The 53,838-nt window shown below is 46.9% G+C and carries 70 protein-coding genes, 1 tRNA gene and 1 other annotated feature (1 of these 72 cut by a window edge); of the genes, 10 read left to right on the top strand and 61 right to left on the bottom strand.

Going from position 1 to position 53,838, the window contains the following annotated elements:
• The 12 genes from ACW9JV_RS05870 to ACW9JV_RS05815 all read right to left on the bottom strand — a co-directional run.
• Positions 1-428: the 5' portion of a hypothetical protein gene (locus ACW9JV_RS05870; protein WP_457332290.1), read on the bottom strand. 295 nt of this gene lie to the left of the window's left edge; 428 of the gene's 723 nt are visible here — the first part of the coding sequence; the start codon lies at positions 426-428; its stop codon lies off the left edge, out of view.
• 75 nt (positions 429-503) lie between these two features.
• Positions 504-704: a hypothetical protein gene (locus ACW9JV_RS05865; protein ID WP_457332288.1), complete on the bottom strand. Its 201-nt coding sequence runs from the start codon at positions 702-704 to the stop codon at positions 504-506.
• Between the two features lie 165 nt (positions 705-869).
• Positions 870-1,331 carry a helix-turn-helix transcriptional regulator gene (locus ACW9JV_RS05860; protein WP_457332286.1) on the bottom strand — a complete coding sequence of 154 codons (462 nt, stop codon included), beginning with the start codon at positions 1,329-1,331 and terminating at the stop codon, positions 870-872.
• Entirely contained in the window at positions 1,324-1,452 is a 129-nt protein-coding gene (locus ACW9JV_RS05855; RefSeq protein ID WP_457332284.1) for a hypothetical protein, read from the bottom strand. Before ACW9JV_RS05855 ends, ACW9JV_RS05860 begins: the two co-directional genes overlap by 8 nt.
• A 92-nt stretch (positions 1,453-1,544) precedes the next feature.
• Entirely contained in the window at positions 1,545-2,078 is a 534-nt protein-coding gene (locus ACW9JV_RS05850) for an ATP-binding protein (protein ID WP_457332282.1), read from the bottom strand.
• Between the two features lie 38 nt (positions 2,079-2,116).
• Positions 2,117-2,512 (bottom strand): ASCH domain-containing protein, encoded by a 396-nt coding sequence (locus tag ACW9JV_RS05845; RefSeq protein ID WP_457332280.1) that lies wholly within the window; start codon positions 2,510-2,512, stop codon positions 2,117-2,119.
• Positions 2,490-3,548: an N-acetyltransferase gene (locus tag ACW9JV_RS05840; RefSeq protein WP_457332278.1), complete on the bottom strand. Its 1,059-nt coding sequence runs from the start codon at positions 3,546-3,548 to the stop codon at positions 2,490-2,492. Before ACW9JV_RS05840 ends, ACW9JV_RS05845 begins: the two co-directional genes overlap by 23 nt.
• A 273-nt stretch (positions 3,549-3,821) precedes the next feature.
• The gene (locus ACW9JV_RS05835; protein WP_457332276.1) at positions 3,822-4,025 is read right to left on the bottom strand and encodes an XtrA/YqaO family protein; all 204 of its coding nucleotides are present in this window, start codon (positions 4,023-4,025) and stop codon (positions 3,822-3,824) included.
• Between the two features lie 66 nt (positions 4,026-4,091).
• Positions 4,092-4,619 (bottom strand): Holliday junction resolvase RecU, encoded by a 528-nt coding sequence (locus ACW9JV_RS05830; protein ID WP_457332273.1) that lies wholly within the window; start codon positions 4,617-4,619, stop codon positions 4,092-4,094.
• Between the two features lie 41 nt (positions 4,620-4,660).
• Positions 4,661-5,431, bottom strand: coding sequence for a DNA-methyltransferase (locus ACW9JV_RS05825; RefSeq protein ID WP_457332271.1), 771 nt, complete (start codon positions 5,429-5,431; stop codon positions 4,661-4,663).
• Positions 5,432-5,538: 107 nt separating this feature from the next.
• Positions 5,539-5,811 (bottom strand): hypothetical protein, encoded by a 273-nt coding sequence (locus ACW9JV_RS05820; protein ID WP_457332269.1) that lies wholly within the window; start codon positions 5,809-5,811, stop codon positions 5,539-5,541.
• 43 nt (positions 5,812-5,854) lie between these two features.
• Positions 5,855-6,091: a hypothetical protein gene (locus tag ACW9JV_RS05815; RefSeq protein ID WP_457332267.1), complete on the bottom strand. Its 237-nt coding sequence runs from the start codon at positions 6,089-6,091 to the stop codon at positions 5,855-5,857.
• 103 nt (positions 6,092-6,194) lie between these two features.
• Here ACW9JV_RS05815 and ACW9JV_RS05810 point away from each other — a divergent pair, with 103 nt between their 5' ends.
• Complete coding sequence (locus ACW9JV_RS05810; RefSeq protein ID WP_457332265.1) at positions 6,195-6,557, top strand: hypothetical protein; 363 nt, start codon at positions 6,195-6,197, stop codon at positions 6,555-6,557.
• Positions 6,558-6,591: 34 nt separating this feature from the next.
• On the opposite strand, the gene ACW9JV_RS05805 is transcribed toward ACW9JV_RS05810, so the two are convergent.
• The 16 genes from ACW9JV_RS05805 to ACW9JV_RS05730 all read right to left on the bottom strand — a co-directional run bounded on the left by ACW9JV_RS05805 (position 6,592) and on the right by ACW9JV_RS05730 (position 15,190).
• A complete protein-coding gene (locus ACW9JV_RS05805) occupies positions 6,592-7,392 on the bottom strand; it encodes a DNA adenine methylase (RefSeq protein WP_457332263.1) in 801 nt (266 codons plus the stop codon).
• Positions 7,389-7,811 (bottom strand): YopX family protein, encoded by a 423-nt coding sequence (locus ACW9JV_RS05800; RefSeq protein WP_457332260.1) that lies wholly within the window; start codon positions 7,809-7,811, stop codon positions 7,389-7,391. The genes ACW9JV_RS05805 and ACW9JV_RS05800 overlap by 4 nt, the downstream gene beginning before the upstream one ends.
• The gene (gene fbpA, locus ACW9JV_RS05795) at positions 7,798-7,956 is read right to left on the bottom strand and encodes a Fur-regulated basic protein FbpA (RefSeq protein ID WP_457332258.1); all 159 of its coding nucleotides are present in this window, start codon (positions 7,954-7,956) and stop codon (positions 7,798-7,800) included. The genes ACW9JV_RS05800 and fbpA overlap by 14 nt, the downstream gene beginning before the upstream one ends.
• On the bottom strand, positions 7,928-8,089 hold the full coding sequence (locus ACW9JV_RS05790; protein ID WP_457332256.1) for a hypothetical protein: 162 nt from the start codon (positions 8,087-8,089) through the stop codon (positions 7,928-7,930). Before ACW9JV_RS05790 ends, fbpA begins: the two co-directional genes overlap by 29 nt.
• Entirely contained in the window at positions 8,086-8,886 is an 801-nt protein-coding gene (locus ACW9JV_RS05785; RefSeq protein WP_457334599.1) for an ATP-binding protein, read from the bottom strand. The genes ACW9JV_RS05790 and ACW9JV_RS05785 overlap by 4 nt, the downstream gene beginning before the upstream one ends.
• The gene (locus ACW9JV_RS05780) at positions 8,795-9,676 is read right to left on the bottom strand and encodes a hypothetical protein (protein ID WP_457332254.1); all 882 of its coding nucleotides are present in this window, start codon (positions 9,674-9,676) and stop codon (positions 8,795-8,797) included. Before ACW9JV_RS05780 ends, ACW9JV_RS05785 begins: the two co-directional genes overlap by 92 nt.
• Positions 9,677-9,687: 11 nt before the next feature.
• Entirely contained in the window at positions 9,688-9,915 is a 228-nt protein-coding gene (locus ACW9JV_RS05775; protein WP_457332252.1) for a hypothetical protein, read from the bottom strand.
• Between the two features lie 168 nt (positions 9,916-10,083).
• A complete protein-coding gene (locus ACW9JV_RS05770; protein ID WP_457332250.1) occupies positions 10,084-10,938 on the bottom strand; it encodes a recombinase RecT in 855 nt (284 codons plus the stop codon).
• An 11-nt stretch (positions 10,939-10,949) separates the two neighbouring features.
• Complete coding sequence (locus ACW9JV_RS05765) at positions 10,950-11,891, bottom strand: YqaJ viral recombinase family nuclease (protein ID WP_457332248.1); 942 nt, start codon at positions 11,889-11,891, stop codon at positions 10,950-10,952.
• Positions 11,891-12,124, bottom strand: coding sequence for a hypothetical protein (locus ACW9JV_RS05760; RefSeq protein ID WP_457332246.1), 234 nt, complete (start codon positions 12,122-12,124; stop codon positions 11,891-11,893). Before ACW9JV_RS05760 ends, ACW9JV_RS05765 begins: the two co-directional genes overlap by 1 nt.
• A gap of 75 nt (positions 12,125-12,199) precedes the next feature.
• Complete coding sequence (locus tag ACW9JV_RS05755) at positions 12,200-12,370, bottom strand: hypothetical protein (protein WP_457332244.1); 171 nt, start codon at positions 12,368-12,370, stop codon at positions 12,200-12,202.
• Between the two features lie 467 nt (positions 12,371-12,837).
• Positions 12,838-13,188, bottom strand: coding sequence for a hypothetical protein (locus ACW9JV_RS05750; RefSeq protein ID WP_457332242.1), 351 nt, complete (start codon positions 13,186-13,188; stop codon positions 12,838-12,840).
• Positions 13,189-13,213: 25 nt separating this feature from the next.
• Positions 13,214-13,858 carry a hypothetical protein gene (locus ACW9JV_RS05745; protein WP_457332240.1) on the bottom strand — a complete coding sequence of 215 codons (645 nt, stop codon included), beginning with the start codon at positions 13,856-13,858 and terminating at the stop codon, positions 13,214-13,216.
• Positions 13,859-13,905: 47 nt separating this feature from the next.
• Positions 13,906-14,091: a helix-turn-helix domain-containing protein gene (locus ACW9JV_RS05740; protein WP_457334597.1), complete on the bottom strand. Its 186-nt coding sequence runs from the start codon at positions 14,089-14,091 to the stop codon at positions 13,906-13,908.
• 12 nt (positions 14,092-14,103) lie between these two features.
• A complete protein-coding gene (locus ACW9JV_RS05735) occupies positions 14,104-14,919 on the bottom strand; it encodes a phage antirepressor KilAC domain-containing protein (protein ID WP_457332238.1) in 816 nt (271 codons plus the stop codon).
• Between the two features lie 13 nt (positions 14,920-14,932).
• A complete protein-coding gene (locus ACW9JV_RS05730) occupies positions 14,933-15,190 on the bottom strand; it encodes a helix-turn-helix transcriptional regulator (RefSeq protein ID WP_457332236.1) in 258 nt (85 codons plus the stop codon).
• A gap of 132 nt (positions 15,191-15,322) precedes the next feature.
• Between ACW9JV_RS05730 and ACW9JV_RS05725 the strand changes: the two genes are divergently transcribed.
• Together ACW9JV_RS05725 and ACW9JV_RS05720 are read left to right on the top strand one after the other, a co-directional pair.
• On the top strand, positions 15,323-15,772 hold the full coding sequence (locus tag ACW9JV_RS05725) for a helix-turn-helix domain-containing protein (protein ID WP_457332234.1): 450 nt from the start codon (positions 15,323-15,325) through the stop codon (positions 15,770-15,772).
• A 22-nt stretch (positions 15,773-15,794) separates the two neighbouring features.
• Positions 15,795-16,670: a hypothetical protein gene (locus ACW9JV_RS05720; RefSeq protein WP_457332232.1), complete on the top strand. Its 876-nt coding sequence runs from the start codon at positions 15,795-15,797 to the stop codon at positions 16,668-16,670.
• Here ACW9JV_RS05720 and ACW9JV_RS05715 read toward each other — a convergent pair.
• Entirely contained in the window at positions 16,667-16,864 is a 198-nt protein-coding gene (locus ACW9JV_RS05715; RefSeq protein ID WP_457332230.1) for a hypothetical protein, read from the bottom strand. The two genes, ACW9JV_RS05720 and ACW9JV_RS05715, sit on opposite strands and share 4 nt — an antisense overlap.
• A gap of 104 nt (positions 16,865-16,968) precedes the next feature.
• Here ACW9JV_RS05715 and ACW9JV_RS05710 point away from each other — a divergent pair, with 104 nt between their 5' ends.
• The 3 genes from ACW9JV_RS05710 to ACW9JV_RS05700 are packed head-to-tail and all read left to right on the top strand — an operon-like array spanning position 16,969 to position 19,196.
• Positions 16,969-17,586, top strand: a complete 618-nt coding sequence (locus ACW9JV_RS05710) for an ImmA/IrrE family metallo-endopeptidase (protein ID WP_457332228.1) — start codon at positions 16,969-16,971, stop codon at positions 17,584-17,586.
• The gene (locus ACW9JV_RS05705) at positions 17,561-17,968 is read left to right on the top strand and encodes a hypothetical protein (RefSeq protein ID WP_457332226.1); all 408 of its coding nucleotides are present in this window, start codon (positions 17,561-17,563) and stop codon (positions 17,966-17,968) included. Before ACW9JV_RS05710 ends, ACW9JV_RS05705 begins: the two co-directional genes overlap by 26 nt.
• Positions 17,969-18,020: 52 nt before the next feature.
• Positions 18,021-19,196 (top strand): tyrosine-type recombinase/integrase, encoded by a 1,176-nt coding sequence (locus ACW9JV_RS05700; RefSeq protein ID WP_457332224.1) that lies wholly within the window; start codon positions 18,021-18,023, stop codon positions 19,194-19,196.
• A 115-nt stretch (positions 19,197-19,311) separates the two neighbouring features.
• Here ACW9JV_RS05700 and ACW9JV_RS05695 read toward each other — a convergent pair.
• The 13 genes from ACW9JV_RS05695 to ACW9JV_RS05635 all read right to left on the bottom strand — a co-directional run bounded on the left by ACW9JV_RS05695 (position 19,312) and on the right by ACW9JV_RS05635 (position 31,555).
• Positions 19,312-19,388 (bottom strand) — tRNA-Arg (locus tag ACW9JV_RS05695).
• Between the two features lie 156 nt (positions 19,389-19,544).
• Complete coding sequence (locus ACW9JV_RS05690) at positions 19,545-20,063, bottom strand: metallophosphoesterase family protein (protein ID WP_457332222.1); 519 nt, start codon at positions 20,061-20,063, stop codon at positions 19,545-19,547.
• 5 nt (positions 20,064-20,068) lie between these two features.
• On the bottom strand, positions 20,069-20,671 hold the full coding sequence (locus ACW9JV_RS05685) for an XTP/dITP diphosphatase (RefSeq protein ID WP_457332220.1): 603 nt from the start codon (positions 20,669-20,671) through the stop codon (positions 20,069-20,071).
• Complete coding sequence (rph, locus tag ACW9JV_RS05680; RefSeq protein WP_457332218.1) at positions 20,672-21,439, bottom strand: ribonuclease PH; 768 nt, start codon at positions 21,437-21,439, stop codon at positions 20,672-20,674.
• Between the two features lie 71 nt (positions 21,440-21,510).
• Positions 21,511-22,605, bottom strand: a complete 1,095-nt coding sequence (locus ACW9JV_RS05675) for a GerMN domain-containing protein (RefSeq protein WP_457332216.1) — start codon at positions 22,603-22,605, stop codon at positions 21,511-21,513.
• A gap of 124 nt (positions 22,606-22,729) precedes the next feature.
• A complete protein-coding gene (racE, locus tag ACW9JV_RS05670; protein ID WP_457332214.1) occupies positions 22,730-23,542 on the bottom strand; it encodes a glutamate racemase in 813 nt (270 codons plus the stop codon).
• A gap of 286 nt (positions 23,543-23,828) precedes the next feature.
• A complete protein-coding gene (gene ptsP, locus ACW9JV_RS05665; RefSeq protein WP_457332212.1) occupies positions 23,829-25,553 on the bottom strand; it encodes a phosphoenolpyruvate--protein phosphotransferase in 1,725 nt (574 codons plus the stop codon).
• Positions 25,553-25,816 carry a phosphocarrier protein HPr gene (locus ACW9JV_RS05660; RefSeq protein WP_457332210.1) on the bottom strand — a complete coding sequence of 88 codons (264 nt, stop codon included), beginning with the start codon at positions 25,814-25,816 and terminating at the stop codon, positions 25,553-25,555. Before ACW9JV_RS05660 ends, ptsP begins: the two co-directional genes overlap by 1 nt.
• A gap of 445 nt (positions 25,817-26,261) precedes the next feature.
• A complete protein-coding gene (locus ACW9JV_RS05655) occupies positions 26,262-26,477 on the bottom strand; it encodes a helix-turn-helix domain-containing protein (protein WP_457334595.1) in 216 nt (71 codons plus the stop codon).
• 188 nt (positions 26,478-26,665) lie between these two features.
• A complete protein-coding gene (sdhB, locus tag ACW9JV_RS05650) occupies positions 26,666-27,427 on the bottom strand; it encodes a succinate dehydrogenase iron-sulfur subunit (RefSeq protein ID WP_457332208.1) in 762 nt (253 codons plus the stop codon).
• Positions 27,424-29,205, bottom strand: coding sequence for a succinate dehydrogenase flavoprotein subunit (gene sdhA / locus ACW9JV_RS05645; protein WP_457332205.1), 1,782 nt, complete (start codon positions 29,203-29,205; stop codon positions 27,424-27,426). Before sdhA ends, sdhB begins: the two co-directional genes overlap by 4 nt.
• A 15-nt stretch (positions 29,206-29,220) precedes the next feature.
• Positions 29,221-29,850 carry a succinate dehydrogenase cytochrome b558 subunit gene (locus ACW9JV_RS05640; protein ID WP_457332203.1) on the bottom strand — a complete coding sequence of 210 codons (630 nt, stop codon included), beginning with the start codon at positions 29,848-29,850 and terminating at the stop codon, positions 29,221-29,223.
• A gap of 352 nt (positions 29,851-30,202) precedes the next feature.
• Positions 30,203-31,555, bottom strand: a complete 1,353-nt coding sequence (locus ACW9JV_RS05635) for a TrkH family potassium uptake protein (RefSeq protein WP_457332202.1) — start codon at positions 31,553-31,555, stop codon at positions 30,203-30,205.
• Between the two features lie 110 nt (positions 31,556-31,665).
• Here ACW9JV_RS05635 and ACW9JV_RS05630 point away from each other — a divergent pair, with 110 nt between their 5' ends.
• Positions 31,666-32,031 (top strand): DUF2507 domain-containing protein, encoded by a 366-nt coding sequence (locus tag ACW9JV_RS05630; RefSeq protein ID WP_457334593.1) that lies wholly within the window; start codon positions 31,666-31,668, stop codon positions 32,029-32,031.
• A gap of 365 nt (positions 32,032-32,396) precedes the next feature.
• Here ACW9JV_RS05630 and ACW9JV_RS05625 read toward each other — a convergent pair whose 3' ends face one another.
• Both ACW9JV_RS05625 and ACW9JV_RS05620 read right to left on the bottom strand, forming a co-directional pair.
• Entirely contained in the window at positions 32,397-32,618 is a 222-nt protein-coding gene (locus tag ACW9JV_RS05625; protein ID WP_457332200.1) for a hypothetical protein, read from the bottom strand.
• A 118-nt stretch (positions 32,619-32,736) separates the two neighbouring features.
• On the bottom strand, positions 32,737-35,247 hold the full coding sequence (locus ACW9JV_RS05620) for a DUF2339 domain-containing protein (protein WP_457332198.1): 2,511 nt from the start codon (positions 35,245-35,247) through the stop codon (positions 32,737-32,739).
• A 154-nt stretch (positions 35,248-35,401) separates the two neighbouring features.
• On the opposite strand from ACW9JV_RS05620, the gene ACW9JV_RS05615 reads away from it, so the two are divergent.
• Positions 35,402-35,680 carry a hypothetical protein gene (locus tag ACW9JV_RS05615; protein ID WP_457332196.1) on the top strand — a complete coding sequence of 93 codons (279 nt, stop codon included), beginning with the start codon at positions 35,402-35,404 and terminating at the stop codon, positions 35,678-35,680.
• Positions 35,681-35,690: 10 nt separating this feature from the next.
• On the opposite strand, the gene ACW9JV_RS05610 is transcribed toward ACW9JV_RS05615, so the two are convergent.
• The 13 genes from ACW9JV_RS05610 to ACW9JV_RS05550 all read right to left on the bottom strand — a co-directional run bounded on the left by ACW9JV_RS05610 (position 35,691) and on the right by ACW9JV_RS05550 (position 50,648).
• The gene (locus ACW9JV_RS05610; protein WP_457332195.1) at positions 35,691-36,962 is read right to left on the bottom strand and encodes a hypothetical protein; all 1,272 of its coding nucleotides are present in this window, start codon (positions 36,960-36,962) and stop codon (positions 35,691-35,693) included.
• Between the two features lie 116 nt (positions 36,963-37,078).
• On the bottom strand, positions 37,079-37,426 hold the full coding sequence (locus ACW9JV_RS05605; RefSeq protein WP_457332193.1) for a helix-turn-helix domain-containing protein: 348 nt from the start codon (positions 37,424-37,426) through the stop codon (positions 37,079-37,081).
• Positions 37,427-37,453: 27 nt separating this feature from the next.
• The gene (gene uvrC / locus ACW9JV_RS05600; protein ID WP_457332191.1) at positions 37,454-39,229 is read right to left on the bottom strand and encodes an excinuclease ABC subunit UvrC; all 1,776 of its coding nucleotides are present in this window, start codon (positions 39,227-39,229) and stop codon (positions 37,454-37,456) included.
• A 5-nt stretch (positions 39,230-39,234) separates the two neighbouring features.
• Positions 39,235-39,594 carry a DUF488 domain-containing protein gene (locus ACW9JV_RS05595; RefSeq protein ID WP_457332189.1) on the bottom strand — a complete coding sequence of 120 codons (360 nt, stop codon included), beginning with the start codon at positions 39,592-39,594 and terminating at the stop codon, positions 39,235-39,237.
• Between the two features lie 60 nt (positions 39,595-39,654).
• Positions 39,655-39,972 (bottom strand): thioredoxin, encoded by a 318-nt coding sequence (trxA, locus tag ACW9JV_RS05590; RefSeq protein WP_457332187.1) that lies wholly within the window; start codon positions 39,970-39,972, stop codon positions 39,655-39,657.
• Positions 39,973-40,217: 245 nt separating this feature from the next.
• Positions 40,218-40,628 (bottom strand): DUF350 domain-containing protein, encoded by a 411-nt coding sequence (locus tag ACW9JV_RS05585; RefSeq protein WP_457332185.1) that lies wholly within the window; start codon positions 40,626-40,628, stop codon positions 40,218-40,220.
• A 33-nt stretch (positions 40,629-40,661) separates the two neighbouring features.
• Positions 40,662-43,019 (bottom strand): endonuclease MutS2, encoded by a 2,358-nt coding sequence (locus tag ACW9JV_RS05580; protein WP_457332183.1) that lies wholly within the window; start codon positions 43,017-43,019, stop codon positions 40,662-40,664.
• Between the two features lie 41 nt (positions 43,020-43,060).
• Complete coding sequence (gene polX, locus ACW9JV_RS05575) at positions 43,061-44,788, bottom strand: DNA polymerase/3'-5' exonuclease PolX (protein ID WP_457332181.1); 1,728 nt, start codon at positions 44,786-44,788, stop codon at positions 43,061-43,063.
• A 64-nt stretch (positions 44,789-44,852) separates the two neighbouring features.
• Complete coding sequence (locus tag ACW9JV_RS05570; RefSeq protein WP_457332179.1) at positions 44,853-45,395, bottom strand: CvpA family protein; 543 nt, start codon at positions 45,393-45,395, stop codon at positions 44,853-44,855.
• Positions 45,396-45,398: 3 nt separating this feature from the next.
• On the bottom strand, positions 45,399-45,701 hold the full coding sequence (gene zapA, locus ACW9JV_RS05565; protein ID WP_457334591.1) for a cell division protein ZapA: 303 nt from the start codon (positions 45,699-45,701) through the stop codon (positions 45,399-45,401).
• A 347-nt stretch (positions 45,702-46,048) separates the two neighbouring features.
• Entirely contained in the window at positions 46,049-48,472 is a 2,424-nt protein-coding gene (gene pheT, locus ACW9JV_RS05560) for a phenylalanine--tRNA ligase subunit beta (RefSeq protein WP_457332177.1), read from the bottom strand.
• 13 nt (positions 48,473-48,485) lie between these two features.
• A complete protein-coding gene (gene pheS, locus ACW9JV_RS05555; RefSeq protein ID WP_457332175.1) occupies positions 48,486-49,520 on the bottom strand; it encodes a phenylalanine--tRNA ligase subunit alpha in 1,035 nt (344 codons plus the stop codon).
• Positions 49,521-49,563: 43 nt separating this feature from the next.
• Positions 49,564-49,806, bottom strand: a binding site (T-box leader).
• A 71-nt stretch (positions 49,807-49,877) separates the two neighbouring features.
• Complete coding sequence (locus tag ACW9JV_RS05550) at positions 49,878-50,648, bottom strand: TrmH family RNA methyltransferase (protein ID WP_457332173.1); 771 nt, start codon at positions 50,646-50,648, stop codon at positions 49,878-49,880.
• 96 nt (positions 50,649-50,744) lie between these two features.
• On the opposite strand from ACW9JV_RS05550, the gene sspI reads away from it, so the two are divergent.
• Positions 50,745-50,951 (top strand): small acid-soluble spore protein SspI, encoded by a 207-nt coding sequence (sspI, locus tag ACW9JV_RS05545; RefSeq protein ID WP_457332171.1) that lies wholly within the window; start codon positions 50,745-50,747, stop codon positions 50,949-50,951.
• A 40-nt stretch (positions 50,952-50,991) separates the two neighbouring features.
• Here sspI and ACW9JV_RS05540 read toward each other — a convergent pair whose 3' ends face one another.
• Together ACW9JV_RS05540 and ACW9JV_RS05535 are read right to left on the bottom strand one after the other, a co-directional pair.
• Positions 50,992-52,053 (bottom strand): M42 family metallopeptidase, encoded by a 1,062-nt coding sequence (locus ACW9JV_RS05540; RefSeq protein ID WP_457334589.1) that lies wholly within the window; start codon positions 52,051-52,053, stop codon positions 50,992-50,994.
• A gap of 99 nt (positions 52,054-52,152) precedes the next feature.
• Entirely contained in the window at positions 52,153-52,629 is a 477-nt protein-coding gene (locus tag ACW9JV_RS05535; protein ID WP_457332169.1) for a dUTP diphosphatase, read from the bottom strand.
• Between the two features lie 128 nt (positions 52,630-52,757).
• On the opposite strand from ACW9JV_RS05535, the gene ACW9JV_RS05530 reads away from it, so the two are divergent.
• Complete coding sequence (locus tag ACW9JV_RS05530) at positions 52,758-53,150, top strand: sigma-w pathway protein ysdB (RefSeq protein WP_457332167.1); 393 nt, start codon at positions 52,758-52,760, stop codon at positions 53,148-53,150.
• On the opposite strand, the gene ACW9JV_RS05525 is transcribed toward ACW9JV_RS05530, so the two are convergent.
• Complete coding sequence (locus tag ACW9JV_RS05525; protein ID WP_457332165.1) at positions 53,125-53,388, bottom strand: DUF1294 domain-containing protein; 264 nt, start codon at positions 53,386-53,388, stop codon at positions 53,125-53,127. The two genes, ACW9JV_RS05530 and ACW9JV_RS05525, sit on opposite strands and share 26 nt — an antisense overlap.
• Positions 53,389-53,442: 54 nt before the next feature.
• Positions 53,443-53,799 (bottom strand): 50S ribosomal protein L20, encoded by a 357-nt coding sequence (gene rplT, locus ACW9JV_RS05520; protein WP_457332163.1) that lies wholly within the window; start codon positions 53,797-53,799, stop codon positions 53,443-53,445.
• Positions 53,800-53,838 lie beyond the last annotated feature (39 nt).

Here is a 53,838-nt window from a genome sequence, read left to right as displayed (position 1 = left end):
TTATATTGGGCACTTTGATCATCTTCATAATTAATCTTGCTTATTAATTCTTTAATATGCTGTATCTGCTCATTATTTTGCTCAACATTTTGTAATCTAACCTCCTCTATAGCTTCAAGCATCTCTTCCCTCAGCTCATTTACGTCATTTAATTGTTCACTAGCAACTTTCATAGTTTCTTCAAGTTTGTCAGCAGTTTCTTTAATTTCAGCGATATTTTTTCGTTGGCCCGCAACGTCCACTAACGTCATAACAATTGCCACTACAGCTAAAACTATCGATGCTGCAGTTGCTGCATTATTTAAGCCCGCACTAGTATTTTCATCATGCCACACTGAAATAGTCAAAATTGCAATAGTTGTTATTGCAAATAGAATACTAAGATAAATTAAATGTACTCTACTTACCAATTTACTTTTTTCACTCAAATTAATCTCCTCCTTCTGACAATTTCTGAGCAGAAAGGAGGGAATCCTCCATCATTCGTGCGACAATATTCGACATTATGTGAATAACTGAAACCAGTAATAGGCTGCAACTAATGCTGCTATCGAACTTATACTCCTAGTAATGCCATATGGAACTTTGCAGGCTCTCAAAAGAAGAGCAACAATAATGCCGGTTAAAAACATTGTTAATAATAACGCGCCTGACTTCCAAGCCATCTCATCGATAACAGATGTATCTACTCCTGATAAGTCCAAAATTACCAGCACCTCCTGCCAATTATTTCGACAGAAGACATTATTTTATTTATCAACAAAAAGACACCTGCAGAGCAGATGCCTTGAAGCACGCAAGGGCGTGAGTATTCGATTTTTCGTTCTGCGGTCATGGGGATCTATGTCCACCCCGTCCTGCCTCCCAGTCTAGCACGGGGATGTAACTTCCGCGAAATCTGTTTCTTCTGGAACATTTGGAACATCTGGAACATCGCCCGTGATTTTGTCGACAATAGACTCTCGAATACGGTTCACATGAGAGTGAGACAATCCCATGTGCTTACCAATCCACCTCAAAGATTTTCCCTCGAGTAACCAATGCAGCACCTCAACTTCCCGGTCGTCCGTGATCAAGTGAATGCGATCCTGTATGAGCTTGACCTTCTTTTCGTACTGAGCGACCTTATTCCAGCGCTTTTCGCGTCTAGCTGTCTCTTTAGCCACCGGATCACTCTGACCGCCGCCTTGTGCTTTTGGCATAACGGATTCAATTCCGTATTGGGCTGTGAGCTTCTCTCCGGCGTCCTCCATCGAATCGCGGAGCAGTTTAATACTGTTCATCATCCAGTGGTAATCTTTCAACAGCGCTTCGATTTGTCGCTTATTCATGGAATCGCCCCTTTTGCTTAATCGCTCCACCATTGCCGTGTCCGTACGTCGGTCTATTCACACCCATCAGTTCCTTCAGGTCTTTATTAGTAAGCTTCTCTTTCGGCTTTTTCTTGGTCATGCAGCATCCTCCAATCTAATAAAAAAGAGGACGCCAAGATTCACGGCCGTAACCGTAAATCAAAGCGTCCTCCAGTGGACTGGTAGAACATATTAACCATTATTTAAAACATCATTTAAGAAGCATTCAATTTCATTTTCATTTTCTGACTTAGATAAATCCCATTTTTTATAAGGTATATTTAATATCCTGGCAATTTGTTTAGAGTAATTTTCCTCGCAAACTTGAAAGTCTTCCAGTAAACTTGTTTCGTAAAGTATATGATCCCTATGATATAAATTATCTCTAATAGTATCTACCTTATTTGTTATAACAATTATGCAATGGGGAGATAACTCAACAAAGGTTTTTTGAGGTATTTCAGAAATATTATTTTTGCTATCTAATAAGCTAAAATGTCCATCTAATAAAAATTGAGTGTCATTTAGGAGAAGATCATCTAAGGCAGAAAGTAGCATTGTTTGGTTTCTTTCAGCATCACTAATCTTTTTATCTATCCATAATTGTTCTTTAGAATTTCTTGAGATAAGTTCACTTGCAGAATAATGAGGTAAATTAAATTTTGCCGATAACCTCTTACAAACAAAACTTTTTCCGACACCGTGAATCCCACCTACGAAAATCATTCATATCCCCTACTTTCATGAAATAGGCATCGAGAGATTTATGTCAATAATTGGGAGCTGGGATGTACATAGCTAAAGGACTGAGGCGCATGAAAATTATCTATCTTCTCAAATGGGGACAACGGTTGATCATATTTGATTACTTTTTTTATTTTAATGGCATAGCCCTTTTCTTTATTATGAAAATATTTTTTAAAGAAATCATAAGTAATTCCAGAAAAAAGTTTTGTCTGTTCCCAAAGACTCTCGATGTCTTCAATAAGTATTTTTTCAATCAGAAGTTCTCCTACAATTTTCCCTTCTGGCTTAGTACTATAAACAATTATAGTGTCTACGTCCTGATTTTTAAAAATGTTTCTTCTGTACTCATACTGTTTATCACCGTTAAAAATTTTCTCTACGTACTCTGGTCTAATTGATAACAAAACTTTCATGTATACCACCTAATTCAGTAATTTTATTCATCTGACTATCGGTTAATTTTATCAATGTCCATCGATCTTTTCTATTTAGACCACATTGATCAGCTAAATCTCTTCTAATTAATTTTCTTTCCATGGCTAAGTTATATGTCATTTTTAATACTGCAACATTATTATTAAACCTTTTTCTTAATTCAGTTTCAGAAAATACACTATACTTCTTGCAGTAGTCTAAATATTCCTCTAAATTATTAAAATCTCTTTTAGTTTTAACCTCCTCTAAGACACATACTGATGTAGCTACAGCTCTATATTCTGCTGGGCTTACTCCGTCTCCTGTTCTATAAATTACAATTACACTTTTGGGGGTTAAAAATTTTGCATGAGGGGCATTGGAGATATAAACTTTATGGATACTATTTGTATGAGAGACATTCTGAATTAGGTCAAAACTTTCATTCGTTAAAATAGAATCTGGAAATAGTTCAGTGTGGTATTCCGGATTAATGGATAGTAAAAAACACTCATTATCTCTTATATTGACTAACGGATAATCTTGTAAAGGTTCTTCTGTGATAACCTCCATGTTTTTAAACATAACTTCTTCAGGCTGTTCAGTTTTTCCATTAGGATAATTTAATGCAACTTTATAGAAGCCATATTTATAAAGCAGATTAATTAACTCAGTATGTTTTGCAAAAATTGTTACATATAATTCCTTTATATCCTTCACAACAGCATAATCAAGAGCTTTTTTTACAAATCGCTCTCCTAGTCTTGTTCCATGAGGATTAATTTTTAATGTACCAATTTTAATTCTCTTCTTTCGTGGCTGAGGCGGTTCAATATGTGTTAATTCTTCGTCTTCAATTTTGAGATATAAAAAAGCTTGAATACCTTCCTCGTTTTCATAATAATAAGCTTTTTCATCACCCTTTCTCCTGAACCATTCTTCAAAACCGTTGTAGTCAGCTTTTAATGAGTCAAAAAAAGGATCTTCTAAATTAATGTTTTTAAAATACTCGTGTTTAAGAAATGTTTCTTGCATTAAGATGTACCCCCTTTTTATGTACTAGATTTAACTTCTACATAAAGAGAAGAACTCCTTCTCCAACATAATACAATTTTTGATAAATTTAGATAAATAACACTAATATTCTTCTTTTTAGAGGGGATTTTGAACTCGGCAGGTTTATATATAAGCCTACCTCTATTCAACCATGCTTATATCATTCCTCTTACTCCCTGGGAATTAAATAATAATCAAATAACTTATTTAAAGTGGCTTCAATACCTTGTTCTTGAAACACCTTCAAGTCGTCTAAAACTCTTCCCCCTCATCATACTTCACCCTCTTAACCTTGCCCTGGTGCATCACAATCTTCGCTTCTCCGTGATCCGGAAGCTCTGTCAGCTTTGCTTTCCCATTACAAACAACAATGGCAAAAGAGGAATTTTGTTCCATTATATCAATATCCAGTTCCCCAGTGCTAGGATTTATGTCGATTTCTTGCATTCTTTTCATAGTAGCCCCTCCCTGATATACTAGTTGTAGTGGTGAGCTGCTCCGAGAGGGGCGGCTTTTTTATCGTTAACTCGTTACTTTTTCAGCATGCTTGTCTACCACAGCGAGATAATCCAACGGAACTCCTCTGCCCTGTCTCACTAAATCGGCGTAGATTTGAAAGTCATCGATAGGAATCGATTTACGCCCTCCCTGCGCCGCATTTTTCGCCGCCAGTGTAATAAGTGATGGTGGCGTGAAGAATACCTCCCGAGTATCCCGAAACTCAACGAGAAGGAACACAGTGGCTCCATGTTGCTCTGCATTTTTCAAGTGCTGGATCTGGTGATCGTGGATGTTCTTGAGATCGAACCGCTTTCCGGATATGCTCTTTGCTTCAAATTCGATTGCTTTCCCATTATAGACGCCTGAGAAGTCCACCGAGCTTTTCGCTTCCCACACAGCTTTTTGAATATTGGTGCCACTCGACTTCAGCACCTTGACCGGGGTCGGGCGCTTGGAGATCAGCGCGAGCCCCTTGTTCTTGTATTGCAGATTCGAAGTATTAACTAAATGCTCAAAGGCCATCCCTCTATTAGCTTGAGTGTGCTTCATTCTGTCCCTCCTCAACCTTTGCTGATAGATTCACTGTCCATTCATTCGGTAATACTCACCTCGGTCATACCTAATTGCTGTCTGTTGTCATTGATCCGTTTAAGTCCCTGGTGACAAAACTCATTGTCGAGCTCAAAACCAATCCAATTCCTCCTTGTGTTATCCGCAGCAACCGCTGTCGTAAATGCTCCCATGCAATTATCCAGCACTGTATCACCTCTATTGGTGTAAGTCTTAATCAGGTATTCAAAGAGCAGTAAAGGTTTCTGAGTGGGATGAAAGGTGTTCTTATCTCTCGGGAAGTCCACGATGGACTTCGGATAGTTGGTATGCGTCGTCGTGTGATCTTTCATTAAACTTTGATCACCCTCTTTAAAAATGCCACCTGTGCTTTTCCTCTTCTTTCTTTTAACCTTTACCAACGGCAGCAAGCCCTGCGGGTGATATGTCGGCAGCTTTTTGTAAAAAACACAGATGTTCTCGTGATTCTTCAGCGGCATTCGTTTGGCGTTCTGGAACCCTGTAGTATGCTTCCCTTTCTTCCATATCCACTCATACCGAAACCAGCTCAGGTTACTTGCGACCAATTTAGAAGTGAATGGCTGGCTTGCCGTGAGAACAATGGCTCCGCGATCTTTAATGACGCGTTTATATTGCTCCCATAATTGTTCGAACGGGATAATTTCATCCCACTTACAATGTGTCGTTCCGTAAGGGAGATCGCATAAGATCATGTCTACGGAGCTTTCCGGTATTTGCCTCATCCCCTCAATGCATTCCATGTTGTAAATCGTGTTTGGTTGTATTGCCATTTCTTTTCTCCCTTCCGCATGATAGAATTAAATCCGAAAGGGAACGCTTGTTCCTTTATTGTATTGAGACCCTCTTATCAGGGTCTCTTTTAGTTGGTAAACGTTACTTACAGCAGCGATCCGTCAATCAACAGCACGCTATCTTCGCCGTCTCTCAATTCATCGAGCACTTCTCGGAGTGGAGGAAGTTCCCTGTCCTCACCTGTCGCTCTGCTGAATTTAGCGACAGCGTAATCTGTCGGCACTTCCTGTATTTCCTCGCACAAAGGCTCGTTCTCGGAATCATCCGCCACCTGCTCGATATATTTCATAATCGCCTGACTTTCGTTTTCGGCTTTCAACAAGGCATAATACGGTTGGCTGATTTCAAAGTATTTCATTGTTCATTCCTCCTATTTGATAATCATCAAGACCCCGCGATAATCAAAAATTTGCCTTACCATCCCCTCTGTCAAAGATGGTGTCTACAAATTGCGTCAGCTCTTTCTCGCGTTTTCGTCCAATCCACGCACTTTCGGTGTGCATGTCGCAGCTATCCCCTTCATAGACATCAGCCTCTTGAATCAAACAGAAGGAGAACACGCCCGCATGAAGGCTGAAATGATAGCATGTTCTACATATTTTCGTTTCTTCACCGGCTGGATTGAAATTGTGCGCCATGCCTATTCCTCCTTTCTCGTAATCGTCAATATACGAAATATCTAAAAAATGTTATACTATCCCAAAATTTTACTTTGAACGTTCGAAAAGGGGGCTCTAACTTATGGTTAAACATTCCCTACTTCTCTTATTTATCCCCCTCTTAATTGGATGCGCGTCTGATAAGGATCAGGTGATTGATGATTTGAGACCTGAAAAAGAGGGGAAATACTCATTCGCCATTTTCGCTGACGAGAATGCAACAAAAACTGAGTATTATGATAAAGTGACTGATGTTGTTGTTTCTTTGGGCGACTCTGTCAGTAGTCATAGTGTTTTTATCAAAAACGAAGAGGACGCCGATGAATATAAATATGACGATGTATTCAATATTAAAAAGTATCCTGTTTTCATAGTGTTTGACAGTAATGGGATTGTCCTAAAAACCTATAACACAAATGAGCTGGAACAATTCTTCTCGGACTAAGAATTGTTCCTTCGCATAATCTGTCCTACGAACATCAACATAATCTCAATCCGTATATATGATCCGCTGCCACCGAGTTAATCCAGAGCGTTTCTGTCCTTGTCGCCCCGGCTTCCGCAGCCGTGACCATCCTTTCTTTCTTCCAGTCACCCAAAATATCCTGATAAAGATCGTGTTCGTATCCCGACAACAGAACTGGTCCCGGATGGTCTATTAAACGGTTCAACATCGATTCGTGATCCGCTTCTGTCATTTCATGCTTGTAATGCCGCTTGGAACGAGTGTCGAGCACATAGGGCGGATCCGCATATATCAAAACTTCCGGTCGCTGATATCGTTCCAGTATCTGTTCGGCCGGCTGATTTTCGATCTGCACCCTCCGCAGCCGCTCAGCAACGTGATGGATCCGGACAGGTAGCTTTCTGAAATCGGCGGTCGGTTTCGGTCCATTCGAACTGATCAAGCTGCGCCACCCTGTTCTGTCGCTTGTCTTTGCGCCTATCGCCTGCCAGCAACGTGTGAGAAAACGTCTGGCCCGTTCCAAGTCTGATCCTTGAGAGTAATAAGATTCGTAATACTCGGCCCTTGCGTATGGCGTATATTCGATTTGGAAAGCCAGTTCTTCCGGCTGTGCTCGGATCATTCGGAAGAGGTTAATGACTTCCCCGTCGATATCGTTAATCGTCTCGACTTTGGTTTTCGGCTTACTGAAAAACACTGCGCCAGACCCGAAGTACGGTTCCAGGTACGTTGAATGCTCCGGCATATTTTCGATGATCCATTCAGCAAGTCGCCATTTGGAACCGGGGTAGTGTAGCACTCTCATGTCATTCATGATTTCACTTCCAATAGCTCCGGGTTTTCGTGGATGTTACCTAGCAACTTCAATGCATCGTCTTGCATGTGCACCCAATACAGCTCAAAAGGCCCGTCCGAACCATAAAATTCGCTTTCTACGCTTTTCCACAGCTGGAACATGCCGCCTGCAAATGTCACAACACCTTGGTACTGTGTATCGTTATCTTCAATGTCGAATACAGTGAAATAGATTATATCGCCCTCGTAAATTTCGTTATCATCTTCATCATCAATACCGGTGTATTGATCCCTTGATAGCATTTCATAATCTGCTAAAAATGCCGGTGACAATGATGTAAGAGTCGCTTGTTCTATCTGGTTAAGATAATAGTGTTTAACCTCAATATTGCCGGAATCTATATGCTGTACGATGTATCGAAACTTAGGCTCTAGCATGCTCCACCTCCATTAGTTCCGGAAGTCGCACTCTCTCCCGTTCCAGTTCGCTCACTGTCAGCTCACTTAGCAGCCGTCCGTCCAGCGCTAGAAAATAGCCTTGTTGCTCCAATTCCTTAATTAGCACCTGCCGCCGTAGCTCCATACTCCTCATCCTCCATTTCTTTCAGCTTCCGCTCGTTCTCCTCAAATATCAGCATCAGCTGCGCCTTCCGTTTCTCCCACAATTCCGCCGGCATCTTTCTGCCGCGTATATAGATCGCTGATTCTATTGTCATGTCATGTCCTCCAGTCTGTGATTCAGCTGAAACTTATCTCCTTGGATCAATACCAGATATTGCTTGCACATTTCGTATATTCGGGTTGCCAGCGCCTCGTCTATTTGAACCATCTGGTCGATTGGCAGCTCTGAAGAGATCATGATCGGCTTGTGGTTTAAGTACCGATGGTTGATGACAGCGTACGTTTGCTCTATCTGCCAATCCGTAGCCCTCGGCACTCCCTTCGCCGCCGGTTTGAATAAATCGTCAATGAACAGCACATCCGCGTTTTTCATGCGCTCCTGCTTCTCTTCCAGCTTGTCGAAGTCGTCCTTTAAGTCATTGAACCCCTCGACGTAAGGAAAATACTGTACTCCGACATGCTTTTTGTGCATGAGATTGTTTGCAATAGCCGTCAGCAGATGTGTTTTACCTGTTCCTGGCTGTCCTAGCAGAGCGATGCTGTTCTGTCTCTCAACTCGAATGGTCTCGAAACTCTGAAAATAGTTATAGGCGCAGTCATAGGTTCCTTGTATCAAGTTTGGCTTCCCGTCCGTGCGGAAGTTCTTGAAACCGAGCTTGCGAAACTCGTCTGTGATTTCACTGGACCGCATCAGCTTCTGTGCCCGGCGCCATTCGATGCAGCTGCAACGTACCCAGACTTCATAGCCATCACGAACCTCAAGATAACCGGTGTTGTCCTTGCATTTAGGGCAGTCATAGTCATGCTCGTTTTCCTGGCTTGATCCATCCGACTTGGCCGCCTGTGATGGATCGCTCTTGGCTTGCTCCGCCCGTTCTTTGAGCTTGTCCATAACCTCCTGAATGCTGGTTTGGGCTTGTTCCATTGGACGCTGCCTCCTTTCGCTGCTTGTCGGTGTAGTGGTTATTCAGAATGATCTTCTTGCAGTAGCCGAGAGAGGTTATCTCGTCCCCGCTGTACTTGGGCTTGAAATTTTCAAAGGCCTGTTTGATTCCGGAGATGGCTTCAGTGGTAGAAACCCCCGCCTCTAAGATGGCACTGGCATGGTCATAATCGGAGGCCCTGGGAGGCAAGCCCGGCTTCCCGCGATATGCCATGAATGCATCTGTGATTTGATCCAGCTGATCCTGGAATACTTGCTCTTGCGTGCGCTCGTTTCCAACAACGATGTTGTATTGTCCCTGTTGTTTCTCTGTATTGTCTTTATTAGAGTGGTCATTTTCGGCACCCTGCGTGCCATTTTCGGCACTCTCTGTTTCATTTCCGGCACCCGTGCCATTATTGGCACTCTTAGAGTGATCATTTTTGGCACCCCATTTTTTGGACTTGTTTACTGTCACGATATGTCCGTATGGAGTCCGTTTTAGATGAATGTAATTCTCTTCTTCCAACCGTTCAAAATTGCGTTTTACTGTTGATTTGCCTACCCCTAAATCATTGGCTACGTCGCTGTATGATACGGGGGAGCCACCAAGAACGGTGCCCGACTTTTGCCCTTCTTGTTCCATTTCGTTGGTGACTCGATCAATACACCATAAGAACTCCCATAACGCTGCACCTATCTTTTTCTTATGGTGTGGAGTGAGTAAGCCGGAGTAGACTCTGAAATAGGTGTCGGACACCGTCTCACCCCCTAATTCGTTTTATAAATAACCATGACGGGCATATTAATTAACCGTGTCCAAAGCTCACCGTTAACGTAGATCTGAAACTCATGTTCAATACCATCGGGCCACTCATCTGTTTTATCCCTTATTTCAGTAATGAACTTTCCACTATCGGACCCTTCTACTTCCTGACCTATCTCCCAATATTCACCGTCCATATGGCGAGCAGATTCAATCCGTTTGATCTCAACCATGTTTATCGCTCCTCTCACAAATCGCTGTCATGCCCTCGATTTTGATTAGTTCCATTCCTGAATAACTCTTTTTCAAATAACTGGTGACGTATTTTCGAAAGAGCCGGCCCCTGTCTGCAGCACCCTTTGTCATCAAGATATAGCAGACAGGGATCGGTATTCTGTGTGTCATTGCACGTCAGCATCTTCAAATGGAAATTCATTTTGAGTAGGTGCGGAATCTTCTGGTGGCTGCTCTGATTTGCCGGCAGGGTCTTCCTCAACTTCTGACACTTCAGCGTCTACATAATCGATATCAGAGCCTACTTCTTTACGCTCAGACGGATCCTTATTCTCTTCAGAGTAAGCTGTCTGTAACTCGATGGAGAGAATGCCCCACTTCGAAAGTAAGTTCCGCAGCACCGTCTTCTTAGCCATAGCATCCCAGTCATTCTTCCAGCCGAAGTCTGACTTGCTGAACTTTTTCTTGTGCGCTTCAATCTCAGATTTGGACCAGTACACGGTCTTGCGGAATCCGTTGATTAATTCAAAGTAGCCGGCATATCCGATGACCTTATCCGATTCCTTCGCTTCAAAATCAATTTCAATTTCTTCTGTAAGGCGGTCCCACTTCTTTAATTCACCTTCATAAATCTCCACGACATTGATATTTTTGTACTGGCCGGACCGCAGCGCTAACTGAATCAGGCCGCGATAACCGATTTGAGGCGTTGCCTTATTACCGTAGGGGACAATGTACATATAACCGAGGTTTTTATCGACCGGTAAGTCCAGCGTAGCTGCAACCATGGCTGAGCTGATCACACTCATTGGTTCGCACTTTTGCAGCATTTTCTCTTCGTTGTAGAGGTTCACAATGCTGGTGATAAACTGGCTGGACCTTTTCCCAAGATTCTCTTCAAACCGACGCTTAATAGTTGGTGTTTCGAGCAAACCCTTCAACGTTGTACCTTGCGTGTTTGACGGCGCCTGACCGTTCTGTTTATTGGAAAGGTTGTTTTTCAAAGATTGGTTGGTTGCCATGCCATCGCCTCCTATAAAGCTTTGTAGGTGAATTTTCTGTATTGAGATTTATACGTGTAAGCATCTGCGAGTGCCGGTTTTTCTCGTTTCAATTTTGCTGTGTCCACCTTATTGGCAGTGATGTTCTTCCATGACACTTCATAACCGTTCACATAGCCCAGCTCCGCGTCTTGCATCTGCCATTTAATGTTGTTTTTGATTTCTTTCTCCTCGTTCTCCAGCATTTTTATATCTGCTTTAATTTGATCGAGTCTCTGAAGCGCTTCTTTTTCGTGAACGCCAAGGTTGGTCACTTTCTCTTTTTCTTGTTGTGGGAAGCGTTCGTTCAGGTATTGCTCGGCAGCGCTGGAACCATCTAAGGCTGGCGGTACATTTGCCATCACATGGTTCTCCCAGAAGTTTTTCTCCTGTTGGATAATCATGTTGATCAGCTCTTCATCCCGCTCAATCTCTTTCCAAACAAACTTTTGGCCACCGATTAAAACAGCTATATAAGCTTTGGATTTGCCTGTCACAGCGAGATAATGTTGTACCTGGACGAGGTACGCATCCGGGATTTGGTCTTCTTCCCAATCCTTAGCGAGAAATTGGTTTGCTGTTTTGCATTCGAGAATGGCGTCTTCCCTGACAATCACGCGATCGACGTTTGCCAACATGAAAGGATAGTCAGGGTGCTGCATCATTGCGTTTTTCCGTCTCACTCTTTTGCCGGTTCTCATTTGGAATTCTTCGGCTACCAAGTCTTCCAATCGGTTTCCGAAATATGCCGCTTCGCTCGGATCCTCTTCATCCGGAACATGTTCTTCTGTTTTTTCGTTCCAGACCTCAAATGGGGACTTATATTTATTAACTCCGAGAACCGCGGAAGCATCGCTCCCGCCAATTCCCTTCTTTCGCCACTTCAGCCAATCGGCTTTATTCATATCTTTCGTTTGGGTGACAACAACGCTCATCAATCTTCCTCCAATCCTTCTATTTGCTCCTTCATCTCGTCATAGTCATCTTCATCCACAATGACTTTCTCCGTTGATACTTGAATCTCGACGTACTCTTTTCCAAGGCTGCCATCTTCAACAACGTATATTTCATCTTCTTCCATTTCTTCTTCTTTAGATTGCGCTAATACACTGAGGTCGGCATCCATTTCACAATCCAAAAGCTCGATAATCAGTTCTTGAACGGTCATCAAACCATTCCTTTCCTTGTGTTTTTAGTTTGGTTCGCCTACAATAGAGTTAAATTCGTTTTCTTATTGTGCCGATCAGACCGCCATCTGGTCGGCTTTTCTATGCGCTCGGTAGATGGAAAGCACTTTCGCTTCCGTCATATCCAGTCGAGTCGCTACCTGCAGCGCCCCTTCTTCCCCTAGCGCATCCAAGTGATTCACGATATAAAATGTATAGCGTTCAGGTACTCCGTTGGATTGTTCCATATCACTCACCCTACTTTCATAGCATGCTGCCGAATGTAATCGGCCAAGCACTCCACGTCGTCATGCAATAGCACGTCCTGTTCAAACTCCAATGCTCCCTCATAGTCCACAATGGCGCGGCCGCAGCCCTCACATTCACCGATTACCTTCGGTTCGTCTTGGTCCAGATATTGGCTCGGTAGAACCATCGGGTTCTCAACACTGATAGATGGCACGTTAATTCCTCCCTAATAAATGGTTGCCGCAGATTTTGCAGAACTCTGCACTCTCTGGATGATCGGTATTACCGCATCTGTCGCAATTCATAATTTATCCTCCTTTCAGGTGCCGGCGCACCGCCGGACCCACAGCCACCCTCGGGCAGAGGATAAAGTGGAAGCTATGAGCCCGGCGGCAAGCCAGCCGCAAACCCGGCTTGCCTTGCTTATCAACCTTTGGTAAACTTGAATCAGTAGAAGATCCCTATCTTAAGCGTGTGCTGTTCCCGCAGCCGCGCTATTTCTTTGTATCCAGAAAGCCTGCTGAAACTTCGTTTTCTTGGCTTCCATCGAATGTGCCAATTCGTACAGTGCTAATCCCCTATGAGCGCTTTTCATCGCCATGTGAAGCTTCCCGCGTTTTTTCAGTGCCCGGATAACAATCTCCATTTCAAAGCCATCCATTTCAGCGTAAATTCCGTTTTCTTTTACGTTATCCAAGGCAATTTCCACTTGCTCTTGATCGGCTCCCTGCAGCTTGTCCGAGTAAATTTCGACGGCCAGCACTACCTCGGTCATTTGTTTTTCACTTGCATTCAAAAGTGGCTGTGATTTATTCATTCTTTTTCCTCCATTCTTTAAATTTTTATTTAAGTCCGCCAAGTTGAGCCAGTCTCTCTTGATCCGTTCGCTCTCTTCTTAGCTCTTCAAAAGCGCCAATCGAGTGCATCAGAATATTATTTGCGATTCCTCCATTAATCCATGTTGCTTCAACGTATTGCTGGTTCATCCCCCATTCATTGTTCATGGCAGTTAACAGGCAGTCTGCTGCATGTCTGACATCCCGAATCTGTTTAGCTGTTGCCTGCACCTGCTGCTGTTCTCTATCTTCGAAACCTTTCCAGGGTCTCCAATGCTGAGAGAGCTTTTCAATATCTTTAGCTGCGGTAAAACTTTCTTCCACTTCAGCTTTAAAATTGTCCAACTGACTCGGTACATTATCTAACAACCGCGGATCTGTTGGCGGTTCACTTAGTCCATAAACATGTAATATAAGTTCCAGAGCCAATGTGTCTTCGACTGTTTCACACCATTCGATACATTCCTCCAGGTGGATCTGCGATGTTCCATCTTCAATACCGCTAAGTCTTCGCTCAGTCATTCCCAACTGCTTTGCCAGCCACCGTTTGGTTCGGCGTTCGGGTTTCCAAGCGCGTTCCCTCGCCGTTTTTAAGATCGTTGGTATCGATGACGGACTATATAATCTGGATTTTGCGGTTTTGTTCTGCATTTTGTTTGCCTCCTATTTATTGGTTTTTCAAGATAAAATGATAATAGTTACATAGCATTGGATTCTGTATGGACTTCCATCGTTGATTGATTCCGGATCCAGTCGTCGATGGTTTCTTTTGAAAAAAAGATCCGTTTTCTCACTCGAAAATGCGGTATTTCCTTAGCCTGCACCATGTTGTAAATAGTGTCGGGATGTACGCTTAGATACTCTGCAGCTTCTTTTACGTCCATGGTTTGTTGCAATTACATCACCTCCGTGTATTCGTTAAGCAGCTTTCTTGTCAGATTGATTTGGCCTTTTCCGGTAACGAGCGTTGTCACGCTCTCAACGTCCCCTTCTGTTCGACTGATTAGAGTTACGCTGGTATCAAAGAGACCCTGCTCAATGTACTTTTGTTTTGGATTGTTACGCTCGCGCCCATGTTTGATCAGGTATCCCTGTTCTCTAAGCCAAGCGAACAATTTGTTTCGGCCAATGCGAAGTCCATGATTCTCATAAATCATCTTGGCGAAGGCTCCAACGTTAATAGATGCGTTTGAATTTGAAACAGCCTTTCCGAAAGTGGAATATGGCTCGTCCAGTTGTAACTGCTGCTCAGCCGCCTGACGTTTCTGCTGTTCATCTTTCAGGTTGGTTGCCAGTTGAATTATAGTGTCTGGATTCATCAACGTTTCTTCGATCTTTTCAGGAGTCATGTAGGCTCCGTGCTTTCGGATTGATGGCAAGACCTCTGAAGTCACCCATCTTTTAAATGATTTCAGCTTGGCAACTCTACTGTTGAAGTCTTCTTCTGAGATATGCTGCTTTTTCTGAGGTTGCATGTTAAAAAGAAGTGAATATAACCCGGACTCATTAACAACCGTCATTGTCTGTGTTCCTCCAGGAGTGTTCACAGGTGACACACCCTTTTCATCATCATCGATGCGGTGGATGGAACGTCTATAGTTTGTATCGCCGAAGACTTCACAAATATCTTTTGCAACAAAATACGGTTCACCGTTTATAACCTCAGTCCGTACTTGCTGTTGTTCAAATTCGAAAGTGAGTAGATTGTTCATGCTTTCGCCTCCTTTAAGCTGATGTGGTTTTACCCAATTTTTTGTTGTGTTCATTATTAAAAAAAATAGATTCAGGATCCTCTCGAACTATTTTTGATAATGGCAATGCAAGTTTTAAGCTCGGAGTTCTAACGCCTTGTTCGATCATTCCATAATAGCTCTCTGTTATCTCAATGCCAGTTTCTTTGTGAAGATTAGAAACAACATCTTTTTGAGTAAGGCCGAGCTTTTTTCGAGCTTCAATTAGGCGCTCGCGGCGAAGAGAGTTCATCTTTTCACCTCCCAACGTTTTGTTGTCTATATATTAACCCAACATTTTGTTGAGGTCAACAGCTTTACACAACTTTTTATTGTTTGTGTTTTTAAACCCAACTTATTGTTGTAAAATGGAGGTATCAAATTTATGGGAATGATTGTTATGGCAAGTATTGAAGACAGATTGAAGCAACTTAGAAAACAACATAAACTTACGCAAAAAGAGGTAGCTTCCTACTTAGACATGACAGAAAGTGGTTACGGGTATTATGAACAGGGCAGGAATGAACCTTCTCTTGGTGTATTAAAATCGTTGGCGAAGAAATATGATGTTACAGTTTCTTATCTGCTAGGCGAGACAGATATTCCAAATCCACCAGACGAAGAATACGATCCAATGGAAGACCTGAAACAGTTCTTCATCGATAACGATCTCCAAGACGCCGGCTTCAATTTTTACGATATTAATGAATGGAAGAAAATGAGCCGGGAGCAGATTCAAGAAGTGAAGAATCACTGGCTGTGGGTGAAGGAGAAAGCGCGCAGAATGGAAGAAGAGGACGATGGCGAAGACGATGATTTAGATTTCAATAAATGAATATAGATAAAGGAGGGGCACGTTGTCTTTTTCGCAAGAAGATATTATTCAAGCAGTAGAAGAAATAATAGATCAGTATAAACATAGTGTTAAAATAAAGTTTAAAGAAAAATCGGAAACACATCCCGAGGCATTTCCTATAATAAAATTTAATGACTATTTGTCAATTGTTCGCCTTGTTTTAAATTCAAATTATTTCACTAGAAATGAATTCATTATAATAACCGATAATCTTGAAGAATACTTCCAAACTATTGATCATTCAGACCTAGAAATCGCTCGTTTTGGTGAAATATATGATCAACCGGTGGATGAACTAAAAGTAGAGAAAATTATAAAAGATGGGCTTATATCCAAGTTAGAGAATAAAAATATTCACGCGGTTTTCAGATTGGATGATTTAGAGTTTAGTTACAAAAATGCAGGTGGTCGAATTGCTAACAGTCATTATGAAAGATTTAAGATGCACAACAACAAATCTGTTAAATCTTTCGATCACTCACTAAGACAAAGTTTTTCCCATTATGATATACAGCCTATTATTGATCGTGTAGATGATAATGACTTCGAATATCAAATTGACCAGGCATTGGAATGTTTTAGCAGATCACTTTATTTACCCGCAGCAGCAACCTTTTGCGTAGCCCTGGAAACATTATTGACGCTAATTTTAGAGAAAAACGGGCAAAAAGTTAAAGATTCAGATAGTACCTTGTTGGGAGAACTAGCTGAAAAGCTAAAGTCAAAGGAGATAATCAATTATCGTGAGAAAAAACGTCTTGATATTGCTTATGATTTAAGAAACACAATCAGTCACACCAACAAGGGTAAAGTAATAAAAACAGATTGTGATGTCATCGTAAATACTATTAATCAGTTTGCTGAAGAATACTTTTAATCCAGTAGGCGGTCTGAAACGTAGTTAATATCAAAAGCTTCTTCTGGTGCTATTTCTTTCAACTTATTTTCTATGCTTCTATAAGTTTCACACAGTCTAACTTCATCGGCAATACTTTCACGAAAACGCTTAGTTTGTCTAAACGAATCGATAAGAACAGCCCATTCATCCACCGTGAATATATCAGAATTCATTAAAAACACCTCTTTATTTTATAATATAACACTCGCCCCTTTCATTTATAGGGGTATTCTTTCAAACTTAAAACCAAACATACGTTCTTTCAAGGAGTGATTCAATGTATCATACACATAGAGAAGATTACGTACTCAAAATGTATCGCTATCTACGAATCTACACTCCAAGAGAAATCGATGAACAAATAATCAGCCGGAAGTTGCGGATATTCTTGAAATATCACGACGAAGGTTCCACTTACAAAGAACACGGACGATTCCGCGCCATCCTTTTGCAGCGAGGTTTGTCTCCGGAAGAGCACCGCATTCAGTTCTTTCATGAGTTGGGGCATTTGCTGCGGCACGACAGTAACCGGATGTTCATATCAGATAAGCTGGCTGATTTTTTAGAGTGGGACACAAGGTTATTTGAGATGTATGCCGCCCTCCCCCATCATATGCTCCGCGGATACGATTGGGATGCACCAGATATTATTGAGCAGCTATCGGATGATTTTGTGGTTCCGTCAGACTTTGCTAAGCAGCGATTAAATCAGTTATATAGGCAATCCGTAGTGCAGCCTGCAATGATTAGAAAAAAGAACAGTCAGCTGCCTGCTCACTCTGAAAGTTACAATCCGGGCAAGTGGTCTTATGAAACGCAAAGAATTATGAACCAACTCCAGGAACAAGTCGGCGAGGAGGTCGTGAATTATGTGGGTTTATTACGAAGAGATTGACGGAGAACATCAAGCGAAGTGGGTGCTTGTTAAGACAGATGGAGAGCAGCGCGGTTCACTTCTTTTTTACACGGTTCCTAAGAGCATGGATCACTTCTACGAAGAAGACTTTGCTGACTTGGCAATTCTATCTGTAGATATGGGAGAACTCGTAAGAGATCCGTTCGATGACTCCAGCTTCGCCATTAATACGGATATGGTTCAATGCCGACTAGAACGCAGTGGTCATAACCCATCTATGTTGGAAGAAGCTGAATACTTCATTATGCTTGTGGACGATTTAGAAGAAGTAATGTCAGTAAGTAACTTTTTTTTTGGTAGAAAATCGAACGTAAGTTCTTTTAATCCGTTCGTATCGTTGTTCCTCTGCCTCCGTCATTGAGTGACGTGAGAAAATACGGCATTCACAAGGATCCAGAAAGGAGTGATATAGCTTGGCTAACATCGAAAAGCGTGGGAAAAACAAGTACCGGCTATCCGTTATCATTGGTTACACGGAAACCGGTAAAGTCATTAGGGAGCGAAAAACAGTACAGGCTAAAAACCAAACGGAAGCCAAAAAGGAACTTTCCAAATTTGAAGCTGAAATATTATCCGGCCACTATATCAAACCAGAGCAAATAAAACTTCGTGACTTTTATCAGGACTGGTTAGAGAAGTACGCCAAAAGCTCCTATCAGCCAGATACTATCCGTGATTACACAGGAGTCCTGAACGCGAGAATTTTGCCGGCATACGGAAATTTGAAGCTCTCAGAGATCAAACCCATACACATCGTAAATTTTATGGACGATCTCCAAAAAAACGGGAGGCGGCTAGACGGTAAAGAGGGACCTCTATCAAACTCAGCTATCCGCAATTCGTTCAAAGCATTTAACAGCATACTAGCCTGCGCGGAACAATGGAAGCTAATCAAAGAGAATCCTGCTGCTTCTGTGAAGCCGCCTAAGCTGAAAAATGCTCGATCAAAATTAAAATACTCTTCAGAAAAAGTATGGGAGCTTATTGAGCATATAAAATACGAACCTTATGAAAAACAGATTATGTTCTGGATTGCTTTCGTAACTTCGGCGAGAGAAGGCGAAATTGCTGCTCTGGAGGACAAACACGTCTCCATCGATGAAGATCTCATCTCCTTCGAACAATCACTCACAGAAGTCAAAGGAGAAGGGCTGCAGGTCAAATCCATAAAAAATGAACTGGAAGGAGCTGCAGCTATTCCTCATGAACTAACATTGATGATCCAAGATCTGATGCACGAAAAGTATAGGGTTAAAGAAGACATGAAGGATAAATACGACTACCCTGATAATGTATTTCTATTTTCCAACGAGTACGGTAAACCGATCCGTCCGGACAGTATAAGTCAATGGTGGGCTCGATTTATTAAAAAGAACGAACTAGAAAAAATTCGGTTCCATGATTTACGACATATATCCATTACGTATTTGATTGAAAAAAATGTGGCCATGAAATCTATAAGTGAACGAGCGAGGCATTCGAAAATTGGAACAACCATGGATATATACGGCCATGAAATTGAAGAAGTGGATCGAGTAGCAGCGAATCACTTTAAGAAGTTTTTTACGGAGAAACAGGGAGAAAAATAAATTCTGCCCCAATCCTGCCCCAAAGAGCTATAATCAGAGCAATTTACAAACATTAAATGAATCACGACAAAAATAAAAACCCCTTGTGTCCCAAGGGGTTTGGCGCTTATTATCATGGTGTCCCAGGCAGGATTCGAACCTGCGACCTACGGCTTAGAAGGCCGTTGCTCTATCCAGCTGAGCTACTGGGACAAGTGGGTTCCGTTTTTCAGCGACAAATATTATATTATTATATCCGACGGCTTAAGTCAACCTGATTTTTAAAGTTCAGCAGATAGAATAAGGAAGAGCGCCGTCTCCGGCCGGCTGCCGCCGTGTGCCGGAGGGCGGCGTTTTCTTTTATATCAGTCAGTCTGCGGGAAAGGAAGCCCGCAGATCGGTGACTTCTCCACCGGAAGCCCGTTCATAAAAACGGATAACGGCTCCCCCGGATTTATCAAGCGAGGCGATGGCATAGGTCTGTTCGGGGCGGGTCCGGGGCTGCATCAAGCTCCCCGGGTTCACAAACAGGATGCCCTGATCTTCAAACGCGGTCGGGTGATGGCTGTGGCCGAAACACGCCATCCGTGCCCCTTTTTCTTCTGCTCGGTACGACAACGGGATGTAGGTCATTTTAATATTGTAAAGATGCCCGTGGGTCACATACACACGGATTCCTTCCACCGTTTCGGCCAGGTCCTCGGGAAACTCACCGGGCCTGTCCACATTCCCCTGCACCGTATGTACACCTTCCAGGATCTCAGAATCCCCGGACAATTCGGAGTCCCCGCAGTGAAAGACAGCGTCCACGTCATGACGGTGGCGTTCAATCACTTCGTTCAGTTCCGTTTCGCTGCCGTGGCTGTCGCTGATCAATAAACATTTCATTCGATTCACTCTCCTGCATCCGATCGAATATTCAGGCTTTGTTCTTTCATTTTCTGCAGGGCGCGGAAACGGTGGCTGATCTGATTTTTCTCTTCCGGCTGCAGCTCCGCCATCGCAGCCCCGCGTTCCGGCAGATAAAAGACCGGGTCATATCCGAATCCGTTGGTTCCGGATGGAGCTTTGGCAATCCGGCCTTCACATGTGCCGCGGAATGTTTCTGTCGACTTACCCGGAGCTGCTGCGGCGATCACGCATACAAACCGGGCACCGCGCTCCTCTTCCGGTACCCCTTCCATCTCACGGAGTACTTTTGCCGTATTGGCCTCATCCTTTTTATCTTCGCCGGCATAGCGGGCCGAATAGACGCCTGGACGCCCGTCCAGGGCATCAATTTCAAGACCGGAATCATCTGCAATGACAGGCACCTGATACGCGTCTGCAATGGCTTCTGCTTTCAGGGCTGCATTTTCTTCAAAGGTCTCCCCTGTCTCAGGAATATCTTCCATATCCACATCGAGCAGGGACTGGACATCTGTTTCCGGGCCGAACATATCCTGGAATTCTTTTACTTTTCCTTTGTTCTTGGTTGCGATAATAATGGTCCGCATTTATTCTGACTCTTCCTTCTTCTTTTTAATATCATCATCGATGGATCCGAGCAGTTCTTTCTGTATGAGAAACAGCTCGTTCATTCCTTTTTCACCGAGGTCGAGAAGGGAATCCAGCTGTTTCCTGGAATAGGAGGCTTCTTCGCCGGTGCCCTGCAGCTCGACAAATTCGCCTTCTCCTGTCATCACGATATTCATGTCTACAGCCGCTTCTGCATCTTCTTTATAGCATAAGTCTAGCAATTCATTCTGATGCAGGTCAACTCCGACAGAGACCGCTGCGAGATAGTCCAGAATCGGCCATGTCTTAATTTTTCCTGCTTCCACATAAGATTTAACAGCCATGGCCATCGCGACAAATGCGCCAGTAATAGAAGCCGTGCGCGTGCCTCCGTCCGCCTGGATCACATCACAGTCAATCCAGATCGTCCGCTCGCCGATACTGGTTAGGTCAACAACAGAACGGAGCGAACGCCCGATCAGCCGCTGAATTTCCATCGTACGGCCGCTCAGCTTACCCTTGGCGGCTTCCCTGATGTTGCGCTGCTCCGTCGCCCGGGGCAGCATCGAATATTCCGCGGCAATCCAGCCTTTGCCGCTGTTACGCATAAACGGCGGCACACGGTCTTCTATACTTGCCGTACATATAACTTTTGTTTCACCTACTGTAATGAGTACCGAACCTTCCGGATGTTTTAAAAAATCCGTATCGATGATAACCGGGCGTAATTCTTCTCTCTCTCTTCCATCCAAACGTGTCGTTGCCATCCTTATATCCTCCCATTGTTCTTAACATGTTTCATAAAAAGAAGGCAGCAGTGCCGCCTTATATCTTATGATTATCCTTTTGACGCATCTTCATTAACCAGAGCGGGACGGGCCATTGGTTCTTCCAGTGCCTCTCCATTTACGCGGAGTACATCTTCGGCCCCTTCCACATTCAGTTCAACGTCTTCCACTCCGTCCAGTTCCGTTGCCGTCAAAGCCACCGCGTGCAGTGCTTCTTCCGAAACGGCTGCACCGTCCTGTTCGGTGAGAAGTCCTTCGTTAAAAAAGAGCGACGCCGTTTCCTCTTCCACTTTCGAAGCAGATGTCAGAGAAACCCCTTCACGAAGAACGCTATGCAGCCCGCTTTCCGGAGCAGGCCCCCGGACCAGTTCCGTCATGGCCGCATCCAGTATGTTGTCCTCGTCTTCCCCGCTTATTCTGCGGGTAACCGGTACATAGTAGGAGTTTTCCCCAATCTGTGATAAGAAATAAACAGTGACGCTGCTGCTGTCTGTCATATCACTGACGCGCCCGTTTTCGAGGTTAATGCCGTCCTCCCGGCTGTAGGATTCTCCGATCGGGGTGCCATTTACCGGCATGGTTTCCTGTTCATACCCATTGATTTGAAAGGACACATCCTCCACGTTTTCAAACTGTGTTAATGTCCAGGTCACCGCCTGCAGAAGAGCCTGTTCGTTATCAGGATGATAATCCCTGAATTCAGGCGAAAAATCCGTAACGGCGGTTCCGTTTTCATCCAGACGGACATCTACTTCCGTCCCGGCGGGAAGCACTGCCTGAAAACCATTTGGAAGCATTTCATTGACCGGACCACCCTTTACGAGATGTTCCAATGACTGCTTCAGTACACCTTCGGTTTTGGGAAGTGAAAAAGTCTGCGGTGCAACCATCCCATTTTCATCCATGAGATAAAGTTCCCGCTCCACTGTTTCCTTATCCGCTTGTTCTTTCTGTTCCTTCTCATCCTGTCCGGAAGACTCCTCTTGTCCCTCTTCTGCTGCTTCTTCAAAATCCTCCCACGCTATCTCCTCGGTTACTTCTTCCGGAGGTTCGTCCATATTTCCTGCCTCATCACTGCCGAATCCACACCCCTGCAAAATAAAAGGCACCGCTAAAACGGCTGCTGCCTTCCACGGCATTTTCATTCGTTCTTCCCTCCCAGACCAGTTTGTACTATTTATACGAGCCCGGCTGGGAATTAGACCACTTGAATCCATTTTCCGTTAAAAACAGGAGGCAGATTTCTGCTGTGCGGCACCTTTTCAAAAATTATCCGATTTTTTCAAGGGAGATGGACTGAACATCAGAAGTCCGGCTGTCCAGCCAGCGGTCCGCAATCATGCGGAAGCGGTCCGCCTGTCCGGTTGTATAAAACGTATGATCCGGCGCAGCTGATGCTGTATCAGTATGAAGCATGTCATGAAAATGAAGAATGGTGCTGGCTTCGCGGGCCGTTTCGTCCCCCGAGGAAATGAGTCGTATACTATCTCCCACGACCTCCTGAATGACATCTGCCAGCAGCGGATAATGCGTGCAGCCAAGAATCAGAATATCGCAGGGTGTACCGGCGAGAGGCTGAAGCGTTTGACGAACGATGGAGGACGCTTCCTCCCCTTCACAGATCCCCTGCTCCACCAGCGGAACAAAAGGCGGGCAGGCCAGAGACTGCACCTTCACCTTTTCATTGATCAAATGAAGGGCGCGCGGATAGGCACCACTGGCTATGGTACCTTCTGTTCCAATAACTGCTACATGGTCGGTTTTTGTCAGCTTTAAAGCGGTAATGGCACCCGGCTGTATAACTCCTATGACCGGAATGTCAAGGTTTTCCTTTACTTCCTCCAGCACCGCGGCAGCGGCTGTGTTACACGCGATCACAAGCATTTTTATGTTTTCCTGCTGCAGCCGGCGGATCATTTCCCAAGTGTACTGCCGTACTTCATGGACAGGACGGGGGCCGTACGGGCATCTTGCGGTGTCTCCGATATATATCATTTTTTCTTTCGGCAGCTGCCGGGCGATTTCCCTCGCTACAGTCAGCCCTCCGACTCCGGAGTCGATAATTCCAATTGGTCGGTTCACTTGCTGTCCCTCAATTTCTCATTGATTTATTCCTGATGTCTTGTTCCTTATGCTTCTTTAAAATAAACATCCGCCTGGCTGTATATTTTAAAGACCGATGTTCTGCCTATACAACCTTCTTTTATTTTCTCTTTTTTCCGCCGCAATTTCAAGAACGACACGATATTTCAGAAAGCTTTATCTTTAGTTTATGGGCGGGCACGCCTTGATGTGAGGATGGGGTTGCCGCCATATAAAAACTGCCCCGCCGGCAGACGGGGCAGAAGATACTTTATAGACGGCGGTCTCAGGATTGGACAAAGCCTTTCTGATGAACAAGCGTCTCGACTTCTTCCGCCGTGGGAAGATTTACAGCCTCGGCGGCCAGCGCGCGCGCCTCCTCTTTGGTAAGTGTACGCAGCTGGCTTCTGGCAGGCAGCACGGACGTGGCACTCATGCTGAACTCATCCAATCCGAGGCCGAGAAGCAGCGGTACCGCTGTTTCCTCTCCCGCCATTTCTCCGCACATGCCGGCCCACTTCCCTTCATTGTGAGCCGCTTCGATCACCTGCTTCACCAGGCGCAGAACAGCCGGATGATAAGGTTGATACAGGTGGGATACTTTTTCGCTCATACGGTCGGCCGCCAGGGTATATTGAATGAGATCATTCGTGCCGATGCTGAAGAAATCCACTTCTTTTGCGAAAATGTCGGCCGCAGCTGCTGTGGATGGTATCTCCACCATAATGCCTGTTTCCACATCATCTGCCGGTGCCTGTCCTTCCTTTTTAAGCTCCTCTTTTACATCTTCGAGGAGTCTTTTCGCTTCCCGGAATTCTTCGATCGTCGCAACCATCGGGAACATGATTTTCAGATTGCCGTAAGCTCCGGCACGCAGCAGGGCACGCAGCTGAGTGCGGAACATGCCGGTTTCTTCCAGACAAAGACGGATGGCACGGAAACCGAGAAACGGGTTGAGCTCCGATGGCAGATCAAGATAAGGCAGTTCTTTATCCCCACCTATGTCGAGCGTCCGGATCACGACAGGTTTACCGTTCATTTTTTCAAGAACAGCCTTGTACGCTTCAAACTGTTCTTCCTCATCGGGAAGTTCATTCCGGCCCATGTATAAAAATTCCGTCCGGTAGAGGCCGATGCCTTCTGCACCGTTGGCCAGCACTCCTTCCAGATCATCCGGTGTGCCTATGTTCGCTGCAAGTTCAACCCGTGTATCGTCTTTCGTGACAGAGGGTTCGTTGACAAGCTTGGCCCATTCCTCCTTTTTGCGGAGGTATTCCTGCTGCTTTTCCTTGTAGGAAGCAATCGTTTCCTCATCCGGATGAAGGAGTACTTCTCCTTCCATGCCGTCGATGATCAGAAAATCTCCGGTTCTGATGGAGGATGTCGCTTCTTTTGATCCAACGACAGCCGGTATCTCCATAGATCTCGCCATGATGGCCGAGTGTGATGTACGGCCGCCTATATCTGTTGCAAATCCGAGGACATAGGAAAGATCCAGCTGCGCCGTGTCCGACGGCGTCAGGTCTTCGGCGATGACGATGGTTTCTTCGTTGATAGCGGCCAGGCTTGTATTCTCTACACCGAGGAGGTGGAGAAGAATCCGCTGGGACACATCACGGATATCTGAGGCACGCTCTTTCATATACTCATTATCCATGCCTTCAAACATGGACACATACATGTCGGCCAGTTCTTTTAAAGCCGATTCGGCGTTCACCTGCTCCTCTTTAATTTTGGAGGTAACGCCGTCCATAATTTCCGGATCTTCGAGCACAAGAAGATGGGCGGAAAAAATTTCCGCCTTGTCCTCCCCCATATCTTTCAATGTCTTATCCTTAATTACCTGAAGTTCCTGCTTCGCACGGTCCACTGCATTGTGAAACCGGGCAGTCTCCGCTTCTGCATCGTTGATCTGTGTCTTTTCGATGTTCATTTCTGGTTGTTCAAGGACAAATGCTTTCGCAAAGGCAATGCCCTTCGAGGCAGCGATGCCTTCCAAGGTGGTAGTCATTACTTTCCAAGCCCTTCTTTCACTACTTCGTCTACTGCCTGCATCGCTTCTTCTTCATCGGAACCTTCAATACGGATCGTAACCTCTGCGTCTTTGCCGACACCAAGGGACATAACACCCATGATCGACTTAAGGTTGACGGACTTTCCGTTATATTCAAGCGTGATTTCCGACGAAAACTGGCCGGCTTTATTAACAAGCTGGGTCGCCGGGCGGGCGTGGATCCCTGTATCGTTTGTGATGGTGTACTTTTGTTCTTTCATGGCAGAAACCCCTTTTCTTTAAATTTATATCGCTTACATAAAGATACTAAGGATTGCAGCATCAGGTCAAGCATGCACGGCTCATTCCAGAGCCCGGCGGATGTAAAAAAAGCATGAGCAAACGCATAAGGCCGGTATAGAAACAAGCTTGTCAAAATACTTATTTCCTCCTGATGCATTTACTCATGCCTGATCATGTCAGTAACACGTAAATCTGTACGAATATATGACTATACCTTCGCTGCAAACTTGTAAACTATTGTAGCACTTTCTCAGGCAATAAAGCAAGGTTTTCACGATGAATTTAAGAAAAACCGGCTTTCCACAGGATAAGAAAACGGCCGGTGGATAAGCCATGCGTTGAAATTTGCACTGCATAACCTCCATCTGCCGGCAGCATACCGGGCGTTTTCTTTTTCACCTGCATGGAAAAGCCGGCTGTCTACTAAATTGAAAGTTCCCCAAGCCTTATCAGTTCGATAACAGCCTGAGAACGCCCCTTGACTCCCAGCTTCTGCATGGTATTGGAGATATGGTTGCGGACTGTTTTTTCGCTGATAAATAACTGGGAAGCTATCTCTTTGGTCGTCTTATCCTGGACGAGTAACTCAAACACTTCCCGTTCCCTTTTGGTGAGCAGGGTACGGTAGCCTCTGTCCATCTCCCTCAATGGCTTCACCCTTTCTTGACAAGGCTGTCCCCGTCCTCTGCCCGAAGGCGAAAGGGTCGGAGGATGGAAAGAATATAGTCAGCATATTTTATGCGCCGTGTACAAAGGGCGTTACGGACAGAAGCCTTATCTGAAAAAAGGAGCTGTACCCTGTATTCGGGACAGCTCCTTTTGTTTTTTTATGCTTTGTCGCTTCCGAAGAAGTTCTTGAATGCCTGAAGGGATGTGTCACGGTTCAGGGCGGCAATGGACGTTGTCAGCGGAATCCCTTTCGGGCAGGATTCCACACAGTTCTGGGAGTTGCCGCAGCTTTCAATGCCGCCTTCGCCCATCAATGCTTCCAGACGCTCGGTTTTATTCATTTCACCGGTCGGGTGGGCATTATACAGACGCACGATGGAAACCGGAGCCGGTCCCATAAAATCGGAGTTGTCGTTTACGTTTGGACAGGCTTCGAGGCAGACACCACAGGTCATGCACTTCGAAAGTTCGTACGCCCACTGCCGCTTGTTCTCCGCCATCCGGGGGCCGGGCCCGAGATCATAAGTGCCGTCGATCGGAATCCAGGCTTTGACCTTTTTCAGGGAGTCAAACATACGGCTCCGGTCTACGATCAGGTCACGGACGACCGGGAAGGTGCGCATCGGTTCAAGTTTGATCGGCTGTTCAAACTGATCGACAAGGGCCGTGCAGGACTGCTGCGGCTTGCCGTTAATGATCATGGAACAGGCGCCGCAGACTTCTTCCAGACAGTTCATGTCCCATACCACCGGCGATGTCTCGCTTCCATCGGCATTCACCGGATTACGGCGTATTTCCATCAAGGCGGAAATCACATTCATATTCGGACGATAGGTGAGATTGAATTCTTCGTTATAAGGCTCACTGTCAGGGCCTTCCTGCCGTGTGATGATAAAACGGACTGTTTGTTCTTCGCTCATTGTTTACCAGCTCCTTGCTGCGAAGATTCCTTTCCTTTCGAATAGTCCCTTTTCCTTGGTTTGAGCAGGGAAACATCTACGTCTTCGTATTCAAAGTCCGGAGCATGTTTTTCCGGATTGTATTTTGCCTTCGTTGTTTTCAGATATTCTTCGTCATTACGCTCCGGAAATTCCGGTTTGTAATGAGCACCGCGGCTTTCATTCCGGTGATAGGCTCCAAGAGTCATGACACGGGCTAGGTTGAGCATCCCCTTCAGCTGGCGCGTGAATGAGGCAGCCTGGTTACTCCAGCGTGCTGTGTCCGGCATATTAATGTTTTTATACCGTTCCATCAGTTCCTGAATTTTTTCATCCGTCTGAAGCAGCTTGTCATTTTCACGGACAACCGTCATGTTATTTGTCATCCATTCACCCAGCTCTTTATGGAGGGCATACGCATTTTCTTCCCCGCGCATGTTCATGATGTTTTCAAATTCCTCTTCATTCTCCTTCTTGTAATGTTCATAGATAGAAGAAGGAAGATCTTCAGCCAGTTTACCGAGCCCGTTGACGTATTCCACCGCGCTCGGTCCGGCAACCATTCCGCCGTAGATGGCCGAAAGAAGACCGTTTGCCCCGAGGCGGTTTGCGCCGTGCTGGGTATAGTCACATTCTCCGGCTGCGAAAAGTCCCGGAATGTTGGTCATCTGGTCATAGTTCACCCACATGCCGCCCATCGAGTAATGGACCGCCGGAAAGATTTTCATCGGTACTTTGCGGGGGTCATCCCCCATGAATTTCTCGTAAATTTCCATAATACCGCCGAGCTTGACGTCGAGCTCTTTTGGATCTTTATGGGACAGATCGAGATATACCATGTTTTCCCCGTTAACCCCGAGTTTCTGATTTACACAGACATCGAAAATCTCACGAGTCGCGATATCCCGCGGCACAAGGTTTCCGTATGCCGGGTATTTTTCTTCAAGGAAATACCATGGCTTGCCGTCTTTATACGTCCAGACACGGCCGCCTTCCCCACGTGCGGATTCACTCATCAGACGGAGCTTGTCATCCCCCGGGATGGCCGTCGGATGAATCTGGATAAATTCCCCGTTCGCATAATAAACACCCTGCTCATACAGTCTGGCAGCAGCAAACCCTGTATTAATCATCGAATTGGTCGTTTTACCGAAAATGATCCCCGGTCCGCCGGTTGCCATAACAACAGCATCAGAGCGGAATGTTTCGATTTCCATCGTCGTCAGATTCTGGGCGGAGATGCCGCGGCATCGTTCTTCTTCGTCAAGAACAGCACCGAGAAATTCCCACCCTTCATATTTGTTCACAAGCCCTTCTACTTCATAACGGCGCACCTGTTCATCCAGCGCATACAGCAGCTGCTGTCCGCTTGTTGCTCCGGCAAACGCTGTACGATGGTGCTGCGTGCCGCCGAAACGACGGAAATCAAGCAGGCCTTCCGATGTACGGTTAAACATAACGCCCATTCGGTCCAGCAGGTGGATAATTCCCGGAGCTGCTTCCGCCATGGCTTTTACCGGAGGCTGGTTCGCAAGAAAGTCACCGCCGTACACTGTGTCATCAAAATGCTCCCACGGCGAATCCCCTTCGCCTTTTGTATCGACGGCACCATTGATGCCTCCCTGGGCACAGACAGAGTGGGACCGTTTGACCGGAACGACGGAAAAAAGGTCTACCTGTTTACCTGCCTCTGCTGCTTTAATGGTTGCCATCAGGCCGCCGAGACCACCGCCGACTACGATAATATTACCATCACTCATGTGTGATACACTCCCTTACATATTCGCTAAATCAGGATTGATAAATGAGAGCAGGGCACTCATTCCAACAACGGACAGTGCAATAAAAATAACGGCTGTCGCATAGGTCGCGATCCGCTGGGAACGTGGATTGACCGTAATGCCCCAGGAAACGAGAAAGGACCAGAGCCCGTTGGAAAAATGAAATGTCGCTGATAAAACGCCGATGATATAGAAGACAAGCATAAATGGACTGCTTAGTATATCCGCCATCATATCATAGTTCACATCCGCCCCGAAAGAAGCCTGCACGCGCGTCTGCCAGACGTGCCAGCCGATAAACACAAGCAGATATACCCCTGTTATTCTCTGAAACAGAAACATCCAGTTTCTAAAATATCCGAAACGCCTCGTATTGCTTTTTCCCTGAAACACAATATAAAGTCCGTATATTGCATGAAAGAGAATGGGAAGATAAATAATAAAAATTTCCAGAAAAAGGCGGTAAGGTAAGCTTTCCATAAAGTGGGCTGCTGCATTAAACGATTCAGCACCGCGCGTCGCAAAGAAATTTACCGTCAAATGCTGAATGAGAAACACCCCGATGGGGATAACGCCGAGCAGCGAATGAAGTCTGCGGTTCATAAAATCACGGTTTTCAGCCATGCCAATGTTCCCCCTAAAAATTTTTTGATTCCTGGTTTGTCATACGCTGGTTCTCTTTCTTCTTCGATCAACGACCTCCTGTTTCTTTTCCAGGGCAGCTTGGATTTCATGCAGAAACGCCATTCCGATTCTGTTATGTATACAGAAATCCCGCGTTGTCCCTGGACGTAATGGAGTTGAGCCGCATAGACCAATTAGTCTGAAAACTCAACAGATACGTCCTTCACCTGCTTTTTCCGACAAATTAATTGTACTCCCCCTATTACGGCTAGTCAAGAAACCGGATACAGCCCCACAGTGGTTCTGAACCGGAAAAATGCCCGGTTCCGCCGGGCATTTTTAGTGTTTCTTCTTATCCAATTATCATACGTTCGGTCGGATACCGGAAAGACGATTTGGTTTCTTTCCGTTTGACGGAGAACAGCAGCGCGAGAATACCGACCCTTCCGATAAACATTAAGAGCATTAACAGAAACAGGCTCGGATTCGACAAGTCGGGGGTCACTCCCGTTGTAAGACCGCAGGTTCCGAATGCGGAACTAGTTTCAAAAATGACGTCGATCAGCTCCACCTTCGAATTTCCCTGTTCAATCGCTGTGATAAGTGTTACAGCAGTAAAGAGGCCGAACATGAAAAACGAGAGAACCATGAAGGCTTTCTGTTTATCCTCCGGATGAATTTCCCGGCCGAATACTTTCACATCGCTCTTTCCGAGCGCAAAACTGCGGATCGACAAAAACATCACGGCTAGTGTCGTTGTCCGGATACCGCCTCCCACACTGGACGGGCTGGCGCCGATAATCATGAGAAGCGAGATGAACAGCAGCGTCGGCAGACTGAGGGACGACGTTTCCATTGTTGTCAAACCGGCACTGCGGGCGGTGGCGGAGTTAAAAATGGAATAGAAAAACTGCTCATGCCAGACCATTCCCTCGTAAAACATGCCCTTTTCCAAAAGCCAGATACCGGCGGCACCGATAACAAAGATCAAAAAGTACGTGGTTACCGTAACCTTCGTAAAAAGGCTGAATTTGAAATAACTGCTTTTCGTCGTGAAATATTCACGCACTTCCATCAACACTGGAAAACCGATCGCACCGGCAAAAATGAGCAACAGTACAATAAACTGGACGTAGTAGTCGCCGGCAAACGGGATCAGCGACTGCCCGGTGACATCGAAACCAGCATTGGTAAATGCGCTGAGCGCCGCAAAAGAGCCTTGATAATACGCTTCACCGACCGTATCGAAGTGCTGCAGGTAATACGTGCCGAGAATTAGTGCGCCAATCAGTTCAATGGTAAGCGCCAGCAGCAGAATGCCTCGCATTAACTTCACCATGCCGGAAAACTGATACTGGTTCTGGTCAACCATAATCAACAGGCGCTGGGACAGATTGATTTTCCGCCCGAACAGCATCCACACAAAGGTCCCGAGCGACATAATGCCGATGCCACCCACCTGCATGGCAAGCGCCAGGAAAAATACCCCGGTATAGCTCAAAGACTCTGACACATCAATGACACTCAATCCCGTCACACTGACAGCAGACACGGAGGTGAAAAGAGACTCCATGTAGGATAGATCTGTTCCGGCCTGATGGGAAAAAGGCAGCCACAACAGGAAGCTGAACAGAAACATCGACAATATATAAACGGATATAATCATCCGAAACGGTGTCATGAATTGTTCCAAACCTTTTTTCATCGTATTTCCCTCCGACTCAAACTCGGGCTACAGTATATCATGTCTGCCGGGCGTTATCTATGGCGATTTCCAGATTTTAAAGGTATAATGACAGATGGCGGAAAGGACGGATAAGATTGAATGATTTTAACTATACCCTTTTGAGAGAAACATTGCTGCCAGCCCTTCTCGGCACGGAAGAGGCAGATATTCTGTACTGGGGAGGAAAGCGGATAGCCCGGGTGTACCCTAAAGAAACCATCGACGAGGTCCTCACTTTTTTTCAGGAAGCGGGATGGGGAGAATTGACAGTGACAGCCGAGAAACGGAGAGAAATGCATTTTGAGATGACCGTGGCGCGCGAAGAAAAAGACCTCGACCGTCACCTCGAGGCCGGGTTTCTCGCTGAACAGATGGAGAAGCTGAAAGGAAAAGCGGCAGAAACGTATATGACGGAAAAACGAAAGCGCGTTCTGTTTCACGTTCACTGGGATTAAAATCGGATCACCGTAACGGGAAAGCACATGGACAGAGTCCCACGCGGCCGCGCGCGGACATCTGTTCCTTTATTATCGATCATTCCTGCCTTTTCTACGGTCTTTCGGACATGGGTTCCGCTATGGGCCCTTCGATAAAGATTTTCACTTCTATTTCGACCAGTTAGCGGAACCAGTGTCCGTGGAACCCCCACCAAAGCCCCTTTTTGCTGAAATAAGGCACTCCATGTCCGATCCCTGAAGTAATCTAGAAGAATAACAGAACAAGCATGTTGTAATGACCCCCGTTATGATACACATTTCTATACATAGGAAAGATCGCGGATTTTCCAAGGAATAGATAGAACGATAGACATACCCTTTCGCTAAAACCACTGCATTAAATCTGAAAGATAGGAAGGGTGGTTAAACAGTGTAAGTAGCAGCAATACCCACATGAAAAGACCGGCTCCCATGCTGACTGCCGCAGATCCTTTAGATGATTTAGAAATCAATGGACACACCACTATAAGCATCGTGGAAACTCCGATAGCTGTTATAAACAGAAAGTGGGCAATAATTATTTCATACGCGGATGAAGCGGTCATCGGGATCTCTCCTCGCAAATCAGTCTTTTAAAAAATTCTATAGAGCCTTCGCAGGGAACACCGAAAATATTCAAGAGTAATGATGAATGTACGGTGCTCCCAGGACAACACCAACAAGCTACCTCTCCTCTTTCTGCCTGCTCGACAGTTTTTGATAGAGATAGGAGATGCCGAGGATGACAAGCCCGAAACAGAAATAAGCTGCTATTTCGCTCGTTTCTCCGAGAAAAGCCAAGTCTGCAAGAAACAGTTTGCCGGTCGCAAACAAGGTCAATCCAAGGCCGATCCGGCGGATATAGACAAAATCCCTTCGAAAACCGTAAGCAATATACCCGAGAGCCGTGATGAGATAGATCAGGCTGATAACAAAACCGGCACCGTCGAGCTGCATCTGGACATGAAGAAACGCCGCCTGAATGATGAAAAAGTAGACCGCTGACACCGCCGGATACCATTCGGGATTTTTATACCGCGTACGGATAAAGGCGAGCAGAAGCTCCCGGCCTGTTGTAAATATCATAGCCTGACAGATGATCAGAACCGCAAGCGCAGTATAATCAACCACCGTATCCGAATCTCCGCCAAGGGCAGGCACCGCAGCCGTCACAACAAAAGCGGCCAGCCCTCCCAGCGCGTATAAAACGAGGGAGAGATATCCGGCAACTTTATCATAAAGGAGCGGTGTTTTTTTCAGTCCATACCCGACACCGACAGAGAGAAACGCGGCAATGAGCCATTGGTAAAACCAGAAATGATCAAAGGATGCCGGCACGAACTCCCAGTACCAGTGCAGGCTTTCATACAAAGCATAGAGCCAGACATGAACGACAGTGACGTATTTCAATACGGCAATAAAGTCGTGAAAGCCCCGAAACAGAACCGTCTGTGCCGTTTTTTTCTGATCCTGCACGTAGTAAAACATGACGAGCACCAGCCCGGCCGTCACGGCTGTGTATTCGACATGAAAGAACGGCGGGTTTTCTCCGTTGATGTACCGCGCTGCCTCCACCAGAAACGCCCCCAGCGTCAATCCAAAAACAGCCCAGCCGGCTTTTTCAAGGAACACCAGCCGATACCGGTTGGCATAAAGCATGATTACAACACTTTCCACCAGCCAGCCGAGCGCGGCCCATTCCATTTCGAACTGAAACGGAACCGCAAGCACCAAAAACGCTATGGACGAGCCGTAAAACAGAACCCTCGCCTGCTTTTCTCCACTCATCCGCTTCGCTGCAAACCATCCGAGTGCAAAATAAAGCCCGGCATAGGCGGCGGCGAGCAGTCCGCTGCCATCATCCCACCGCATGGCATGCAGCAGAACATACATGACAGCACAGCTGATAAACGTATTGATGGCAAGCAGGATCATATCCGCATATTTCACGGGTGTGTTATAGGTTAACGGATACGCAATGGTAAGTCCGAGATACAGCATAAACATGGCTGCGGCAAAAAGGAAACTTACTCCGTAGGCAGGAGACATCCAAACAAGGATCAAAAAGGAAGGAATGTTCATCCAGAAACTGATTTGATGCACGACACTCCATTGTTTCTGAAACGATATCCAAAGGACCGATCCGTTCAATATTAAGAAATAAACCATCGCCGCGTAAACAGCGGTCTCATCCAGGCCGAAAGCCGCAAAATAGGAGTAGAACGGCAGATAACCGCCGATCAGGCCGAAAGTGCAGACGGTTTTGGATTGATAGTAAAGAGCAAGAGCGACAGACCCGGCCGTAATCATGACAGACAGAACCAAAGCCGGTGTCATACCGATAATGCCCAGCAAAAAATAACTGAAAAAAACAGCGCCGTACAACACAGCAATCCCGCCCCCGGTTAAGCCGAGCGCAAATGTCTGTCGGTCTTTGCCGTAAAACCACCGGCCGGCGGCAAGCATGATGAGACCCAGCACGGCAAATGCCATGCCTTTGATTTCATCACTGAACCACGTCGAATAGGAATAGCGGAATGCCGCTGCCACACCGAAAAGAATCAGCAGAATACCCAGTTTGTTCATCCAGCTCAAGCCGATTTTCATTTCGAGCTGATTTTGTTTCATCCGTTTTTCAAATGCTTCTTCTCCCAAATCTTCTTCATTGAAAGCATCATACTGCTGTTTCATCGACTGAAGGAAGTCCTGTTCCTGTTCAGCGAGTATTTCCCGCTCTTTCCGGGCCGCTTCCTCTACTTCCGCTGTAAGTTCCTGTAATTTCCGGTCCACGTCTTTTGTTTCCTGGTGCACCGCATGTTCCCTGCTGTTTTTCAGCTTATCGATTTTCTCTTTCGCGTCCTTTTCAAAACGGCTCAGCTGATCACGCGCGTCATCGATGGCTCTGTCGAAATACGTATGTAGTTTTTTTCTGGACACCTTCAGGATATTTGTTTTTTCATCCAGCATCTGCTCCTGGAGGGCACTCCGCAGTTTTTCGTTTTCCTTTTTCACCTCGTCGTATTTTTCCCTTAGCTCCTGGACTGCTTCCAGATAGGCTGCATTATCCCGGCGGAGGGAATCATTTTCCTGATGCACATCGCTGTTCTCATACTGTTCCACGACCGTTTCGAATTCGTCAGCCAGTCTCTGCTGCTCTGTTCTCAACCGCTGGAGTTGTGCCTTCATATCCTCCATTCTCTTCCCCCCTCGCTGCATCATCACGTTATGTCATATTCTACTAGAAAGCAGGATATTCGGAAGACTTTTTTACCAATTCACACCAAATTTCACATTTTTGGAGAAGAATAGATGGTAATATAAAAGAAATAAGAGAAGGAAGGTGATAACAATGAAACAATACAGCTGGATGAGTTATGTCGTTTTGGCAGCCGCCCTGTACCCGCTTCCCTACATTGCCCAGTTATTTGGGATCACCATATTGCAGATAAACTTTCTTGGATATGATCATATGTTTTCCACCCTGTTTCTCGGCGCAGCGGGCGTTGTCGTATTGTCCGCCATGATTGTGGTTAAAAAGACAGAACGTAATATAGCAGCCGCAGCGGCCTTGATATTATCCGTGCCGGGTTATGGCCTCCTCGCCTATATGTGGATGGTCTTTCATTAATGACTGTTTATCACCGGAAATGTATGTCATTCTGCTCGATAATTTCAGCCCTTTCGGCGTGAACAAAACAGGGAGCGTCCAGTTTTCCACACAGCCGGTACTGCCCCCTGGAAAAATCATAGACATATTCAGGAGTCAACGTCATCCGTGCTCTTATTTTTTCCAGAGCTTCTTCCCCGGTGAGAAGCGCCGGCTGCGGACCAGCGAACTCATCATACAAGCTTCTTATCCATTCACTATCCATTTCATTCACGGCAATCAGCTGTTCTCTGTCGATCACTATTTTCAGCCGGCGCGGAAAGATAAAATAGTCCTTTGTGTTGTCTGTCAGACGTGCCATGATGTATCCTTTTTCCGGATAGAGCGTCTGCAGAAGCCATCTGCCTGAATCTTCCGGGTGTTCCTGACGGAGCATTGTATGAACTGCTCTTACTGCTTCATCTTTTTCATCCCCTGTAATCGGAAACGTGTCCGGATGAGGGTGTTCAGAAAATACCTGTGCCGCTTCTACTTCTTCTGTCATATCAACCGGTTTTTTATCGAGAGCGGTCTCAAGCGGCGCGCTCCATTCAAGAATCTGATGGACGGGCGTTTCCCTGCCTATTTCAGCCGGAAACGGCAGGACATCGCTGCTGTCATTCAGGACATAGATTTCTTCCACACCGTAGACAGGATATATCTTTTTTTCACCTTCCTCTGGTATATCCAGCCGCTTCAACTGACGCTCCGTGAGCCACTCTATATCGGAAAGAGCCAGGGTGAATGTCTCTTTTCGTACAATATCTGATGATGCAAAAGGTCCCTCCATAGCAAATAATGTAACCCAGCCTTTCTCATTACATTGTATATCAATCCAACCTCCCGGGGTTACAGGGATGCCGTTCACCATCTCTTGAAAACGATATTTTCCACCTTCATTATAGATGCACTCAAACGTTTCCAAACCGCTTATTCCTGTTATTTTTTCAACCCAACGGACAAGGCCGGCCGTCCCTTCGTCGTAAAACGCCAATTCCTCCGCATGGGAAACCCCGCCGACAAACACAATGGATTTCCACTGCATCTTTGTCACATCCATTTCGACCACTGCTGTCCCCTCCGGATTTAACTCTTCTTCCGTACGGCCTTCGGCATGGAGAGGGAACCATTCCATACCCAGAATATATCTCGTTTCATCAAACACCGTGGCTTCGCGGCGGAAATGCCAGTCATAAAGATAGTAGGATTGCAGCCCCAGCGTTTCTCGGGCCGTTTCCACCCATTCCTTCACACGGTTATCCATACGATCCCTCATCTTCTCCTTTGGCAATTTTCATATAAAAATAGTTTAGTCTATACAGGGACTGTCCCTGCCAGCCTCTGCCAAATTATTATACCATAATTTACAGGAAAAGGAAATTAGGATTCCGCGTTCGGGGACGCTGCCCGGAACGATTGAGGCGGGACGCCTTTTACTTGTTTAAAAAGGCGGCTGAAATAGTAGCTGTCGTCATATCCGACTTCATCTGCCACCTCGGATACCGACATGGACGTACATCTCAGCAGTCTCCCCGCTTCTTTTATTTTTTTATGAATGATATACTTCCGGGGCGTTTTTCCGGTATATTCCTTAAAACGTTTATAAAACGTCGTCGCATTCATACCAGAGAATTCCAGAAGCTGCTGGATGGATACTTCTTCCTGAAAGTAATCTAATGATAAAATAAAAACACCCATCGATAAAATGGATGTTTTTACAACATTCATGGATTATTTTTCAACCCGGCTGCAATGTTATTCGCTTTCCTGCAGCCGTTTCATTAATTCACGAGACACATTATCGGGAATGGAGATACCGCGGAAGTCCTCGAGGGACGCTTCTTTCATCTTTTTTACAGAGCCGAAATGCCGCAGCAGCTGCCGTTTCCGCTTCTCCCCGACACCGGGAACATCGTCAAGAACAGACGTGAACATATTCTTCTTTCTGGTCTGGCGGTGGAAGGTAATGGCGAAGCGGTGTACTTCATCCTGAATCCGCTGCAACAGATAAAAAGCATGGCTGTTACGCTGCAGATGGATAATCTCTGCCGGTTCCCCCATGATCAGTTCCGATGTTTTGTGTTTTTCGTCTTTTGCCATGCCTGCCACCGGGATAAGAAGGCCCAGTTCATCTTCCAGGACACTTTTCGCCGCGCTCAACTGTCCTTTTCCTCCGTCAATCAAAATCAAATCCGGGAGTTCCGCCTCTTCTTTCAGGAGGCGCACGTAACGGCGGCGGATGACTTCTTTCATGGAGGCGTAGTCGTCCGGGCCGGTGACATTTTTCACCTTATACTTGCGGTAATCCTTTTTGTGCGGACGCCCGTCCAGAAACGTCACCATCGCCGAAACCGGATCGGCTCCCTGGATGTTGGAGTTGTCAAACGCTTCAATCCGGAACGGCGTATCGATCTGCATTTTCTCACCAAGGTCCTCCACCGCACGTATCGTGCGTTCCTCATCGCGCTCGATAAGCTGAAAGCGTTCCGAGAGCGCTTGTTCCGCATTCTGGGCGGCAAGGCGGACAAGCTCCCGTTTCTGGCCTCGTTTGGGCTGCTGCGTCTTCACTTCAACAAGCTGCTCGGCCATTTCTTTATCCACTTCCTGCGGCAGCAGAATTTCGCGTGGTTTCATATGCTCGTCTTTCAGATAAAACTGGCCGAGATACGTGAGAAAGTCCTCTTCCGGGTCTTGATAAAAGGGGAAAATCGAGACGTCGCGTTCGATCAGTTTGCCTTGGCGGACAAAAAAGACCTGCACGCACATCCAGCCTTTATCATAGGCATACGCGAACACGTCCCTGTTCTGCCCGTCATTGATCGTCATCTTCTGTTTTTCCATCACCGCATCAATGTGCTGAATCTGATCACGCAGCTCTTTGGCCCGTTCAAAATTCAATTCTTCGGAAGCAGCCTGCATGTTTTCCTGTAAATCTTTTTTGACGTCCTGATGACCGTTGTTAAGAAAGCGGACCATGTCCTGTACGAGCTGTTTATTTCTTTCCTGGGAGACGTGAAATTCACACGGAGCCAGGCACTGACCGATGTGATAGTACAGGCAGACCCGGTCCGGCATCGTCCGGCATTTACGGAGCGGATAAAGACGGTCCAGTAGTTTTTTCGTTTCATTGGCAGCGCCGGCATTCGGATACGGCCCGAAATAACGCCCGCCGTCCTTTTTTACTTTGCGTGTTGTAATCAGACGTGGATGCTCTTCGTTCGTAATTTTTAAATACGGATAGGATTTGTCATCTTTTAGAATGACATTGTACTTCGGCTCGTGCTTTTTAATCAGATTCATTTCCAGGATCAATGCTTCCATATTGGAGGACGTGATAATATATTCAAAATCATCAATTTCAGCGACCAGCTGCTGGGTCTTCCCGTCATGCGATCCTGTAAAATACGATCTCACCCGGTTTTTCAGCACTTTTGCTTTTCCGACGTAAATAATCGTACCGTGTTTGTTTTTCATTAAATAACAACCAGGCTGTGCCGGCAGCACGGCTAGTTTCTCTTTCAGGGCAGACACCGGTCTCACCTCTTTTCTTCCATCCACTGCTTCAAAAGCACCGCATGGTTACAGGTTTCATCTTTAGCGGCAAACAACAGAGTGACCGTTTCTTTATCCGCCTTGGCAGTGAGTTCATCCAGTTTCTTCTTTGCTTCATCACTTTCCTGAAGTTCTTCTTTATAATGTTTGGCAAACGTATTAAATTTCTCTCTGTCATGATTGAACCATTTCCGAAGCCCGGAACTCGGTGTGATTGCTTTGGCCCAGTCATCTAGTTCTGCCTCTGCTTTGGAAATGCCCCGGGGCCAGACTTTATCCACAAGCACCCGGTACCCATCCTGTTTCTTTGCTTCCTCATATATCCGTTTCAGCTTTACCGGCATCACAACGCCCTCCTGCTCGAAAAAAACTGCTGACGCAGACATCAGCAGTTTCCTTTCATTTTAGGATAAATGTTTGTTCAGCAGCTCTTCCAGCTGTTCTTTCGGCTGGAAACCGGTGATCTGCTCTACGACTTCGCCGTTCTTGAAAAGAAGCAGTGTCGGGATGCTCATCACACCATATTTTCCTGCTGTTTCCTGGTTTTCATCCACGTCCAGTTTCGCAATTTTTACTTGGTCTCCCATCTCGGAATCAATTTCCTCGAGAACAGGAGCGATCATTTTACATGGTCCGCACCAGTCTGCCCAAAAATCTGCCAGCACGACTCCTTCGGACGTTTCTTCTGCAAAGCTCTGATCGGATACGTTTACTATTGCCATATTAATGGTCCTCCTTTTTTAGCTGACTATCTCATTTCTTTAGTTATTATAGCATCCGGAAAGTTCCGTTGCGAATAAATTGCTTTCTTACTATACCCGTCCGGTTCTCTGAAAAAACATACAGAAGTAATTGTTTCACGAGAAAAACAACAGATAAACGGCTCCCGACAGGACAAACAGGATGCAGCATGCAATTAAAATTTTTGCCAATCGTTCCACAGCAGTTCTCCTCCCCGTTTCCTCTGTTATGCAAGAATGCCTGCGCCGATGACAAATGACATTCCCGTGGATATGATGAATGATATAAGTCCGACGGCACGGTTATCTGCCGCAATCTCTTCATCCACTTTAAACATTGGTGTCAAAAATTCAAACATCACATAACTGAAGACGAGGAGAACAAAGCCGTAAGCTCCCCAAAGAACCATCGTCAGCACTGCGTCATTATGCTCGATTGAATAATGGAGTATATTGGCCACGCCGAACAGCTTTCCTCCCGTTGCAAGCGCTACAGCCATATTTCCTTCCTTTATTTCTTCCCAGTTTTTGTAGGATGTGATCGTTTCAAAAATGGCCAGAAATACAATCAGGGACAGAACCGCTACGCTGAAGTTCGCCGCTGTCTCAACAAATGGATTCTGCATCAGGGTTTCCATGTCGTCTGCCTCCCTTGTGAAACCTTCCTGTTATTATTTCAAACGGGCGACGGTATTTCCGATTCCGCCCTCATTCATGCCGCCGTCCCTGGCTTCTGCCACGCTGGGATGCTTTTTCAACAGTTCTTTGACCCCTTTACGGAGAGCCCCTGTCCCTTTGCCGTGGATAATGTGGACCTGGGGATAGCCCGCCAGAACAGCCTCATCGAGATATTTTTCCACCTTCTGCATGGCATCTTCGTAACGGACACCGCGAAGATCAAGTTCCGGTTTCACTGTATTACCCGCGGACACCTTCGTCATCGGACGGACCGGTTGTTTGACCGGTTCCTCCTTGACTTTTTCCATGTCACCGGCTTTTACATTGACTTTCATGATACCGAGCTGCACCCGGTATTCGTTATCACTCGTTTTTTCAAGCACCTGTCCCTGCTGGTTGAAGCTGAGGACTTTCACTTCATCGCCAGGTTCAAAGGTGCGGGTTTTTTCCGCCTGTTTTTTGATCTGCTGCTGCCGCTTGTTTACATCCGGCGCTGCCTCATCCATCCGTTTTTTCGCATCTATCAGTTCATGTTCTTTGACCTGATGTCCCTGCTGCTGGAGCTCCCTTAGATCCTGAATGATTTCATCCGCCTGTGCCCGAGTCTTTTCAAGCTCTTTTTGGGCTTTGTTTTCAGCCGAAGCAATCACATCCTGTTTTTTACGGTCCAGTTCCTGAAGTTTCTGTTCAAGATCCCGGTGAAGCTGTTCTGCTTCTTCTCTCGTGCGGCGGGCCTGTTCCATCTCATCTTCAGCGGCACGCTGCTTCTCCTCCAGCGATGTAATCATGTTTTCCACCTGACGGGTGTCCGCATTCACTTCGGATTCAGCAGCTTCAATAATCGATTCATCCAGCCCGAGCCTGCGTGAAATGGCAAAGGCATTGCTCCGCCCCGGAATACCTGTGAGAAGCCGGTAGGTGGGGCGCAAGGTTTCCACGTCAAATTCAACGCTCGCATTCATGACGCCTTCCCGGTTGTAGGCATATCCTTTCAGTTCACTGAAATGGGTTGTAGCCACAAGTTTGGCGCCGCTGGCATATACGTAATCCAGAATCGATACGGCAAGAGCAGCCCCTTCGTCGGGGTCGGTGCCTGCGCCGATCTCATCAAACAGAACCAGACTCTCATCATCTACATGGTCCAGAATATCCACAATGTTTGTCATGTGGGAAGAAAACGTACTGAGGCTCTGTTCAATCGACTGTTCATCCCCGATATCAGCATAAACATAGGAAAACACAGCTGCTTCCGATTCTTCATCGACCGGCAGAAACAAACCGGACTGTGCCATCATGCTGAGAAGTCCGACGGTTTTCAGTGTCACTGTTTTTCCGCCGGTATTTGGTCCGGTGATAACAAGAGAAGAAAACGTCGTCCCGAGCTCTACATCAATCGGAACCACTTCTTCCCAGGAGAGAAGGGGGTGTTTTGCCTCTTTAAAGCGAAGCCGGCCGCTTCCGTTCAACCGGGGGCGGGACGCTTTCAACTGCTTTGCATAATAGGCTTTTGTAAATAAAAAATCGAGTTCAGCCAGGTGTTCCAAATTTTCAAGAAGCTGGTCGGCGGATACCTGCACCCGTTCCGATAATTCTTTCAGAATTCTTTCTATCTCCTGGCGTTCCTGCGCCCTCGCTTCATTGAGCTGATTATTCATCGTGACAACCGACTGCGGTTCAATAAACAGCGTTGCGCCGGAGGCGGACTGATCATGAACAATACCTCCGAAGGAGGACCGGTATTCCTGTTTGACCGGAACGACATAGCGGTCGTTACGGATCGTGACAATCGCGTCCGACAGTTGTTTCTGCTGGCCGGAAGAGCGGGTCATCTGCTCCAGCTTGGAACGAATATCCGCTTCCGTACCGCGGATCTTCTGACGGATACTGCGAAGGGCCGGAGTGGCAGCATCGAGCACCTCTCCATGATCATCTATCGACTGTTTGATTTCCTTTTCCAGGTCGGAAAGAGGAGCAACAGGGGCGGCCAGTTCCGCAAGAAGGGGCAGTTCGATCTCTTCTTCCACCATCGTTTCGATGAATCGTTTGATACGCCGGCCGCCGTACACCGTGTCGGCAATTTCGAGGAGTTCGCCGGCATTCAGCGTGCCGCCGATCTGGGCGCGTTTCAGATGCGCATGGATATCCGTGATGCCTCCAAGCGGTGCCTGCCCTTTCAGGCGGAGTACTTTCGCCCCTTCTTCTGTGCGGTTCTGTTCCACTTCTGCTTTTTCCAGACTGGTGAACGGTTCGAGTGATTCTACTTTTTTCCGCCCCAGCGTTGACGCGACATGTTCTTTCAGCTGTTCTTTCATCTTGTCATATTCCAATACGCGCCGTACGCGTTCGTTCATGCCCGGTCATCCTTTCAACACAAGCTGTATCAAAGCAGGCTTCAACGGCCTGTAAGGTTCTGTTTTTCCTGTAAAAATGCACGCAGACCGTCTATATCTCTTGTATTCAATATCTGTTCTCTTTGGAGAAGCGCTTTTTTGGCTGACGATATCCCAATTTCCATGTGATCCAGCATTGCTGCATGATGCGCATCCGTATTGACAGCAATCAGCGTTTCGGTTTCTGCTGCTTTCCGAAGCCACTCCGCGGATAAATCAAGACGGTTCGGATTCGCGTTCAGTTCGAGCGCTGTACCGGTGGCAGCTGCTTTTTTCAGCAGTTCTCCTACGTCTGCATCATAACCCGTTCTGCGGCCGATCAAACGTCCGGTCGGATGGGCGATAATATTCACATACGGGCTGTCCAGTGCCGCATGCATCCGTTTCATAATCTCACTCCGGCTCTGCGAAAAAGAGGAATGAATCGATGCAATCACCACATCCAGCCGGGCAAGTACCTCGTCATCAATATCAAGGGTGCCATCCGGACGGATATCCATTTCAATCCCGGCCAGCACCGTAAAGTCTTCATATTTGTCGTTCACACGGCGGATTTCTTCCATCTGTCTGAGAATACGGTCTTCATTTAATCCGTGGGCCACCTGCAGAAACTTGGAATGATCCGTCACAGCCATCCACTCATGACCGCGGCTGCGGACCTCTTCGGCCATTTCCTCCACAGAAAGGGCTCCGTCGCTCCAGGTTGTATGCATGTGAAGATCCCCTTTAATATCAGAACGATCCACTGTTTCATACGGCTCTTTATACCTTTCCGTTTCATCCCGGCCGCTTCTTGCCTCCGGGGGAATAAAATGAAGACCGAGATGGTGAAAAAATGCTTCTTCCGAAGGAAACACTGTCATTTCACCGCTTTCCAGATCTTCAATTCCGTATTCACTCACCCGTTCGCCCCGGCTTTTTGCAATCTGGCGGATAAGTACATTATGATCTTTTGAACCAGTGAAATGATGAAGGGTGCTCGCAAACGCATCATCATCTGTTAAACGAAAGTCAACCTGTACCGGATAGGCCAGTGCTAATTCCAGGGATACCTTGGACGGGCCGTCCGCCGGGATATCCGATACAAACGGAAGATTCCTGAGCTCTTCCCGTACCTGCTCTGTATCTTCCACCGATAGAATATAATCGAGGTCCTTCACGGTTTCTTCCATACGACGGAGACTGCCGGCGCGGGCCCATCGTTTCACCTTCAGACGGTTCTGGATTTCCTTTTCCAGCATATCTGCCGTTTCCAGCATAAAAGCAACGGGAAGACGTTCCGGGCGGCTTCCCATATCCTCAAGTGCTGCCAGTATTTTTTCTTCCGTCTTGGCGCCGAATCCGGAAAGTTCCTGAACCCGTCCGGCTTCACAGGCCTGTTTCAGTGATGCTGCATCTATAATACCAAGTTCCTGATATAATTTGGCGATCTTTCTCCCGCCGAGGCCCTGAAGGTCAAGCAGCGGAATCAGTCCGCCGGGGATTTCGGATTTCAGGGATTCAAGCACCTGCGCCTGGTCCGTATCCCGTAATTCTATGATGACTGCCGCTGTTCCTTTTCCGATTCCATTCAGCGAAGCAGGGGTTTCTATTTCTGATAGGGAGCGTTCATCCTGTTCCAGGGCCTGGGCCGCTTTCCGGTATGCGGAAATTTTAAACGTGTTCTCTCCTTTAATCTCCATATACACCGCAATCGATTCCAGAGCCTGTATGACTTCTTTTTTATTCATCTGGATTTCCTCCCTCTCGGAACGTAGCGTACGAAAAAACTTCTCGATAATAGAGAAGTTTTTCTCATGACTCTTCCATCCAAAGGCCTTTCAACCAATCCGACAGAAAAGGGGTATGATTGATCATGATGTCAGCCATGGTGGATTGATCCATGATATTCTGAATCATTTCTATTGGCAATAGTGCCGCTGTCATCAGCAGTATAAACAACAGAAGATAGGTCTCCACAAAACAGAGAATTCCCCCGAGCCACCGGTTGACCATACGGAGCACAGGCAGTTTCGATACAAAATCGAGCATGGATCCGATGATCTGAAGAATGATTTTCACTGCAAAAAAGATCAGGATAAAGGCAATACCGTTATAATAGACAGCTTCCAGATCAAAAGATGTAACCATCATCTGAACGATGCCGTCCCCATCACTGGAGATTTCAGGATGCGGCAGCCACAACCGTAAATATTCTGCCAGATCGTGATAAAAGGTGAAAGCAATATACAATGCAATAAAAAAGCTGACCAAATGAATGGTTTGTAAAATGAAACCTCTCCGAAGTCCAACAAAAAAGCTAATAATTAATATCAGGAGTAACAAAAGACTGAGCATGAATTACCGTTCCTCTTCTCTCTCATTTCGATCCCGGGTGTCCATTGACTGTTTCAGTTTCATATAATCATCCGTTATATTGAGCGCTGTCAGCACAGCGAGTCTGGTTGTATCAAGATACGGATTATGTTCCTTGAATTCGCGCATTTTCTGATCCAGGTGTTCTGCCACCTGCATAACATGCTCGGGAGGTTCGTCCCCGACTATCGTATAGGGCTGGCCGAAGATGGTGACTGTCGTACGCTGCTTATCCTTGCCGTCATCCACCGTATAAAACCTCCTGTCATCTGCAAAATACCTATCCATAATAATAACAGAATCGTGTCGGATTGGAAATGTTTTTTCCTCCGGAAACACGCTTGTTCCGCCGTAGCGAAAAGGGAGAACTGGAAAGAGCTTGATGCATGGTGATCCTTCGGCGGTCCCGCATGTAAACCTGCTTGTTTGGCGTGTAAATGGCGGGATTCGGCTGGTAACCGTCGACGTTTGCCCGGTAAGCTCCTTGTCCGGTGCTCATCCACTGCTGCTTTGGACCGGCAAAACCCTGGATTTGCATTCCGCAGGCAAAAAACGACGGAACAGAATGCTCAAGCGAAGCATTCCATCCCATCGTTTGGAAACATCAGCAGAACCGGATTGTCCCAGCCTCTTCGTTATTTCCTAAGTTCTGCGTTCACTTCTTTTTCCAGCCGGCTGAGGACGTTGTTATGCGTTTCTGCGACTTCTTCATCTGTCAGCGTGCGTTCCGGATCCAGGTAGACGAGCGAGAACGCCAGGGATTTTTTCCCGGGATCGAGTTTGTCCCCTTCGTACACATCAAACAGAGCCGTCTGGTGCAGAAGGTTCCCGCCTGCCTCACGGATGATCCGTTCTACACGGCCGGCTGCTGTGTCGTCATCGACCACAACGGCAATGTCTCTTGTAACAGCAGGGTAACGCGGCACCGTTTGATAGAAAAGCGGCGAGGCTTCACGGGCAAGAAGCAGGTCGAGATCGATCTGGAACACATACGTTTCCTTGATGTCCCATTCTTTTTCCACGGTCGGATGAACCTGACCGGTAAATCCGGCATAGGTACCGTCCAGATAGATATCGGCGCTTCGGCCCGGATGAAGTTCGGCATGTCCGGAGCGGACAAATTCCACTGCAGAAGCTGCACCCAGCTCCTCAAACAATCCCTCCAGCACTCCTTTTACAACAAAGAAGTCCGCTTTTTTCTTTTCGCCCTGCCAGAGGTGGGAATCCCATAATCCTGTTACGGCTGCCGCCAGTACACTTTTTTCCGTCGGCTGCTGCGTCAGTATTCCGCCCGGCTCTCCAATGAAAACAGAGCCCAGTTCAAACACGGATACGTCATGAATCTGCCGGTTGCGGTTGTACTGCACGGTGTCCAGCAGCTGGGGCAGAAGGCTGGTCCGCATTGTACTCCGTTCTTCGCTCATCGGCATCGAAACCTCGACGCTGCCTGGAAGAGGGTGAATCTGCAGGCGGCTGCTGTGCTCTCTCGAAGTAAGGGTATAGGTCAGAGCTTCATGCAGACCCGCACCTTCAAGATACCGGCGCACCCCGCGCAGGCGGCGCTGACGCGTTGTTAAAAATCCCGGGGTGGTTACGCCGGACGGCAGCGTCGTCGGGATGTGATCATAGCCGTACAGGCGCGCGGCTTCTTCTGCCAGATCCACTTCCCGCTCCAGATCCGGGCGGCGTGTCGGCACTTCCACCGTGATATATCCGCCGTCTTCAAATGCCGTAAGGCGGAGGCGCCGGAAAATCGAAAAAAGATCTTCAGCAGAAAGATCCATGCCGAGAAGGTGGTTTAACCGGCCGGCACTCGTACGGATCGTGTTATTTTCAGAAGGACGGTGATCCACTTCCACAGTCCCTTCGAGCACTTCACCTCCGGCATAGGTTTCAAGCAGCGAGGCCGCGCGTTCGGCTGCTTCCTCGACACGACCGGAATCAATTCCTTTTTCAAACCGAATGCTCGATTCACTGCGGATTCCGGTTTCCCTTGAGGCTTTACGGACTCGGGCCGGCTGAAAATAAGCGGCTTCGAGCAGAACGGCTGTCGTGTCATCCTGCACTTCGGATGAAGCACCGCCCATGACACCGGCAAGAGCCACAGGCTCGGTGCCGTTTGCAATGACCATGTGCTCCGGAGAAAGCGTACGTGTTTCTCCGTCCAGTGTCGTCATCTGTTCCCCGTCTCCGGCGCGCCGCACCAAAATCTCAGACGAGCCCAGTCTGTCCAGATCAAAAGCGTGCAGGGGCTGCCCGTATTCAAGCAGGACATAGTTTGTAATATCCACTACGTTGCTGATCGGGCGGATGCCGGCAGCCGTCAGACGGTTCTGCATCCACTGCGGAGACGGTCCCGTAACGATATTTTTCACTACTTTCGCCCCGTAGTACGGATTATCTTCCGGAACATCCACCCGCACCGATACGTGGCTGGATGCTTTTTCCTCCCTTTCTTCGTGTGTAGTATCCGGATGGACCACGTCCCTGTCGAGAAGTGCCGCCATTTCATAAGCAACCCCGAGCATGCTGAGACAATCCGGACGGTTCGGAGTCAAGTCCAGTTCCAATACCGTATCGCGGAGCGCGAGTTCCTCCACAGCGTCCGCACCTGTCTCGGCATCATCCGGGAAAACATAAATTCCGTCCTGAAACTCTTTGGCAATCAGCTTCTGTTCCAGGCCAAGCTCCTGAAGGGAACAGATCATCCCATCGGATTCCTGTCCGCGCAGCGTCGTTTTCTTGATTTCCATTCCTCCCGGAAGAACGGCTCCCGGCTCAGCGGTTACGACTTTCTGCCCTGCTGCCACATTCGGCGCCCCGCAGACAATCGTTCTTGTTTGCGTGCCGGTGTCCACCCGGCAGACATTGAGCTTATCTGCTTCCGGATGCGGATCGCAGGCTTTCACATAACCTACCACAACATTTTCGATTCCTTCACTGCGCGGGTGCAGCATGTCCACTTCCACGCCGCCGCGCGTCAGGCGCTCTGCCGTTTCTTCCACACCTATATCATCTAAATCCACATAACTTTTCAACCATTGATAGGATACTAACATGATTGCTGCCTCCTTACGCGCGTTTGAATTGGTCTAAAAACCGGATATCATTCGTATAGAAATGGCGGATGTCATCAATGCCGTATTTGAGCATCGCAAACCGTTCGACACCCATGCCGAACGCAAAACCGCTGTAGACGTCCGGGTCAAACCCGCTCATCTCCAGTACCCGTGGATGTACCATACCGGCCCCGAGTACTTCAATCCAGCCGGAATGCTTGCATATCCGGCAGCCGCTTCCCCCGCAGATGCCGCAGGATACATCCACTTCCACCGACGGCTCCGTAAACGGGAAAAAGCTCGGGCGCAGACGGATGCTGCGGTCTGTGCCGAAGTATTTCTGCACAAACGCTTCGAGCACCCCTTTCAAATCACTCATCTGCACGTTGTGATCGACATACAGGCCTTCAATCTGCATGAATTGGTGCGAGTGGGTCGCGTCATCATCATCACGCCGGTATACCTTCCCGGGGCAGACAATCTTCACCGGTCCCTGTCCTTCAAACTGTTCCATCGTGCGCGCCTGTACCGGCGACGTCTGGGTGCGCAGCAGCATGTCTGTTGTCACATAAAAGGAATCCTGCATATCCCGGGCCGGATGTTCCGGCGGCAGATTTAATTTTTCAAAGTTGTACTGATCGGTTTCCACTTCCGGACCTTCGGTAACCTGAAAGCCGAGGCCGACAAAGATATCCTCTATCTCTTCGACGACAGCTGTCAGCGGATGACGGGCTCCCTGTTTTACTTCTTTTCCAGGGAGGGTGACGTCCACACTTTCAGCCTTCAGCTTTTCTTCCAGGGCTGCCTGTTCAAGCTGCTCTGTCTTTTCTTCCAGCTTTTCTTTAATTTCCTCCCTGACTTCATTTGCTTTCTGGCCGACTTTCGGCCGTTCCTCTTCCGACAGCTGCCCCATGCCACGGAGCACTTCCGTAATCGGTCCTTTTTTCCCAAGATATTTCACCCGTACAGATTCCAGTGTTTTCAGCGAATCTGCCTGCTTTATTTCATCCAGGGCCTCTTTTCCCAATTCCTGCAGGCGCTCGATCATTTTTATTCCTCCTTTTAGCATAAAAAAACCTTCACCCCTGTTCATAAGGGACGAAGGTTCCGCGGTACCACCCTTGTTAACCATAGACGTCTGCCGCCGTCTGGTTCACTCGTTTCATCAGATAACGGTTAATCCCGGTACACCTTACCGACAGATCAGTACTGTCGATTTCCGGTGCCGGCTCCAGAGCGAATTCAACAGGCCTGTCACAGAAATGCTTCCAGTCGGCGGCATTTCCTCCCTGAGTGACGGTGAACCGTTTACTACTCTCCTTCACAGCCTTTTTATCAGATTCTATTCTTTTCGTTTCTAATCATGGAATAAGTATAAAAAAAAATAATATCGAATGCAAGGTGTTTAGATGGACTGTTTTAAGTGATACAGCAGGATACCGGTTGTCACTGACACATTCAGCGATTCAGCATTGCCGTATATCGGAACATAAATATTCAGGTCGGACTGCTCCAGAAATTCCTGCCGGGCTCCTGCGCCTTCATTGCCGACAATGAGCGCAAATCCTTTCTGGGCACCGATGGCAGTGTGGGTCGTCCCTTCATTTACCGACGTGCCGAAAACCGGGATCTTGTGCGTACGGCAGGCTTCCATCCACTCCCCCAGGTCTCCTTTCAGAACCGGCAGATGGAACAGGGAACCCTGTGTCGCCCGGATTACTTTATCATTGTATCCGTCCACCGTACCTTCTCCGAGAATGACCGCACTGACGCCGGCTGCGTCGGCGGTCCGGATCATCGTACCGAGATTTCCCGGATCCTGAACCCCATCTACTAATAAATAGGAATGATCAGTATGGACGGCTGGAATGGTTTCTTCGGGCATCCGGCAGATCGCCGTGATCCCCTGCGGTGTTTCCGTTCTGCTCATTTCCTTCATGACCTGATCCGTCACGATCGATACCGGCAGGTCAGATACTTCTACATTCCGGGGGATATCTTTGTTTTCCTCAATAAACACATCGATGATATCTACATCATGAGCGGCAGCTTCCTGCAGCAGATGCCACCCTTCAATAACAAACTGCCTCTCCCGTTCTCTGAATTTCCGCTTCATCAGCCGTTTTACATTTTTTACTTTTGGATTTTTGACGGAGTCGATTCGATTCAATGGCATCCCTTTTCCCTGATCCCCCATACACATATATTTTTGCCGACGGTGCACACTAATCGTACTATTTATTATTTTATCACAAAAAAGGAGAGAATATGGATGTCTTTTAATTTACGCTCAGCAGTACTCCAAAACATTTCTGGCAATAACGAGGAGCAGGTGGAGGCAACCATTCAGGACGCTGTCGAAAGCGGGGAGGAAAAAATGCTTCCGGGCCTCGGCGTATTGTTTGAAGTGTTCTGGCAGCAGGCTTCGGATGATGAAAAAAACCAGGTCATCCAGGACATTACAGAAGGCCTCCAGTAAAAAACGCTCTCCGCCTCAACAGGCGGGGAGCGCTTATTTTTTACGTATCGTACGTAATTTCATGGACTTTGGCGGCGTCGAGTCCTTTGATGATTTGGACAAACAGCTGCACCGCATGTTCAAAATCATCCTTATGCAGAATGGCTGCATGGGTGTGAATGTAGCGGGTCGGAACGGTGACAGCCAGACTCGGCACGCCTTCTCCGGTCAGGTGAATCGATCCGGCATCGGTGGCACCGCCGCTCATGGAATCATACTGATACGGAATGTCGTGTTTATCCGCCGTATCCGTTACAAAATCACGCAATCCTTTATGGGATACCATGGAGCGGTCAAAAACGAGAATCTGAGGTCCCTTTCCAATTTCGGCTTTGGCATCATTTTCTGTGACACCCGGCGTATCACCGGCGATGCCGACGTCGACCGCAAAACCGATATCCGGTTCAATTTTTGAAGCCGATGTCTTCGCTCCGCGCAGCCCGACTTCTTCCTGAACCGCTCCGACGCCATACAGTTCGTTGGGGTGCTCCTCATTCTGCAGGCGCTTCATAGCTTCGATGGCAATAGCGCAGCCGATGCGGTTGTCCCAGGCTTTGGCCATCATTAATTTTTCATTGTTCATGACGGTGAAATCGCAGATGGGAGCTATGGAGTCACCCGGCTTCACCCCGAAGCTTTCCGCTTCTTCTTTACTGGATGCCCCGATATCAATAAACATATCCTTGATCTCCACCGCTTTTTTGCGCTGTTCCGCTGTCAAAATATGCGGAGGTTTGGATCCAATGACACCGGTGATGTTTCCTTTGGATGTCATGACGTTCACCCGCTGGGCGAGCATCACCTGGCTCCACCAGCCGCCGACTGTCTGAAACTTCAGGAAGCCGTTATCATCAATCTGAGTCACCATAAAGCCGATTTCATCCAGATGGCCGGTCACCATAATTTTAGGGCCGCCTGCTTTTCCAGTCTTTTTGGCGATCAGGCTGCCGAGATGATCGGTGGTTACTTCGTCCGCGTAAGGCGAAATATGATGTCTCATGACGTCCCGGGCTTCTTTTTCATTGCCCGGAATGCCGTTTGCATCGGTGAGTTCTTTCAGCATCTGCGTTGTCTGGTCCAATGTGTTTCCTCCTTTTCCTGTCTCATACACTTACACTCTCCTTTTACTATAATGCCCAATCTTTGGATATGCAAACAAATGTCAGTACCCTTCATCCTGGCGCTGATGATTGGCGTTATTTTTTCGGAGGTAGGCACTTTCTATTTCCTCCCGTGAAAAGCCAAGATCAGCTCCGAGGGAAAGATATGATTCAAACAGTTCCAGAAAACGTTCCTTTGCGAACGTTTCTTTCAGCTGCAGGGCACTCTGGTACACGCTGTGAAACTGCTCCGTCAGGGAGCGTCCGGAACTGCCTGCGTCCGGAACTTCTTCCCATCCGCCGTCCAGTCCGAGCGACAATATGAAGTGCAGCCCGTCTACATATTCTTCCGCAATCACATCACGCGGGGACGCCGGTTTTTGGCTCCAGTATTTAAAACAGCGCGTCTCATTGGCCAGCTCGCCGATTTCCACTAGAAGCGCCAGCAGCTTGTCGAAGTGAATCTCTTCCCGGTTCAGACCATGATCCTCCAGGATTCTTTCATCGAGATCCCGCTGTATGGAGAACAACTGCTTCATGCTATCTTTTCCTTTCTCTTTCTATATGCATTATAATGAAACTAACAACATGTCTCTTCCGTATAGTATAATGCAGACAGAGCCCGTTTTTTTCGTAAAACCGACACTCCGCAAGGGAGGGATGAACGATGGCGCTTCTGCTGCGTACACTGATCGTCATTGCCTTGATAATTTTAATATACGCTGTGGTCAAATATATTCTCAATCCGAAACGCAAGCTGGAGCTGGCTCATGAAAAGAAACAGTTCTATTTCCTCGATGAACCGAAAAATGTACGGAAAAACTTTTTGATCACGTATAAAGGAGTTATGTTTGAGGGGGAAAAATATCTCGGAACAACGGATAAGGCATTTGATATCGTTTCCGTTTCGATTTGGGTGAAAAATAAAGACCGTCTGCAGGGACTCCAGCATCAGGATTTCATTTTCCTGGAAAAGGAAATCCTGGAGCATTACCCACACGCCTCCATCGAATGGAAAAGCCCGATCCGCGAATTTATCCGTAAGTCAGAAAGAGAATAAAAACAACCTGTGCTGCCAGCAGCATAGGAACACCAATCCTGAAAAGAAGATGCCGGGTTTTATGCCGGAACGCAAACATCCCGGCCAGCATGCCGGCACTTCCACCGAGCCACGCAAGAAGCCAGAGCCGTTTTTCCGGTATGCGCCGTTTCTGATGGCGCGCCAGGTGTTTATCCCTCCCCATCATCACCCAGGTATAAAGATTTAAAAGTGCGGCATATCCCAACAACCATATCACCGGTCATACCTCTTTCTATAAAACAGACCCGGGACATCCCCGGGTCGTTTCCATTTATTTAAGGTTGGCTTTCGCTTTCTCTGCGAGTTCCGCAAAACCTTTCTCGTCATTTACAGCAAGATCGGCAAGCATTTTCCGGTTCATATTGATGTCCGCCTGCTTCAGCCCGTGCATCAGACGGCTGTAGGACAGTCCGTTCAAGCGCGCTGCAGCGTTAATCCGGGTAATCCACAGCCTGCGGAAATCACGCTTACGCTGACGACGGTCCCGGTACGCATACTGCAGGGATTTCATCACCTGTTCCTGCGCGTTTTTAAACAAACGATGACGGGAACCCCGGTATCCTTTTGCTAGGTTTAATACTTTATTCCGACGACGACGAGCCACATAACCGCCTTTTACTCTTGGCATCGTCTATCCCTCCTTCATATCCATGTAGTATCGATGCAG

Source organism: Salibacterium sp. K-3, from assembly GCF_054052005.1.
Note: the sequence above shows the minus strand (reverse complement) of the source record. Positions and strands in the feature narration are given on the sequence as shown.

Bases quoted from the DNA above. Each gene is read 5' to 3' on its own strand.
- ACW9JV_RS05765 (WP_457332248.1), bottom strand. From the start codon at position 11,891: ATGAGCGTTGTTGTCACCCAAACGAAAGATATGAATAAAGCCGATTGG.
- ACW9JV_RS05790 (WP_457332256.1), bottom strand. From the start codon at position 8,089: ATGACAATAGAATCAGCGATCTATATACGCGGCAGAAAGATGCCGGCG.
- ACW9JV_RS05585 (WP_457332185.1), bottom strand. From the start codon at position 40,628: ATGGAAACCCTGATGCAGAATCCATTTGTTGAGACAGCGGCGAACTTC.
- rplT (WP_457332163.1), bottom strand. From the start codon at position 53,799: ATGCCAAGAGTAAAAGGCGGTTATGTGGCTCGTCGTCGTCGGAATAAA.
- ACW9JV_RS05530 (WP_457332167.1), top strand. From the start codon at position 52,758: ATGGCGCTTCTGCTGCGTACACTGATCGTCATTGCCTTGATAATTTTA.
- ACW9JV_RS05655 (WP_457334595.1), bottom strand. From the start codon at position 26,477: ATGGACAGAGGCTACCGTACCCTGCTCACCAAAAGGGAACGGGAAGTG.
- ACW9JV_RS05850 (WP_457332282.1), bottom strand. From the start codon at position 2,078: ATGATTTTCGTAGGTGGGATTCACGGTGTCGGAAAAAGTTTTGTTTGT.
- ACW9JV_RS05685 (WP_457332220.1), bottom strand. From the start codon at position 20,671: ATGCGGACCATTATTATCGCAACCAAGAACAAAGGAAAAGTAAAAGAA.
- ACW9JV_RS05750 (WP_457332242.1), bottom strand. From the start codon at position 13,188: ATGAATAAATCACAGCCACTTTTGAATGCAAGTGAAAAACAAATGACC.
- ACW9JV_RS05595 (WP_457332189.1), bottom strand. From the start codon at position 39,594: ATGCCGGTAAAGCTGAAACGGATATATGAGGAAGCAAAGAAACAGGAT.
- ACW9JV_RS05610 (WP_457332195.1), bottom strand. From the start codon at position 36,962: ATGGATAACCGTGTGAAGGAATGGGTGGAAACGGCCCGAGAAACGCTG.
- ACW9JV_RS05855 (WP_457332284.1), bottom strand. From the start codon at position 1,452: ATGACCAAGAAAAAGCCGAAAGAGAAGCTTACTAATAAAGACCTGAAG.
- ACW9JV_RS05675 (WP_457332216.1), bottom strand. From the start codon at position 22,605: ATGAAAATGCCGTGGAAGGCAGCAGCCGTTTTAGCGGTGCCTTTTATT.
- sspI (WP_457332171.1), top strand. From the start codon at position 50,745: ATGTCTTTTAATTTACGCTCAGCAGTACTCCAAAACATTTCTGGCAAT.
- ACW9JV_RS05625 (WP_457332200.1), bottom strand. From the start codon at position 32,618: ATGACCGCTTCATCCGCGTATGAAATAATTATTGCCCACTTTCTGTTT.
- ACW9JV_RS05835 (WP_457332276.1), bottom strand. From the start codon at position 4,025: ATGAAAAGAATGCAAGAAATCGACATAAATCCTAGCACTGGGGAACTG.
- ptsP (WP_457332212.1), bottom strand. From the start codon at position 25,553: ATGACTACCACCTTGGAAGGCATCGCTGCCTCGAAGGGCATTGCCTTT.
- ACW9JV_RS05615 (WP_457332196.1), top strand. From the start codon at position 35,402: ATGAAACAATACAGCTGGATGAGTTATGTCGTTTTGGCAGCCGCCCTG.
- ACW9JV_RS05815 (WP_457332267.1), bottom strand. From the start codon at position 6,091: ATGGCGCACAATTTCAATCCAGCCGGTGAAGAAACGAAAATATGTAGA.
- ACW9JV_RS05640 (WP_457332203.1), bottom strand. From the start codon at position 29,850: ATGGCTGAAAACCGTGATTTTATGAACCGCAGACTTCATTCGCTGCTC.
- ACW9JV_RS05730 (WP_457332236.1), bottom strand. From the start codon at position 15,190: ATGAACTCTCTTCGCCGCGAGCGCCTAATTGAAGCTCGAAAAAAGCTC.
- ACW9JV_RS05840 (WP_457332278.1), bottom strand. From the start codon at position 3,548: ATGCAAGAAACATTTCTTAAACACGAGTATTTTAAAAACATTAATTTA.
- ACW9JV_RS05715 (WP_457332230.1), bottom strand. From the start codon at position 16,864: ATGAATTCTGATATATTCACGGTGGATGAATGGGCTGTTCTTATCGAT.
- ACW9JV_RS05760 (WP_457332246.1), bottom strand. From the start codon at position 12,124: ATGACCGTTCAAGAACTGATTATCGAGCTTTTGGATTGTGAAATGGAT.
- ACW9JV_RS05705 (WP_457332226.1), top strand. From the start codon at position 17,561: ATGTGGGTTTATTACGAAGAGATTGACGGAGAACATCAAGCGAAGTGG.
- ACW9JV_RS05770 (WP_457332250.1), bottom strand. From the start codon at position 10,938: ATGGCAACCAACCAATCTTTGAAAAACAACCTTTCCAATAAACAGAAC.
- ACW9JV_RS05535 (WP_457332169.1), bottom strand. From the start codon at position 52,629: ATGAAGCAGTTGTTCTCCATACAGCGGGATCTCGATGAAAGAATCCTG.
- ACW9JV_RS05660 (WP_457332210.1), bottom strand. From the start codon at position 25,816: ATGAAAGAACAAAAGTACACCATCACAAACGATACAGGGATCCACGCC.
- sdhA (WP_457332205.1), bottom strand. From the start codon at position 29,205: ATGAGTGATGGTAATATTATCGTAGTCGGCGGTGGTCTCGGCGGCCTG.
- rph (WP_457332218.1), bottom strand. From the start codon at position 21,439: ATGGCAACGACACGTTTGGATGGAAGAGAGAGAGAAGAATTACGCCCG.
- ACW9JV_RS05725 (WP_457332234.1), top strand. From the start codon at position 15,323: ATGGGAATGATTGTTATGGCAAGTATTGAAGACAGATTGAAGCAACTT.
- ACW9JV_RS05800 (WP_457332260.1), bottom strand. From the start codon at position 7,811: ATGCTAGAGCCTAAGTTTCGATACATCGTACAGCATATAGATTCCGGC.
- ACW9JV_RS05635 (WP_457332202.1), bottom strand. From the start codon at position 31,555: ATGAAAAAAGGTTTGGAACAATTCATGACACCGTTTCGGATGATTATA.
- ACW9JV_RS05690 (WP_457332222.1), bottom strand. From the start codon at position 20,063: ATGAAATGTTTATTGATCAGCGACAGCCACGGCAGCGAAACGGAACTG.
- ACW9JV_RS05845 (WP_457332280.1), bottom strand. From the start codon at position 2,512: ATGAAAGTTTTGTTATCAATTAGACCAGAGTACGTAGAGAAAATTTTT.
- ACW9JV_RS05540 (WP_457334589.1), bottom strand. From the start codon at position 52,053: ATGCTGAAAGAACTCACCGATGCAAACGGCATTCCGGGCAATGAAAAA.
- ACW9JV_RS05755 (WP_457332244.1), bottom strand. From the start codon at position 12,370: ATGGAACAATCCAACGGAGTACCTGAACGCTATACATTTTATATCGTG.
- ACW9JV_RS05570 (WP_457332179.1), bottom strand. From the start codon at position 45,395: ATGCTCAGTCTTTTGTTACTCCTGATATTAATTATTAGCTTTTTTGTT.
- ACW9JV_RS05805 (WP_457332263.1), bottom strand. From the start codon at position 7,392: ATGAATGACATGAGAGTGCTACACTACCCCGGTTCCAAATGGCGACTT.
- ACW9JV_RS05620 (WP_457332198.1), bottom strand. From the start codon at position 35,247: ATGGAGGATATGAAGGCACAACTCCAGCGGTTGAGAACAGAGCAGCAG.
- ACW9JV_RS05820 (WP_457332269.1), bottom strand. From the start codon at position 5,811: ATGAAATACTTTGAAATCAGCCAACCGTATTATGCCTTGTTGAAAGCC.
- ACW9JV_RS05550 (WP_457332173.1), bottom strand. From the start codon at position 50,648: ATGCCATTGAATCGAATCGACTCCGTCAAAAATCCAAAAGTAAAAAAT.
- ACW9JV_RS05580 (WP_457332183.1), bottom strand. From the start codon at position 43,019: ATGAACGAACGCGTACGGCGCGTATTGGAATATGACAAGATGAAAGAA.
- trxA (WP_457332187.1), bottom strand. From the start codon at position 39,972: ATGGCAATAGTAAACGTATCCGATCAGAGCTTTGCAGAAGAAACGTCC.
- polX (WP_457332181.1), bottom strand. From the start codon at position 44,788: ATGAATAAAAAAGAAGTCATACAGGCTCTGGAATCGATTGCGGTGTAT.
- ACW9JV_RS05745 (WP_457332240.1), bottom strand. From the start codon at position 13,858: ATGCAGAACAAAACCGCAAAATCCAGATTATATAGTCCGTCATCGATA.
- ACW9JV_RS05710 (WP_457332228.1), top strand. From the start codon at position 16,969: ATGTATCATACACATAGAGAAGATTACGTACTCAAAATGTATCGCTAT.
- sdhB (WP_457332208.1), bottom strand. From the start codon at position 27,427: ATGAGCGAAGAACAAACAGTCCGTTTTATCATCACACGGCAGGAAGGC.
- ACW9JV_RS05775 (WP_457332252.1), bottom strand. From the start codon at position 9,915: ATGGTTGAGATCAAACGGATTGAATCTGCTCGCCATATGGACGGTGAA.
- ACW9JV_RS05860 (WP_457332286.1), bottom strand. From the start codon at position 1,331: ATGAATAAGCGACAAATCGAAGCGCTGTTGAAAGATTACCACTGGATG.
- pheS (WP_457332175.1), bottom strand. From the start codon at position 49,520: ATGATCGAGCGCCTGCAGGAATTGGGAAAAGAGGCCCTGGATGAAATA.
- ACW9JV_RS05810 (WP_457332265.1), top strand. From the start codon at position 6,195: ATGGTTAAACATTCCCTACTTCTCTTATTTATCCCCCTCTTAATTGGA.
- ACW9JV_RS05735 (WP_457332238.1), bottom strand. From the start codon at position 14,919: ATGAACAATCTACTCACTTTCGAATTTGAACAACAGCAAGTACGGACT.
- fbpA (WP_457332258.1), bottom strand. From the start codon at position 7,956: ATGGAGCTACGGCGGCAGGTGCTAATTAAGGAATTGGAGCAACAAGGC.
- zapA (WP_457334591.1), bottom strand. From the start codon at position 45,701: ATGGATAGGTATTTTGCAGATGACAGGAGGTTTTATACGGTGGATGAC.
- ACW9JV_RS05785 (WP_457334599.1), bottom strand. From the start codon at position 8,886: ATGGACAAGCTCAAAGAACGGGCGGAGCAAGCCAAGAGCGATCCATCA.
- pheT (WP_457332177.1), bottom strand. From the start codon at position 48,472: ATGTTAGTATCCTATCAATGGTTGAAAAGTTATGTGGATTTAGATGAT.
- ACW9JV_RS05830 (WP_457332273.1), bottom strand. From the start codon at position 4,619: ATGAAGCACACTCAAGCTAATAGAGGGATGGCCTTTGAGCATTTAGTT.
- ACW9JV_RS05605 (WP_457332193.1), bottom strand. From the start codon at position 37,426: ATGAATGTTGTAAAAACATCCATTTTATCGATGGGTGTTTTTATTTTA.
- ACW9JV_RS05740 (WP_457334597.1), bottom strand. From the start codon at position 14,091: ATGGACGTAAAAGAAGCTGCAGAGTATCTAAGCGTACATCCCGACACT.
- ACW9JV_RS05825 (WP_457332271.1), bottom strand. From the start codon at position 5,431: ATGGCAATACAACCAAACACGATTTACAACATGGAATGCATTGAGGGG.